Annotated in this window: 59 protein-coding genes (2 of these 59 running past the window's edge); 36 read left to right on the forward strand and 23 right to left on the reverse strand. The window is 76.3% G+C overall.

Going from position 1 to position 56,590, the window contains the following annotated elements; genetic code table 11:
• Positions 1–518, reverse strand: the 5' portion of a protein-coding gene (locus ACRYRX_RS01540) for a patatin-like phospholipase family protein (RefSeq protein WP_432510245.1). Its footprint begins 352 nt before the window's first position; the window shows 518 of its 870 coding nt (coding positions 1–518); the start codon lies at positions 516–518; its stop codon lies off the left edge, out of view.
• 499 nt (positions 519–1,017) lie between these two features.
• Here ACRYRX_RS01540 and ACRYRX_RS01545 point away from each other — a divergent pair, with 499 nt between their 5' ends.
• The 6 genes from ACRYRX_RS01545 to ACRYRX_RS01570 are packed head-to-tail and all read left to right on the forward strand — an operon-like array spanning position 1,018 to position 5,880.
• A complete protein-coding gene (locus ACRYRX_RS01545) occupies positions 1,018–1,932 on the forward strand; it encodes an ATP-binding cassette domain-containing protein (protein WP_432510030.1) in 915 nt (304 codons plus the stop codon).
• Positions 1,929–2,750, forward strand: a complete 822-nt coding sequence (locus ACRYRX_RS01550; RefSeq protein WP_432510031.1) for a hypothetical protein — start codon at positions 1,929–1,931, stop codon at positions 2,748–2,750. The genes ACRYRX_RS01545 and ACRYRX_RS01550 overlap by 4 nt, the downstream gene beginning before the upstream one ends.
• Positions 2,737–3,519 (forward strand): hypothetical protein, encoded by a 783-nt coding sequence (locus tag ACRYRX_RS01555; RefSeq protein WP_432510032.1) that lies wholly within the window; start codon positions 2,737–2,739, stop codon positions 3,517–3,519. Before ACRYRX_RS01550 ends, ACRYRX_RS01555 begins: the two co-directional genes overlap by 14 nt.
• Positions 3,520–3,538: 19 nt before the next feature.
• Positions 3,539–4,909 (forward strand): sensor histidine kinase, encoded by a 1,371-nt coding sequence (locus ACRYRX_RS01560; protein ID WP_432510033.1) that lies wholly within the window; start codon positions 3,539–3,541, stop codon positions 4,907–4,909.
• Positions 4,906–5,586 carry a response regulator gene (locus tag ACRYRX_RS01565; protein WP_432510034.1) on the forward strand — a complete coding sequence of 227 codons (681 nt, stop codon included), beginning with the start codon at positions 4,906–4,908 and terminating at the stop codon, positions 5,584–5,586. The genes ACRYRX_RS01560 and ACRYRX_RS01565 overlap by 4 nt, the downstream gene beginning before the upstream one ends.
• Positions 5,587–5,637: 51 nt before the next feature.
• A complete protein-coding gene (locus ACRYRX_RS01570) occupies positions 5,638–5,880 on the forward strand; it encodes a hypothetical protein (RefSeq protein ID WP_432510035.1) in 243 nt (80 codons plus the stop codon).
• 6 nt (positions 5,881–5,886) lie between these two features.
• Here the strand turns inward: ACRYRX_RS01570 and ACRYRX_RS01575 are convergent, their stop codons facing one another.
• The gene (locus ACRYRX_RS01575; protein WP_432510036.1) at positions 5,887–6,654 is read right to left on the reverse strand and encodes an ANTAR domain-containing protein; all 768 of its coding nucleotides are present in this window, start codon (positions 6,652–6,654) and stop codon (positions 5,887–5,889) included.
• Positions 6,655–6,945: 291 nt separating this feature from the next.
• Positions 6,946–7,575, reverse strand: coding sequence for a maleylpyruvate isomerase family mycothiol-dependent enzyme (locus tag ACRYRX_RS01580; RefSeq protein WP_432510037.1), 630 nt, complete (start codon positions 7,573–7,575; stop codon positions 6,946–6,948).
• 89 nt (positions 7,576–7,664) lie between these two features.
• Between ACRYRX_RS01580 and ACRYRX_RS01585 the strand changes: the two genes are divergently transcribed.
• Positions 7,665–8,378: a hypothetical protein gene (locus tag ACRYRX_RS01585; protein WP_432510038.1), complete on the forward strand. Its 714-nt coding sequence runs from the start codon at positions 7,665–7,667 to the stop codon at positions 8,376–8,378.
• Between the two features lie 34 nt (positions 8,379–8,412).
• Here ACRYRX_RS01585 and ACRYRX_RS01590 read toward each other — a convergent pair whose 3' ends face one another.
• Positions 8,413–9,291, reverse strand: coding sequence for a hypothetical protein (locus ACRYRX_RS01590; protein WP_432510039.1), 879 nt, complete (start codon positions 9,289–9,291; stop codon positions 8,413–8,415).
• 108 nt (positions 9,292–9,399) lie between these two features.
• On the opposite strand from ACRYRX_RS01590, the gene ACRYRX_RS01595 reads away from it, so the two are divergent.
• The gene (locus ACRYRX_RS01595; RefSeq protein ID WP_432510040.1) at positions 9,400–9,837 is read left to right on the forward strand and encodes a hypothetical protein; all 438 of its coding nucleotides are present in this window, start codon (positions 9,400–9,402) and stop codon (positions 9,835–9,837) included.
• 97 nt (positions 9,838–9,934) lie between these two features.
• On the forward strand, positions 9,935–10,321 hold the full coding sequence (locus ACRYRX_RS01600; protein ID WP_432510246.1) for a nuclear transport factor 2 family protein: 387 nt from the start codon (positions 9,935–9,937) through the stop codon (positions 10,319–10,321).
• Positions 10,322–10,341: 20 nt separating this feature from the next.
• On the opposite strand, the gene ACRYRX_RS01605 is transcribed toward ACRYRX_RS01600, so the two are convergent.
• A complete protein-coding gene (locus ACRYRX_RS01605; RefSeq protein WP_432510041.1) occupies positions 10,342–10,941 on the reverse strand; it encodes a GrpB family protein in 600 nt (199 codons plus the stop codon).
• 96 nt (positions 10,942–11,037) lie between these two features.
• On the opposite strand from ACRYRX_RS01605, the gene ACRYRX_RS01610 reads away from it, so the two are divergent.
• The 3 genes from ACRYRX_RS01610 (at position 11,038) to ACRYRX_RS01620 (ending at position 12,781) form a co-directional block, all read left to right on the forward strand.
• A complete protein-coding gene (locus tag ACRYRX_RS01610) occupies positions 11,038–11,454 on the forward strand; it encodes a hypothetical protein (protein ID WP_432510042.1) in 417 nt (138 codons plus the stop codon).
• A 66-nt stretch (positions 11,455–11,520) separates the two neighbouring features.
• Positions 11,521–12,486 (forward strand): phosphotransferase family protein, encoded by a 966-nt coding sequence (locus tag ACRYRX_RS01615; RefSeq protein WP_432510043.1) that lies wholly within the window; start codon positions 11,521–11,523, stop codon positions 12,484–12,486.
• 73 nt (positions 12,487–12,559) lie between these two features.
• Positions 12,560–12,781, forward strand: coding sequence for a DUF4287 domain-containing protein (locus tag ACRYRX_RS01620; protein WP_432510044.1), 222 nt, complete (start codon positions 12,560–12,562; stop codon positions 12,779–12,781).
• A 10-nt stretch (positions 12,782–12,791) separates the two neighbouring features.
• Here ACRYRX_RS01620 and ACRYRX_RS01625 read toward each other — a convergent pair whose 3' ends face one another.
• Both ACRYRX_RS01625 and ACRYRX_RS01630 read right to left on the reverse strand, forming a co-directional pair.
• A complete protein-coding gene (locus ACRYRX_RS01625; protein WP_432510045.1) occupies positions 12,792–13,556 on the reverse strand; it encodes a PaaX family transcriptional regulator in 765 nt (254 codons plus the stop codon).
• Complete coding sequence (locus tag ACRYRX_RS01630) at positions 13,553–14,164, reverse strand: GNAT family N-acetyltransferase (protein ID WP_432510046.1); 612 nt, start codon at positions 14,162–14,164, stop codon at positions 13,553–13,555. Before ACRYRX_RS01630 ends, ACRYRX_RS01625 begins: the two co-directional genes overlap by 4 nt.
• Positions 14,165–14,182: 18 nt before the next feature.
• Here ACRYRX_RS01630 and ACRYRX_RS01635 point away from each other — a divergent pair, with 18 nt between their 5' ends.
• Positions 14,183–15,157, forward strand: a complete 975-nt coding sequence (locus ACRYRX_RS01635) for an alpha/beta hydrolase family protein (protein WP_432510047.1) — start codon at positions 14,183–14,185, stop codon at positions 15,155–15,157.
• Between the two features lie 21 nt (positions 15,158–15,178).
• On the opposite strand, the gene ACRYRX_RS01640 is transcribed toward ACRYRX_RS01635, so the two are convergent.
• Both ACRYRX_RS01640 and ACRYRX_RS01645 read right to left on the reverse strand, forming a co-directional pair.
• Positions 15,179–15,814 carry a CAP domain-containing protein gene (locus ACRYRX_RS01640; protein ID WP_432510048.1) on the reverse strand — a complete coding sequence of 212 codons (636 nt, stop codon included), beginning with the start codon at positions 15,812–15,814 and terminating at the stop codon, positions 15,179–15,181.
• Positions 15,815–15,942: 128 nt separating this feature from the next.
• The gene (locus tag ACRYRX_RS01645) at positions 15,943–16,836 is read right to left on the reverse strand and encodes an EamA family transporter (RefSeq protein WP_432510049.1); all 894 of its coding nucleotides are present in this window, start codon (positions 16,834–16,836) and stop codon (positions 15,943–15,945) included.
• Between the two features lie 98 nt (positions 16,837–16,934).
• Between ACRYRX_RS01645 and ACRYRX_RS01650 the strand changes: the two genes are divergently transcribed.
• Positions 16,935–17,846 (forward strand): LysR family transcriptional regulator, encoded by a 912-nt coding sequence (locus tag ACRYRX_RS01650; RefSeq protein ID WP_432510050.1) that lies wholly within the window; start codon positions 16,935–16,937, stop codon positions 17,844–17,846.
• Here the strand turns inward: ACRYRX_RS01650 and ribD are convergent.
• Together ribD and ACRYRX_RS01660 are read right to left on the reverse strand one after the other, a co-directional pair.
• Positions 17,824–18,861 carry a bifunctional diaminohydroxyphosphoribosylaminopyrimidine deaminase/5-amino-6-(5-phosphoribosylamino)uracil reductase RibD gene (ribD, locus tag ACRYRX_RS01655; protein ID WP_432510051.1) on the reverse strand — a complete coding sequence of 346 codons (1,038 nt, stop codon included), beginning with the start codon at positions 18,859–18,861 and terminating at the stop codon, positions 17,824–17,826. The two genes, ACRYRX_RS01650 and ribD, sit on opposite strands and share 23 nt — an antisense overlap.
• On the reverse strand, positions 18,862–19,479 hold the full coding sequence (locus ACRYRX_RS01660; protein WP_432510247.1) for a GTP cyclohydrolase II: 618 nt from the start codon (positions 19,477–19,479) through the stop codon (positions 18,862–18,864).
• Positions 19,480–19,717: 238 nt separating this feature from the next.
• Here ACRYRX_RS01660 and ACRYRX_RS01665 point away from each other — a divergent pair, with 238 nt between their 5' ends.
• From ACRYRX_RS01665 to ACRYRX_RS01710, 10 genes are all read left to right on the forward strand, one after another.
• Positions 19,718–20,473: an endonuclease/exonuclease/phosphatase family protein gene (locus tag ACRYRX_RS01665; RefSeq protein ID WP_432510052.1), complete on the forward strand. Its 756-nt coding sequence runs from the start codon at positions 19,718–19,720 to the stop codon at positions 20,471–20,473.
• A 118-nt stretch (positions 20,474–20,591) separates the two neighbouring features.
• Positions 20,592–21,551, forward strand: coding sequence for an alpha/beta hydrolase (locus ACRYRX_RS01670; protein WP_432510053.1), 960 nt, complete (start codon positions 20,592–20,594; stop codon positions 21,549–21,551).
• A gap of 30 nt (positions 21,552–21,581) precedes the next feature.
• Positions 21,582–22,595, forward strand: a complete 1,014-nt coding sequence (locus tag ACRYRX_RS01675; protein ID WP_432510054.1) for an SLAC1 family transporter — start codon at positions 21,582–21,584, stop codon at positions 22,593–22,595.
• Positions 22,596–22,597: 2 nt separating this feature from the next.
• Complete coding sequence (locus tag ACRYRX_RS01680; RefSeq protein ID WP_432510055.1) at positions 22,598–23,500, forward strand: LysR family transcriptional regulator; 903 nt, start codon at positions 22,598–22,600, stop codon at positions 23,498–23,500.
• 77 nt (positions 23,501–23,577) lie between these two features.
• Positions 23,578–24,282, forward strand: coding sequence for an SDR family oxidoreductase (locus ACRYRX_RS01685; protein ID WP_432510056.1), 705 nt, complete (start codon positions 23,578–23,580; stop codon positions 24,280–24,282).
• Between the two features lie 51 nt (positions 24,283–24,333).
• Complete coding sequence (locus ACRYRX_RS01690; RefSeq protein WP_432510057.1) at positions 24,334–25,335, forward strand: zinc-binding alcohol dehydrogenase family protein; 1,002 nt, start codon at positions 24,334–24,336, stop codon at positions 25,333–25,335.
• Positions 25,332–26,090 (forward strand): MBL fold metallo-hydrolase, encoded by a 759-nt coding sequence (locus ACRYRX_RS01695; RefSeq protein WP_432510058.1) that lies wholly within the window; start codon positions 25,332–25,334, stop codon positions 26,088–26,090. The genes ACRYRX_RS01690 and ACRYRX_RS01695 overlap by 4 nt, the downstream gene beginning before the upstream one ends.
• 15 nt (positions 26,091–26,105) lie before the next feature.
• The gene (locus ACRYRX_RS01700) at positions 26,106–26,960 is read left to right on the forward strand and encodes an alpha/beta fold hydrolase (RefSeq protein WP_432510059.1); all 855 of its coding nucleotides are present in this window, start codon (positions 26,106–26,108) and stop codon (positions 26,958–26,960) included.
• Positions 26,961–26,971: 11 nt separating this feature from the next.
• Positions 26,972–27,640 carry a cysteine hydrolase family protein gene (locus tag ACRYRX_RS01705; RefSeq protein ID WP_432510060.1) on the forward strand — a complete coding sequence of 223 codons (669 nt, stop codon included), beginning with the start codon at positions 26,972–26,974 and terminating at the stop codon, positions 27,638–27,640.
• On the forward strand, positions 27,637–27,927 hold the full coding sequence (locus ACRYRX_RS01710) for a putative quinol monooxygenase (protein WP_432510061.1): 291 nt from the start codon (positions 27,637–27,639) through the stop codon (positions 27,925–27,927). The genes ACRYRX_RS01705 and ACRYRX_RS01710 overlap by 4 nt, the downstream gene beginning before the upstream one ends.
• Positions 27,928–27,942: 15 nt before the next feature.
• On the opposite strand, the gene ACRYRX_RS01715 is transcribed toward ACRYRX_RS01710, so the two are convergent.
• Positions 27,943–28,557 carry a TetR/AcrR family transcriptional regulator gene (locus tag ACRYRX_RS01715; protein WP_432510062.1) on the reverse strand — a complete coding sequence of 205 codons (615 nt, stop codon included), beginning with the start codon at positions 28,555–28,557 and terminating at the stop codon, positions 27,943–27,945.
• A gap of 104 nt (positions 28,558–28,661) precedes the next feature.
• On the opposite strand from ACRYRX_RS01715, the gene ACRYRX_RS01720 reads away from it, so the two are divergent.
• The 3 genes from ACRYRX_RS01720 (at position 28,662) to ACRYRX_RS01730 (ending at position 31,090) form a co-directional block, all read left to right on the forward strand.
• Positions 28,662–29,534: an SDR family oxidoreductase gene (locus ACRYRX_RS01720; RefSeq protein ID WP_432510063.1), complete on the forward strand. Its 873-nt coding sequence runs from the start codon at positions 28,662–28,664 to the stop codon at positions 29,532–29,534.
• A gap of 69 nt (positions 29,535–29,603) precedes the next feature.
• Positions 29,604–30,554, forward strand: coding sequence for a glycoside hydrolase family 43 protein (locus ACRYRX_RS01725; protein ID WP_432510064.1), 951 nt, complete (start codon positions 29,604–29,606; stop codon positions 30,552–30,554).
• Positions 30,555–30,598: 44 nt separating this feature from the next.
• Complete coding sequence (locus tag ACRYRX_RS01730; protein ID WP_432510065.1) at positions 30,599–31,090, forward strand: GNAT family N-acetyltransferase; 492 nt, start codon at positions 30,599–30,601, stop codon at positions 31,088–31,090.
• A gap of 12 nt (positions 31,091–31,102) precedes the next feature.
• On the opposite strand, the gene ACRYRX_RS01735 is transcribed toward ACRYRX_RS01730, so the two are convergent.
• From ACRYRX_RS01735 to ACRYRX_RS01750, 4 genes are all read right to left on the reverse strand, one after another.
• On the reverse strand, positions 31,103–31,396 hold the full coding sequence (locus tag ACRYRX_RS01735; protein WP_432510066.1) for a hypothetical protein: 294 nt from the start codon (positions 31,394–31,396) through the stop codon (positions 31,103–31,105).
• A gap of 19 nt (positions 31,397–31,415) precedes the next feature.
• A complete protein-coding gene (locus ACRYRX_RS01740) occupies positions 31,416–31,667 on the reverse strand; it encodes a hypothetical protein (RefSeq protein ID WP_432510067.1) in 252 nt (83 codons plus the stop codon).
• A gap of 200 nt (positions 31,668–31,867) precedes the next feature.
• On the reverse strand, positions 31,868–35,989 hold the full coding sequence (locus ACRYRX_RS01745) for a SpoIIE family protein phosphatase (protein ID WP_432510068.1): 4,122 nt from the start codon (positions 35,987–35,989) through the stop codon (positions 31,868–31,870).
• Positions 35,990–36,104: 115 nt separating this feature from the next.
• Positions 36,105–36,944 (reverse strand): SDR family oxidoreductase, encoded by an 840-nt coding sequence (locus ACRYRX_RS01750; RefSeq protein ID WP_432510069.1) that lies wholly within the window; start codon positions 36,942–36,944, stop codon positions 36,105–36,107.
• A 155-nt stretch (positions 36,945–37,099) separates the two neighbouring features.
• Here ACRYRX_RS01750 and ACRYRX_RS01755 point away from each other — a divergent pair, with 155 nt between their 5' ends.
• A complete protein-coding gene (locus ACRYRX_RS01755) occupies positions 37,100–37,930 on the forward strand; it encodes a helix-turn-helix domain-containing protein (protein ID WP_432510070.1) in 831 nt (276 codons plus the stop codon).
• A 10-nt stretch (positions 37,931–37,940) separates the two neighbouring features.
• On the opposite strand, the gene ACRYRX_RS01760 is transcribed toward ACRYRX_RS01755, so the two are convergent.
• Positions 37,941–38,810, reverse strand: coding sequence for an SDR family NAD(P)-dependent oxidoreductase (locus tag ACRYRX_RS01760; RefSeq protein ID WP_432510071.1), 870 nt, complete (start codon positions 38,808–38,810; stop codon positions 37,941–37,943).
• Between the two features lie 98 nt (positions 38,811–38,908).
• On the opposite strand from ACRYRX_RS01760, the gene ACRYRX_RS01765 reads away from it, so the two are divergent.
• The 7 genes from ACRYRX_RS01765 (at position 38,909) to ACRYRX_RS01795 (ending at position 46,831) form a co-directional block, all read left to right on the forward strand.
• The gene (locus tag ACRYRX_RS01765) at positions 38,909–39,493 is read left to right on the forward strand and encodes a TetR family transcriptional regulator (RefSeq protein ID WP_432510072.1); all 585 of its coding nucleotides are present in this window, start codon (positions 38,909–38,911) and stop codon (positions 39,491–39,493) included.
• A gap of 36 nt (positions 39,494–39,529) precedes the next feature.
• Positions 39,530–42,244 carry an ATP-binding protein gene (locus tag ACRYRX_RS01770; RefSeq protein ID WP_432510073.1) on the forward strand — a complete coding sequence of 905 codons (2,715 nt, stop codon included), beginning with the start codon at positions 39,530–39,532 and terminating at the stop codon, positions 42,242–42,244.
• A 97-nt stretch (positions 42,245–42,341) separates the two neighbouring features.
• Positions 42,342–43,097: a hypothetical protein gene (locus ACRYRX_RS01775; RefSeq protein ID WP_432510075.1), complete on the forward strand. Its 756-nt coding sequence runs from the start codon at positions 42,342–42,344 to the stop codon at positions 43,095–43,097.
• A gap of 2 nt (positions 43,098–43,099) precedes the next feature.
• The gene (locus tag ACRYRX_RS01780; RefSeq protein WP_432510076.1) at positions 43,100–44,335 is read left to right on the forward strand and encodes an MFS transporter; all 1,236 of its coding nucleotides are present in this window, start codon (positions 43,100–43,102) and stop codon (positions 44,333–44,335) included.
• Positions 44,332–45,201, forward strand: a complete 870-nt coding sequence (locus tag ACRYRX_RS01785; protein WP_432510077.1) for an aldo/keto reductase — start codon at positions 44,332–44,334, stop codon at positions 45,199–45,201. Before ACRYRX_RS01780 ends, ACRYRX_RS01785 begins: the two co-directional genes overlap by 4 nt.
• Before the next feature lie 30 nt (positions 45,202–45,231).
• Complete coding sequence (locus ACRYRX_RS01790; RefSeq protein ID WP_432510078.1) at positions 45,232–46,263, forward strand: alcohol dehydrogenase catalytic domain-containing protein; 1,032 nt, start codon at positions 45,232–45,234, stop codon at positions 46,261–46,263.
• A gap of 25 nt (positions 46,264–46,288) precedes the next feature.
• On the forward strand, positions 46,289–46,831 hold the full coding sequence (locus tag ACRYRX_RS01795; RefSeq protein WP_432510080.1) for a YbhB/YbcL family Raf kinase inhibitor-like protein: 543 nt from the start codon (positions 46,289–46,291) through the stop codon (positions 46,829–46,831).
• Positions 46,832–46,891: 60 nt separating this feature from the next.
• On the opposite strand, the gene ACRYRX_RS01800 is transcribed toward ACRYRX_RS01795, so the two are convergent.
• The 6 genes from ACRYRX_RS01800 to ACRYRX_RS01825 all read right to left on the reverse strand — a co-directional run bounded on the left by ACRYRX_RS01800 (position 46,892) and on the right by ACRYRX_RS01825 (position 56,385).
• The gene (locus ACRYRX_RS01800; protein WP_432510081.1) at positions 46,892–49,165 is read right to left on the reverse strand and encodes a family 78 glycoside hydrolase catalytic domain; all 2,274 of its coding nucleotides are present in this window, start codon (positions 49,163–49,165) and stop codon (positions 46,892–46,894) included.
• A 26-nt stretch (positions 49,166–49,191) separates the two neighbouring features.
• Positions 49,192–51,882, reverse strand: a complete 2,691-nt coding sequence (locus ACRYRX_RS01805; RefSeq protein WP_432510082.1) for a family 78 glycoside hydrolase catalytic domain — start codon at positions 51,880–51,882, stop codon at positions 49,192–49,194.
• Between the two features lie 24 nt (positions 51,883–51,906).
• Entirely contained in the window at positions 51,907–52,767 is an 861-nt protein-coding gene (locus ACRYRX_RS01810) for a carbohydrate ABC transporter permease (RefSeq protein WP_432510249.1), read from the reverse strand.
• Between the two features lie 41 nt (positions 52,768–52,808).
• The gene (locus tag ACRYRX_RS01815) at positions 52,809–53,732 is read right to left on the reverse strand and encodes a carbohydrate ABC transporter permease (protein WP_432510083.1); all 924 of its coding nucleotides are present in this window, start codon (positions 53,730–53,732) and stop codon (positions 52,809–52,811) included.
• A 25-nt stretch (positions 53,733–53,757) separates the two neighbouring features.
• Positions 53,758–55,095, reverse strand: coding sequence for an ABC transporter substrate-binding protein (locus ACRYRX_RS01820; protein WP_432510084.1), 1,338 nt, complete (start codon positions 55,093–55,095; stop codon positions 53,758–53,760).
• A 117-nt stretch (positions 55,096–55,212) separates the two neighbouring features.
• Positions 55,213–56,385, reverse strand: a complete 1,173-nt coding sequence (locus ACRYRX_RS01825; protein ID WP_432510085.1) for a LacI family DNA-binding transcriptional regulator — start codon at positions 56,383–56,385, stop codon at positions 55,213–55,215.
• Between the two features lie 182 nt (positions 56,386–56,567).
• Between ACRYRX_RS01825 and ACRYRX_RS01830 the strand changes: the two genes are divergently transcribed.
• Positions 56,568–56,590 carry the beginning of a beta-glucosidase gene (locus tag ACRYRX_RS01830; RefSeq protein ID WP_432510086.1) on the forward strand. Its footprint extends 2,251 nt past the window's final position, so the window shows 23 of its 2,274 coding nt (coding positions 1–23); it begins with the start codon at positions 56,568–56,570; its stop codon lies off the right edge, out of view.

The raw sequence follows: 56,590 nt of genomic DNA on the forward strand, positions 1-56,590 counted from the left end.
CCGGCCCCGCGTGCGGCCGCGTGCCTGACCGGCACGTTGGCCACCACGCCGCCGTCCACGAGGGTCCTGCCCCCGACGTGGACGGCGGGGAAGACGCCCGGGATCGCCGCCGAGGCCAGCAACGCCGGGACCAGCGGGCCGGAGTCCAGCACGTGCTCGTCCCCCGTGGCCAGGTCCAGGGCCAGGACCGCCAGCGGCGTCCCCAGGCCCTCGAAGGTGTCCGCGTTCAAGGTGCTCAGGACCAGGGCCTCCAGAGCCTTGGAGCTGACGGCGTGCGTGCGCGAACGGCCCAGCCGCAGCACGGCCCCGAGGAGGCTGCCGGGGAACACGCTGTCCCGGGTCAGGTCCCTCCACATCGAGGCGAGCAGCGCGGGACCCTCGTCGGGGTGAGCGGCCAGGACCGCTCCGTTCAACGCCCCGACCGAGGTCCCGGTGATCTGGTCGGGGCGGACGTGGTGCTCGTGCAGGGCCGAGACCATGCCGACCTGGACGGCGCCGCGACTGCCCCCTCCACCCATCACGAAACCCACCGGTCCCGGGAGGCGGATCCCCCGGCGGACCGGCCGGCCCGCGGGTGCGGGGCCCGTCACCGCGGTGGCTCCGTCACGGCAGGAGCCCGGTCCGGCGGCGAGCGGTGCGTCCGGGCCTCGGGACCGGCCGGTGATCGGGGGTGGGGTCGGTCGGTGGACCGTCGCCGGCGGAGGTCCCGGCCTCGGCGACGACCTCGTCGGCCCGGGCCACGTCCGCTGCGGTCACGATCGGTCAACCATGCTCACACCGTAGAGGCCGTGGGAGCGGCCGGCACCTCCGCTGACGTCGGGCGGGAGGTCCCGGTCACGGGGTTCGGGGTTCGCGTCCACCCCGCCGCGGTGGGCCGCCGGCCCACCCGCCCTCCTCCTCGAGGAGGAGGCCCGGCCGGTCCCCGTCTCGTCCTCGCGCAGGTGATGGCGCGGCGCGCGCGTCCCTAGCGTCGACGGCGACGGGCCACGAGGCCGTCACGGCGCACGAGGAGGACGCATGATCACGGCGGAGGGCCTGACGAAGCGCTACGGGGCGACGACGGCCGTGGACGGGTTGTCGTTCACCGCGCAACCCGGGCAGGTGACGGGGTTCCTGGGCCCCAACGGCGCGGGGAAGTCCACGACCATGCGCCTGGTCCTGGGGCTGGAACGCCCCACGGCCGGGACGGTCACCGTCGACGGCCGCCGGTACGCCGACCTGCCCGCGCCGCTGCACGCGCTCGGCGCGATGCTCGACGCCCGGTCGGTGCACCCGGGCCGCACCGCCTTCCGCCACCTGCTGGCGCTGGCCCGCACCCACGGCATCCCGCGTTCACGGGTCGACGAGGTCATCGGGATGACCGGGCTGGACGAGGTCGCCGGCCGCCGGGTGAAGGGTTTCTCGCTCGGCATGGGGCAGCGGCTCGGGATCGCGGGCGCGCTCCTGGGCGACCCCGGCACGCTGGTGCTCGACGAACCGGTCAACGGCCTCGACCCCGACGGGGTGCTGTGGGTGCGCGGGCTGGTGCGGGACCTGGCCGCGCAGGGCCGCACGGTGTTCCTGTCCTCCCACCTCATGCACGAGCTCGCGCTGTGCGCCGACCGGGTCGTGGTCGTCGGCCGCGGCCGGTTGCTGGCCGACGCCCCGGTCGCCGAACTCCTGCAGCGGTCCGCGAGCGCCGGCCGGGTGCGGGTGCGCACGACGGGGCCGGACGTCCTCGCGGAGGCGTTGCGGCGGGCCGGGGCGGACGTCGACCCGCAGCGGGACGGTGCGCTGCTGGTGCGCGGGACGAGCGTGGAGGGCGTGGGTTCGGCGGCGAGCCGGGCGGGGGTGACGGTCCTGGAACTGGCGGCCGAGGAAGTTTCCCTGGAGGAGGCGTACCTGGAACTCACGGCCGGTTCGGTGGAGTTCCGGGCGGGGGGTGCGCGGTGAACCCGGCGTTCGGGCGGGTCGTGGCCGCGGAGTGGACGAAACTCCTGGGTCTGCGGTCCTCGATCGCCGTCGCGGTCGTCACGGTGGTGGTGACGGGGGGCCTGACGCACCTGTTCGCGAGCGCCGCGTCGGGCGACCCGGGGTTCGTGCCGACGCGGAACCTGACGGACGCGTTGCCGTTGAGCTTCATCGGGCCGCTGGTCCTGGGGGTCCTGGTGGGTGCCGGGGAGTTCAGCACGGGCACGTTCCGCTCGACGTTCGCGGCGGTGCCGCGGCGGTGGCCGGTGCTGGCCGCGCAGGCCGTCGTGACGGCGGGTTTCGTGCTGGCGGTGTCGGTGGCGACGGTGGGGGCGGCGGTGCTGGGGATCCTGCCGGCGGCGGCGTCGCGGGACGTGACGCCCGACCTGCTGGGCGGGGGGACCGCGCAGGTGCTGCTGGGGTCGGCCGGGTACCTGGTGGGGACGGCGCTGCTGGGCCTGGCGCTGGGGGCGCTGCTGCGGCGGCCGGTGCCGGCGCTGGTCACGGCGTTCGGGGTGCTGCTGGTCCTGCCGCTGCTGCTGTCCCTGGTGGTGGACTTCGCGGCGGGCCCGCCGGTGGGGCTGGCCCCCGGCGACGTGCCGGCGTCGACGGCGCTGGTGAACACGGTGACGACGTTCACGCCGGTGGAGGCGGGGTCGGCGCTGGTGCTCCCCGGCGGGGGCGGGCTGGACGGCGCGCCGGACCTGGGGTGGGCGGGGTCGGCGCTGGTCCTGGCGGTCTGGGTGGCGGTGCCGCTGGCGGTGGCCGCGCACCGGTTGCGCCGTCGTGACCTGGTCTGAGGCGGGCCCGCGGGTGGTGGCGCCGTCGCGGGTGCTGGCCGGGGAGTGGACGAAGCTCGCGGGGCTGCCGTGGCCGGGGTGGCTGGTGACCGGGACGGTCGCCGCGGCGGTGACGCTGACGGCGGTGTCGGCGCTGTTCGCGGGGGCGGGGGGTGCGGGGGTCGCCGTGGTGGGGTCGGGGAGCGTGCCCGCCCAGCTGGGGGTGCTGGTCCTGGGGGTGCTGGTGGGGGCCGGGGAGTTCAGCACGGGGACGGCCCTGACGACGTTCGCGGCGGTGCCGCGCCGGTGGCCGGTGCTGGTGGCGCAGGTGGTGGTGACGGCGGCCGTCGCGCTGGCGACGGGGGCCGTCGCGTTCGGCGCGTCGGTGCTGGTGACGGCCGGGCTGGGCCCGGCGTGGGGCGCCGCCGACGCGGGGGCGCTGCGCGCGGCGGCCGGGTACGTGCTGCTGCTGACGGGGGTGGCGGTGCTGGGGCTGGGGCTGGGGGCGCTGCTGCGGCGGCCGGCGGCGGCGCTGACGACGGGGGTGGTGCTGCTCGTGGTGGCCGACGGGTTCCTGGCGGCGAACCCGGGCCGGGTCGCGGACACCGTCCGGGCCGCGCTGCCGGGCAGCGGGGGGCGCCTGGTCGCCGACGACTCCGGGCTCGCGGCGCTGGCCGCCGGGCCCGGCCCGGACCTGGGCGCCGGCGGCGGCGGGCTGGTCCTGGCCGCGTGGTGCGCCGGGACGCTCCTGCTCGCCGGGTACCGGTTGTGCCGCCGTGACGTCACCTGAGCGGTGGGACAGTGGGGTCGTGACCACGTCGCGCGCGGGTGGCCCGCCGGGCTCCACGGCCCCGCCCGTGCAGCGGCGGACCGCCGTCGGCCGGTTCCTGGCTGCCCACCCGTGGGTGGCGCCCGCGGCGCCGGTCCCGGTGGTGCTGCTGCTGGGGGTCGCCACCGCGGCCCTGGCCTCGGAGACGCTGCGGGGGGTCGCGGCCCTGGGCCTGTCCCTGCCCGGTGCCCCCGTGCACGACGTGCTGGTGCCGGCGTGGCTGGCCGGGGCGGTGCTGGGGGCGGTGGTCCTGGTCGCGCGGCGGTGGCGGCCGCTGGCGGTGACGGCGGTGCTGACCGTGCTGGCGGTCCTGTCGCTGCGGGTGGCCGGTGTCCTGGGGGTCCTGGGTCTCTGCCTGGCGTGGGCGCTGCGGGCCGTGGCCGCCCGGCACGGCACCCGCACCGCGTGGCTGACCGGCGCGTCCGTCCTGGTCGTGGTGACCGTCGCCGTGTGGTGGTGGCAGGACGTCGGTCTCGCCGAGGTCCTGCTGTGGAGCGACGAGGTCCCGCGCCGCGACGGCCCGGTCCGGCAGCCGACCGAGCTCGACGCCTCCGGGGGGCGCCGGTCGTGGACGGTGCTGCTGCTGCTGACGCTGCTCGTGCTGGGCGGGGTGACCGGCGCCGGGGTGCGGGCCCGCCGCCGGCACGAGCACGACCTCGCCGAGCGGTACGCGGCGCTGGCCCGCGAGCGCGACGCGAGCGCGGCCCTGGCCCGGTCGGCCGAGCGGGCCCGGATCGCGCGGGAGGTGCACGACGTCGTCGCGCACAGCGTGTCGGTGATGGTGGCCCTGTCCGACGGGGCGGCCTCGGCCCTGGACCGCGCCCCCGACGCCTCCCGCCGGGCCCTGGCCGAGTTGTCCCGGACGGGCCGGGAGGCGTTGCAGGACATGCGCGGCGTCCTGGGGACGCTGGGCGCGGAGGACACCGCGGCGGGCGGGCCGGCGGCGCCGACGGAGACGGACCTGCGCGCGGTCGTCGACCGCTTCCGGGCCGCCGGGCTGCCGTTGACGACCAGCGGCCTGGACACGCCGCTGCCGCCGGACACCGCGCTGCGCCTGGCCGTGGTGCGCATCGTGTCCGAGGGCCTGACGAACGTGCTGCGGCACGCGCCGGGCACCCCGGCGGCGGGAGTGGCGCTGCGCCGCACCGGGACCGTCGTGGAGGTCGAGGTCGTCGACGCCGGCGGCACCCGCGCGGGCAGCGGCGGCGGGGCCCACCGCGGTCTGGTCGGGATGCGCGAGCGGGCCGGCCTGCTCGGCGGCCACGTCGAGGCCGGGCCCGGCGACGGCGGCGGCTGGCGGGTGCGGGTGGTGCTGCCCGCCGGGGACGGGGACGAGGGGGGCCGCGCGTGACGACCGTGCTGCTCGTGGACGACCAGGCGTTGCTGCGCATGGGTTTCCGGCTGGTCATCGAGTCCGAGCCGGACCTGGAGGTCGTCGGGGAGGCCTCCGACGGGGCCGTCGCGCTGGAGCAGGTCCGCGCGCTGGCCCCGGACGTCGTCCTCATGGACATCCGGATGCCGGGGGTGGACGGCATCGAGGCCACCGGCCGCATCACCGCCGAGCACCCCGCCTCGAAGGTGCTGGTCCTGACCACGTTCGACGTCGACGAGTACGCCTTCGCCGCGCTGCGGGCCGGGGCCAGCGGGTTCCTCGTCAAGAGCGCCGAACCCGGCGAGCTCGTGGGGGCGATCCGCACCGTCGCCGCGGGCAGTTCCGTCGTGGCGCCCCGGGTGGTGCGGCGCATGCTCGACCTGTTCGCCCCGCACTTCCCGACCGCCGCCGACGGACCGCGTCCCGACGGCCTGGACCCGCGGCTGCGGTCGTTGACCCCCCGCGAGCTGGACGTCCTGCGCTGCATCGCCGAGGGGCTGTCGAACGCCGAGACCGCCGAGCGCCTCGTGCTGTCCGCGACCACCGTGAAGACGCACGTCGGGAACGTCCTGGCCAAGCTGGGGCTGCGCGACCGCGTCCAGGCGGTCATCGCCGCGTACGAGTTCGGGCTCGTCGAGCGCGGCGGGCCGCGGTGAGCAGTCGTGTCCCTGTCGCCGACGGGCCGGTCGAGGGTCCACGCTGAGGTCATGTCGGACGACCTGCTCGCCAACCCGGGCAACTTCCCCGAGCTGATGCTGCTGCCGCACCTGGACGACGAGTGGACCGAGGTCCGGCTCGGGCGGCGCAGCGACGGGGCGTGGGAGGTCTACGTGACGATCCGGGTGGACGACGGGTACCGCAGCGAGGCGGCCGCCCAGGCCGTCGCCGACCACTACCGGGAGAACCTGGAGGCGTACGTGGAGCAGCGCCGCCGGCGACGCCTGCGCTGACGGGGTTCAGCCCCGGCCGGCGCGCGCGACGATCTCCGCCGCGATGTCCCGCAGCTTGCGGTTGGCGTGCTGGGACTGCCGGGCCAGGTGCGAGAACGCCTCCTCCGGGGTGCAGTGCAGGCTCGCCACCAGCACCCCCTTGGCCTGCTCGATCACCGCCCGCGACTGCATCGCGAGCTGCAGGTTCGCGCTCAGCGCCATCGAGGAGGCGTAGAGGGAGTGGTTGGCCAGCGCGACCGCGGCGTAGGCGGCGAACGTCTGCAGCGTGTTCACCGCGTCCTCGTCCAGGACGCCGGTGTCGAAGCGGTAGACGTTGATGCCGCCCAGGATGCGCTGCGGCATCGGCATGCCCACCGAGACGGAGCTGCGCACGCCCTGACGGGCCGCGACCGCGGCGAAGTCGGGGTAGACGTCCTCGGCGGCGGTGTCGTCGACCCGCACGACCTGCCCGGTCTGGGCGGCGTCGATGCACGGGCCGAAACCGCCCTCGTACTGCCGCTCGTCCAGGCTGGCGGCCAGGGAACCGGTGAAGGCGGCCGAGCGGGCCCGGTCGTTCTCCAGCAGGGTCACCGACACCTCCTCCGCGCCGGGCACGCACTCCTGGGCGAGCTGCGCCACCCGGGCGAGGACCTGGCTCAGCGGGGTCTCCCCCACCACCAGGGTGCTCAGCTCGGCGAACGCCGCCTGCGGGTCCATCAGCTCCCCCGGCGGCGGCGGGGTCGGCGTGCTCGGCGCGGCGGGCAGCGGGGCTTGAGGTTCGGGGTTCTGGGACACGGGTGGTCTCCTCGTCGTTCACGGCGGAACACGAGGTCCACGCGCTCCGCAGGCGGTTCCCGCCGCTGCAGGAGCGGTGACGGAACCTGCGAGAGCTGTGGGTCCAACCCGGGCCGTGACGCCTCCCGCCTGGCTGGTGGAGGCGCGCCACGGTGGCGCAGTGCCTACAGCCCAGTCCCCGGCGCGCGCTGCCGACGCCGACGGTGAGGACCCGTGGGCGACGCGGCACGGCGGGTCCGCACCGCCCCGGCCCCGCCCCGGCACCGAGCCGATCCGCCCAGCCCGGCGTCCTCAGCCCGGCGCGATCCGGTGGCGCAGGACGGGGACGCCGTCACCGCTGAGGGAGTCCAGCACCGCACCCCGCCCGGTGGTGGCCAGCAGCAGTTCCTGAGCGGTGCCGCGGACCACCGGCCCGCTGCCGTGGGCGAAGCCGACGTCGTCGGCTTCGAGGCGCAGACCCGTCAACGCGCCCCGGGGGACCAGTCCCGCCGGAGCGGTCACCAGGAACCCCAGCGCCTCCCGCAGCCGTGGTGCGGGGACGTCGCGGTGCAGGCCCAGCGGCCGGCGGATGTCGAGGCCGTGGACCAGCACGTCGACCAGCGGCGCCTCGGGACCCGCCCCCGGTGGGGTGAACCGGGAACCGGCCCCGCGGGCCAGGACCTGCACGAGTTCGTCGAAGGGGCGTCGCGCCAGGCGCCGGGTCACCCGCTCGTTGGCCCGGTCGAACCTCCCGCCGGCGGCGAGCACGGCCAGCACGAACCGGGGGGCGCTCACCTCCAGGGGCACGACCAGGTGGGCGAGGACGTCGTGGACGGTCCAGGCCCGGCACAGGCTCCTCGCGGTCCGCTGCTGCGGGGTCAGGCCGGCGAGCTGCGCGGCCAGGGCCCGCCGCTCGTCGGCGATCTCCTCGAAGACGTCCACGGGCTGATCGTGGCAGCGGACGCCCCACGGCGGGAGGAACTCCCCGCGTGAACCCTCCCGGGCGTGCGGGGCTCGGGCATGCTGGCGCGGTGAGATGGCCCCCGTGGCGACGAGACGCCCCCGCCGGCCCGCCGGCCGGGCTGCCGGACGGTGCGGTGCGGCTGGCGCGACGACTCCCCGACCCCGAGACGCTGCGCGCCCGCGCCCGGGGTCTGGCGGTGCTGGACGCCGTGCTGATCGAGGACCCGGACAGCCGGACCTTCGACGTCGACACCCGCTGGGCCGCGGACGAGGAACTGGCCTCGATGGACGACGGCAGCGGCAACGCCTGGTCGATGACCTCCACCCCGGCCGGGGTGTGGCTGCGCGGTTTCGACCACGAGAGCCCCATGAGCCCGTGGGGCGACGAGCACGACCTCGACTGGCTGGCCGCGGTGCCCGGACCGCTGCGCCCGGCCGCGGCGGAACCGGCCTTCACCGGCGACGGCCTGCCCCTGGTGACCGTGGCGTGCTGGCGACTGCACGACGACGAGGACTGGCACCCGGTGCAGCTGCGCAGTTCCGTCGCCGCGGACACCCCGGACGGCTCGGACTGGCTGTTCGCCGAACTCGAAGGCGACGACGCATCCCACGCCGCCCGCCTGGAGGAGATCCACGAGGTCGAGGTGGATCCGCGGGACGTCGGGCACGTCCTGGCCCTGCGGCCGCTGAGCGAGGAACTGGTGCGCCGGCTCAACCCCGATCGGCGACTGGTGGACCTGGCGGAGGACGTCGCGCGGATCGGCTACCCCGGCCCCACCTGAGCCGTTCCCCCACCGCCGGGCGGTGCAGCAGCGTTCAACGCACCAGGTCGAGATCCTCACACGCCCCGTCCACCACGCGGGCGACGGCGGGGTCGACCACGACGCACGCCGCCTCCTGCCCGCGCACCCGCACCGTGATCAGTCGCGTCCGCTGCCCGGTGGCCTTCGCGACCGGCAGGTCCTCCACCGGGGTGAACCTCAGGTGCTGACCCGCCTGGCCCAGGTCCTCGGACACCCTGCCGAGTTCCTCCCACACCACGGCGGCCGTCAGGTCCCCACCACCCCCGGCCTGCTCCACCGTCTCCGCGGTGCGCTGAGCCAGCCCCGCCGCCCCACCGGCCGCGGCCACTCCCGGCGTGGCGTCCACCGCGAACAGGTCGTACGGCGGTTCCGGGCGGAACGTGACGAACGCCGATCCCGCGACCGCGACGGCACCGGCCGCCGCCACCACCGGCGCGACCCGCCGCGGAACGACCAGCCCCGCGCCCGCGGCCACCGCGGCCACCAGTGCCCCCGCCGGCACCCCGATCAGCGCGAACACGACGAAGATCCCCACCCCCTCGGAGAACCAGCCGGTGAGCACCGCAGCCAGCACCACACCCAGCACCGCGCCCGCCGCGGCGTGGCGGGCCACCAGCACCGCCCCTCGCGCGGTGCCGGTGATCCACCACGACAGCACCGCCCCCACGTACGTGGTGACCACCACGACCAGGGCCCACCAGGCGCCGTCGCGGTCGGTCCCGTCGTCCCCGGTGCTCAGCAGCCCGAACGCCAGGGCGAGCAGCGCCACGACCCCGGCACCGGCCAGACGCCGCCACACCCGCACCGCTCCGGCCCCGAAGGCGTCCGCGCTCCCGGGAGCGGCCGGGCTCCCCGAGCCGTCGGAGTGATCGGGCAGCCGGGTCGCGGTCATGACGACAGTGTTCCGTTCCCTCCGCCACCGTCCCCCGGTGACACGATGATCCCTGCGTCCATCCCGTGCGGATCGACCACCGACGGTTCCGAACCAGGGAGGTCATCGATGACCGCAGACGAGTACCGCCGCCGCTGGGCCGGCACCGTCCGCACCACGATCGTCGGCACGGTGCTCGGCGCGGTCGGGGGCGCCGTCAGCGGGACCTCGGCCCTGCTGGGCGGTGAAGGGTTCTCCACCGGCGCCGCCGCGTTCTACGGCGGCGGGTTCGGCGCGCTGCTCGGCGCCGTCCTCGGCGTGGTCAGCGGCGCCGTCGGGGGCTGCCTGGCCGTGCACCTGGTCCACCGGCACGCCGTGCTGGCGCGGGCGGTGCCGGCGCTGTGCAGCGGGGTCCTGATCGGCGTGGCGACGGCGTGGAGCTCCTCCCCGGGAACGCACCTGCTCGGGTGGGCTGTCCTGGCCGGAGCTGTCGCCTCCGCAGCGGCGTGGGTGAGCTCCCCGTGGTGCCTGCGCCCGCTGCGACAGCCCGGCTGCACCACTCCCTGAACGGTTCACCTGCTGCGGGCACCAGGTGACCACTCGACGGCACCGGAACCCTCCCCCCACCGCCGGCAGCGCGAGGATCATGGGGTTCGTGGCCAGCCTGGATCCCGACGCGCCCACCGACCCCGACCTGCTCCACGTCCTGGGAGAACTCCAGGCGCGCGAGCCCCTCTTCCACCGGCCCGAGCTGGGGACCAGCGCCGAGGACCTCGAGGAGCAGATGAGCCCCGGCTTCTTCGAGGTCGGCGCCTCGGGCCGCCGCTACAGCCGCTCCCACGTCCGGGAAACCCTGCTGGAACGCTACGCCGCCGGCGGCGAGGACCCGTGGGAGACGTCGTGCTTCCACTGCCGGCGGCTCGGCCCGGACACCTACCTGCTGACCTACGTGCTGCGCCAGGAGCAGCGGGTGACGCGGCGGGTGACGGTCTGGCGGCGCAGCGGGCGGAACTGGCAGGTGGTGTACCACCAGGGCACACCGGTCACCTGACCACCGGAGCGACCTCGCGGTCATCTCGCGCGGCGGCGGCCCCAGGCCTCGAACTGCTCCTGCACCTCGTCGAAGAACCCGGTCTTCGCGCGGGTGTGGTCGTCGTGGTCGGCGTCGCCGGCGTGGTCCGCCGCCACCCGGGCCTTGAAGGAGGCGTAGCGGTCGCGGGCGTCGGGGTGGGCGCGCAGCCAGTCGCGGAACCAGAGGGTGTGGCGGCCCCAGGGTGAGGCGGCGAGCCGGACGTGCAGGATCGCGGCTCCCGGCCCGTCGACGTCGTGGACGAACAGCCGTTCGCGCCAGACCTCGTCGGGGACCTGCTCGGAGCCGCGGGGGACGTCGCGGTGGACGCCCGGTGAGTCGGGCCGTGCTCCGGTCGTGGGGACGAAACCGGCCGCGGCCAGCGCCGGGTCCAGGAGTTCCGGCGGCGGCAGTTCGCCGACGAGGACCTGGAGGTCGACGTACGCCTTGGCCGTCAGGCCCGGCACGGAGGTGGAGCCGATGTGCTCGAACGACTGCGCCACGCCCAGCGGCTCCACCGCGCGTTCGACCGCGGTCAGCAACCGAGCTGCGCGCCCGGGCCAGGTGGGGTCGTAGGGCCGCAGCACAGCAGGTCCAGGCACGGGTAGGACCGTAGCGGGAGCGGTGTCCACGGCTCGTCAGCGCGCAGCTTCGACGGGAAGTGCCCCGCCCTCGCCCGTCCGCCGTACGGTGGAGGCGTGTCCACCGGTCGCAGGCCCAGCGCGCGCGCAGCTGTCCTGACCGCGGCCGCCGCCGGGCTGCTGGTCGCCGCCTGCTCCGGTCCCCGCGACGACGGTTCCTCCCTCGTCACCGACGGCACCCGTCACCGTTCCAGCCCCGCCAACGCCGGCTCGATCACCGTGTCCCTGCCCGAGGAGCCGGCCGAGCCGTGGTGCCTGCTCGACGGTGACGCGCTGATCGTGTGGCCCAGGGGCAGCACCTACGACGTCGAGGCCGGTGAGGTCCGCAGCGAGTCCGGTCGCCTGCTGGGGAAGGTCGGCGAGAGCGTCGAGGGGGGCGGGATGGTCGGGGAGCCGCCGTCGTCGGACACGCTGGACGACGTCGACTGGGCCGGGTGCACCCCCACGGAGACGGTGCTGCACCAGTACGGCTGATGCCGCGCGCGGGACCGGGCGGGAAAACCCGTGGTCGGGGTGCGCCCCGCCCGGCAGGCTCGGGGTGTGGCCCTCCCGGACCGACTGCCCGCGGTGGCGGACGAGGACGCCTCCCGCGCCGTCGTCGGCGACGAGGCGGTGCTGCGCCCCGGCGTCGACGCCCTCGCCCGGACGCTGGGCCTGCGCCCGGAGCGGTTGCGGCGGCTGCCGAACGGGTCGCTGCCCGTCTACGCCGACGACCGCCTCGTCCTCAAGCTCTTCCCGCCCCCCGACGCGGGCGGGGCCCGCGTGGAGGCCGCGGCGCTGCGGGCGGTGACCGGGCGGCTGCCCGTCCCGAGTCCCGCCGTGCACGCCGACGGCACCCACGACGACTGGCGCTACGTCCTGATGGACCGGCTCCCGGGGCAGGACCTGTCCACGGTGTGGGCGGACCTGGCCCGCCGGGACCGCCGGCGGCTGGCGGGGCAGGCCGGTGCCCTGTGCCGGGCGCTGCACCAGGTGGACCCGCCGGCGGTCGAGGACTGGTGGCCGCAGGACTGGGGGGCCTTCGTGGACGACCAGCGGGCCACCGCGCGCGAGCGCCACGGCCGGTGGGGCCTGCCGCGACCGTGGCTGGAGCAGGTCGACGGTTTCCTCGACCGGACGCCCCTGCCGCCCGGGCCGCGGGTGCTGCTGCACACCGAGGTCATGCCCGCGAACCTGCTCGCGGCGCCGGACGCGGACGGGCGGTGGTCGCTGTCCGGGGTGTGCGACTTCGAACCGGCGATGCGCGGTCACGCCGAGTACGACCTCGTCGCGGTCGCGGTGTTCATGGCCGGCGGCGACCCCACCGTCCTGCGGGAGGCGCTGACCGCCTACGGCTGCGAGGCGGCCGGGCTCGACGAGGACCTGAGCCGCCGGCTGCTGGCGTGGACCCTGCTGCACCGCTTCGGGAACGTGGCCGCCTTCTTCGCGTTCCTGCCGCCGCCGCCCACGCCCACCTGGTCCGCGCTGGCCCGGGCCTGGTTCGGCGTGACCTTCGGGGACCGGTGAGCCGGCGATGAGTTCGCGGGCTCCGGGCGGTCCGACCGTCGACGGCACCACCCACCCACCGCAGGAGGACCTCGTGGCTCAGACCGTGAAGGGACCGGCGTCCTACTTCCCCTCCATCGAGGCGAAGTACGGGCACCCGATCGCGCACTGGCAGCAGCTGCTGCGCGAGCGCCGCGGCCAGCACCCCGGAGCCCGGCACGTGGAGCTGGTGAGCTGGCTCGAGGAGGAGCACGGCCTCGGTCACGGCCACGCCAACGCGCTGGTGGCGGCGACCGCGGCGCAGGACCAGCCCTGACGGTCGGGGTTCAGTCCCGGTGCAGCCCGCGCTCGCCGAGCTCGCCGGCGAGCGCGGCCCACGCGGCGGCCCAGCGGCGGCGCAGGTCCGCGGGGCGCCAGCGGCCGGGGCGCAGTTCCGGCGGCAGCAGCGGGTCCTCGCGCAGGGCGCGTTCGAGCCCTTCGGCGAGGCGGAGCTGCTGCACGAGGGGGTCGGGGTGGGCGGGGGCGTCGAGGAGGTCGGCGAGGGCGTCGTAGCGCTCGTCGACGGGACGGGCCGGCCACAGGTCCTCCGCGATGCGGCGCGGGTCGTCGTGGCCGTGGACCCGCAGCGCGGTGGCGGTGGCGAGCACGAGGTGTCGGTGGTCGGTGGCCTCGACGAGGCCGGCGAGGTCGTGCGGGCTGACGTACAGGCCGGTGGAGACGGGCGCGGCACCGACGGCGATCAGCCTGCGGCGCAACGTGTCCCGTACGGCGCGGGCGGGTTCCTCGACGCTGACGGCGAGCAGTCGCCAGGTCCGGTCCCACGGGGCGAGCCCGGCGTCCTGGGCCAGGGCGAGGTCCACGGCGAGCCGGTCGCGGCCGAGGCGGGCGCGGCCGGCGGCGGTGAGGGTGAGGGTGCCGGCGCGGCCGCGGCCGTCCTGGACGACGTCACCGGCGGCGACGAGGCGGCGGATCGCGAGGCGGACGGGCTGGTCGGGCAGGCCGGCGGCGTTGGCGGTGTCGTAGACGACGCCGAGGGGGGTGCGCCCGGCGGAGCAGAACGCCTCGACGACCGTGCGGGGGGACGGGATCACGCGGGCCTCCTGGCCGGTGAGGGGGCGTCGACGGGGCGCCGCAACGTGCGGTACCGGTCGAAACCGTAGACGCCGGCGAGCGGGCCGAGGTCGCCGTGCCCGACCTCGGTGTAGCCGCGGCGGCGGTAGAGGGCTTCGGCGCGGGGGTTGGTGTCGACGACGGTGAGCTGCACGGCGCGCAGGCCCAGGTCGCGGGCGAGGGCGTCGGCGGCGGTCAGCAGCGCGGAGCCGATGCCGGCCGAGCGGTGGCCGGCGTCGACGCACAGGCCGTCGAGGACGAGGACGCCGGGGACGTCGCCGCGGCGCAGCGGGGCCAGGACGAGGGCGGCGCGCAGGGCGCCGAGCAGACCGAGGCGGGCGCGGGTGCCGCCGCCGGAGACGGCTCCGGCTCCCCCGCTGCGGAAGCCGCAGACGCCGACGACGCGCCCGTCCCGGCGGGCGACGAGGACGTTGCCGGGGCGCAGCGAGGCGGCGACCTCGGCGCGGCCGGTGTCGGCGTCGCGGAAGGCGGGGCGGAGCTTGCGGCCGAACGCCTCCCAGTACAGCGCGGCGACGTGGTCGCGTTCCGGTGCGGTGAACCCGCGGGTGATCTCCACGGACGACAACATATCGTCTAGTGTACGAACGTGCGAGTAAAGAAACGTCGAGGGATCGTCGCCCTGCTGCTGGTCGTGGCCGTCGCGCTGGCCCTGGCCGGCGCCGCCGCGGTGGGCTGGGACTTCCGACACCACGAGGAACACCGGGAGATCCCCGTCGCCGCGGGGACCCTCGACGCCGTCCTGGCCCGCCCCGAGGCCGAACCCCGCGGTCTCGTGGTGGTCGTGCACGGCGACGGCCCCGTCGACGCCACCCACGACGGCCTGTACCGGCCGTGGTTCGAAGCCGCCGCCGACGCCGGTTTCGCGACGCTGTCGTGGAGCAAACCCGGCGTGGGCGGCTCCAGCGGGAACTGGCTGGACCAGAGCATGGAAGACCGCGCGCAGGAGGTCGGCGCCGTCCTGGACTGGGCTGCGGCGCAGCGGATCACCGACGGGCCGGTCGTGCTGTGGGGGGCCAGCCAGGCCGGGTGGGTGCTGCCGCGGGTCGCCGCGACCCGGCCGGAGGTCACCGCCGTCGTCGCCGTCAGCCCCGCCGTGAACTGGTTGCGGCAGGGCCGGTTCAACCTGCTGGCCACCGGCGGGGACGTCGCCGTCAGCGACCGCACCCGGGAACTGCTGGCGCAGGGCGCCGACCACGCCCGCTACGTCGCCGAGTCCGGCGACCCCGACCCGATGGCCGCCGACCGCTGGGGTTTCGTGCTGAGGAACTTCCGCTCCGACGCGACCGCCGACCTGGAGGCGATGGCCGGCCGGCACCTGCCCGTCCTGCTCGACCTCGGCGAGCACGACGAGAACGTGGACGTCGACGAGACCGAACGCACCTACCGGCGGATCCTCGGCGCCGACGTCACCGTGCGCCGGTACGACGCCGCGCACTCGATGGCGCGGACCGGCGTGGAGGACTCCGACGTGCTGGGCGTGCTGACGGCCGTGTTCCGCCCCCGGCACCTGCTGGCCGACGGCGTCCTGGACGACTACCGGGAGTTCCTGCGGGCCCGGTGAGGGGCCGGGTCGGGAGTCGGGTCAGGACAGGTCGCGCAGGTCCCGCTCGATCGTGGGCGCGGCGGCGAACCCCGGAGCGGGCAGCGGCTGCGCGGCGACCGGCAGCGCGGCGGGCTGGGCGAGGGGGGCCGGGGCGGGGTGGAAACCGGCGACCGGGCCGTTCGGCTGCTCGAAGACCTGCACGATCCAGACGCGGCCGTCCTGCGAGCGGACGGCGCCGAGACCGACGACGCCGACCTCCGGGCGCAGGATGTTCGCGCGGTGCCCGGGGGAGGCCATGAACGCGCCCTGGAGCTGGTCGGCGTCGGCGCCCACGCCGACGTTCTCGGCGATCAGGGACCAGCCCTGGAGCTGCCGGGACAGGTCGGGGTTGTGCTTGAGCTGCGCGTCACCGGCCATCCGGAACGCCCAGTCGGTCGCGACGCGGTTCGCCTCGTCGGTCAGGCCCAGCGCGGGCAGACCGGCCTGCGTGCGGGCGGCGTTGACGAGCTCGTAGGACCGCCACGCCTGGCCGCCGTCGCCGGTCAGGGCCGGGCCGTCGGCCTGCGCCGCACCGGTCCCGGCCACGACGCTCGCCACCGCACCGACGGCGGCGGCCACGCCCAGCAGGCGGTGGCGGCGGGGGCGGCGGGCGGTGCGGGCGGGGGCGGTGTCCACGGAGTCCTCCGGACGTTCGAGGCGATGGGGGGCGTTGGTGCTCCCCCCATGCCTCGGCTGTCCGGGGCCGTTCCTGTAGCCCGATCGGGTGGGCAGTCCTCACCCGGCGCCACCGGCACCCCGCGCGGTCACCCCGCCGGGGTCGTCAGGTTCACCCGTTCGGGTTCGCGCGCTGACCCCGCGTCACGCGACCGGGCCGCCGCGGCCGTCGCCCCGGCGCTGGCCAGGACCACCAGCACCACCCCGGCCCCGCCGAGCGGCGTCATCGACTGCCCCAGCAGCGCCCACCCGGCCAGGGAGGCGATGACGGGTTCGAGGCTGAGCAGGACCCCGAACGTCCGCTGCGGCAGCCGCCGCAGCGCCGCGAGCTCCAGGGAGTACGGGATGACGGAGGCCAGCACGGCGGTCCCCAGCGCCAGCCACGCCCCGTGCGGGGCCTGCACCGCCCGCAGCGCCCCGGCGGCGCCCAGCGGCAGCAGCGCCAGCGCACCGACCGCGGTGGCGACGACCAGGCCGCCGTGCCCGGGCACGAGCCGGCCGACGCGCGCGCTGGTGAGGATGTACGCGGCCCAGCAGGCACCGGCCAGCAGCGCGAACCCCACCCCCAGCGGGTCCAGGGAGCCGCCGTGGTGCTCCCCCGCCACCCCCAGCAGCACGACGCCGCCGAGCGCGAGCGCCACCCACAGCAGGTCCCGGGCCCGACGGCTCAGGACGGCCGACAGCGCCAGCGGCCCGAGGAACTCGATGGTCACCGCCGTCCCGAGGTCGATGCGGGACAGGGCGGCGTAGAAGAAGCCGTTCATCGCACCCAGGCTCACCCCCAGCGCCGCCGCGGCGCGCCACTGCACACCCGTCCACCCGCGCAGGCGGGGCCGGACGACGACGAGCAGCACCAGCGCGGCCAGCGCCAGCCGCAGGAACGTCGTGCCGGTGCTGCCGCCGAGGGCGAACAGCTGGACGGCGAGCGCCGCACCGACCTGCAGGGAGGTGCACGAACCGAGGACGAGGAGGACGGGACCCACGGTCCCAGTCTGCCCACCGCGACTCGTGCGTCCAGCGAACGTCTCTCCGCAGTACCGTTCAGTTCTCCTGACGGTTCTCCGGCGATCGAGGGGGTCCCGTGCTCGACGTGCACCGGTTGCGCCTGCTGCGGGAGCTGGACCGCCGCGGCACGCTGGCCGCGGTCGCGGCGGCGCTGAGCTACAGCCCCTCGGCGGTCTCGCAGCAGCTGTCGCAGCTGGAGGCCGAGGCCGGTGCGCCGCTGCTGGAGAAGCGGGGGCGCGGGGTGGTCCTGACGCCGGCGGCGCGGCTGCTGGTGGGGCACGCGGACGTGGTGCTGGCCCAGCTGGAACGGGCCGAGGCCGACCTGGCGGCCCTGGCGGGCGAGGCGGTCGGGGTGCTGCGGGTCGCGAGCTTCCAGACGGTGCTGTTCGCGCTGGTGCCCGACGCGCTGACGCTGCTGGCCGCCCGGCACCCGGGGCTGCGGGTCGTGATCGACCACCGGGAGGCGGCGCCGGCGTTCTCGGCGCTGGCCGCGCGCGACGTCGACCTGGTGCTGGGCGAGGAGTACCCGAACCGCCCGCACCCGCGCTCGCCCGACGTCGACGAGGAGGACCTGGTGCTGGACGAGTTCCGGCTGGCGGTGCCGCTGTCGGGGCCGTGGTCGGCGGTGTCGGGGATCGAGGAGCTGGCCGGGGCGTCGTGGGTGCTGGAGCCGGCGGGCACGGACTCGGGGGACTGGGCGCTGGCGCGGTGCCGGCAGGCGGGGTCGGAACCGGACGTGCGGATCCGGACGCCGGACGCGCTGCTGCACGTGCACCTGGTGGAGACCGGGCACGCGGTGGCGCTGCTGCCGGACCTGGTGCTGGCGGGCCGCCGCCGGTCGCTGCGGGTGATCGACCTGCCCGAGCACCCGACGCGCCGGCTGTACACGGGGGTGCGGCGCGGGGCCGGGGGGCGGCCGGCGGTGCGGGCGTTCCGGTCGGCGCTGCGGGACGCGGCGCGACGGGTCAGCGGCGGGGCCGTCCGCTGACCCGGACGTCGCCGCCGACGACGGACACCTCGTCGACGTCGAGGCGGACCGCGTCGGCGATGGTGGTGATCCCGGTCCCGGCCAGGGCGGCGGGCCCGGCGCCGAGCAGGGCGGGGGCGACGTAGGCGACGACGCGGTCGACGAGCCCGGCGGCCAGGAACGCCCCGGCCAGGGTGGGGCCGCCCTCGAGCAGGACGGACACGACGCCCCGCTCGCGCAGCTCGGCCAGCAGGGCGGCGGGGGTCGCGGCGCGGGAGACGTGGGTGGGGGCGGCGTCGTCGAGGACGCGGGCGCCGGCCCGGACGCGGCCGCGCCGGTCGAGGACGACGCGCAGCGGCTGGCGGGGCGACAGCGCGCCGTCGCCGTCGCGGGCGGTGAGGTGGGGGTCGTCGGCCAGCACCGTCCCGGACCCGGCGACGATCGCGTCGACGCGGCGGCGCAGGTCGTGGACCTGCTCGCGGGAGGCGGCCGAGGAGATCCAGCGGCTGGTGCCGTCGGCGGCGGCGGCGCGCCCGTCGAGGGTGGCGGCGACCTTCCACAGCACGTGCGGGCGGTGCTGCCGGGCGGCGGTGAGCCACGCCTCGTTGACCCGTTCGGCCTCCTCGGCCAGGACGCCGCCGAGGACGTCGACGCCGGCGGCGCGCAGGGTGTCGGCCCCACCGCCCTCGACGGCGCCGGGGTCGGCGACGGCGTGGACGACGCGGGCGACCCCGGCGCGCAGCAGGGCCTGCGCGCAGGGGCCGGTGCGGCCGTGGTGGTTGCAGGGTTCGAGGGTGACGTAGGCGGTGCCGCCGCGGGCGCGCTCCCCGGCCGCGGCGAGGGCGTTGACCTCGGCGTGCGGGCCGCCGGCGCGCTCGTGCCACCCCTCCCCGGCGACGGTGCCGTCGGCGGCCAGGACGACGGCCCCCACGACCGGGTTGGGGGAGGTCGTGCCCGCGCCCCGGGCGGCGAGCTCGACGGCCCGGGCCATGTGCTGCTCGTCGCGCTGCTGCTGGTCGCGCTGCTCGGGGGGCACTCAGCCGGCCAGGTCGAGGGTGTGGGAGGTGTGGTCGCGCTTGGCGCGCAGGTAGGCCGCGTTCGCGGCCGAGAGGTGGACGCCGGTGGGGACGCGGCGGGCGACGCGGACGCCGTGCGCCTGCAGCTGCGCGGCCTTGTCGGGGTTGTTGCTCAGCAGGTCGATCCGGTCCACGCCGAGGGCGGTGAGCATCTGGGCGGCGGCGGTGTAGTCGCGCTCGTCCTCGGCGCGGCCCAGGGCGAGGTTCGCCTCGTAGGTGTCCAGCCCCCGGTCCTGCAGCGCGTACGCGTCGAGCTTGGCGTACAGGCCGATGCCGCGGCCCTCCTGGCGCAGGTACAGCAGGACCCCGCCGGCGGTGGCGATGCGCTCGACGGCCTCGCGCAGCTGCGGGCCGCAGTCGCAGCGCTCGGAGCCGAACACGTCGCCGGTGAGGCACTCGCTGTGCGGACGGACCAGCGGGGTGCCCCGCTGCCAGTCCCCCAGGGCCAGGGCCAGGTGCTCGCGGCCGTCGGCGAGCCCGGTGAAGGTGTGGACGCGGGCGGTCGTGGCGTAGCCGTCGGCGAAGCGCAGCGGGACGTCGACGGCGGTGCGGACGGTCGCGACGGGGGTCCGGGTCACGATCAGTTCCTCTCGGGCGACCTGCGGGGGCAGCGCGGCGGCCCCCCGGTCACCGGTGACGGTGGCGGGCGGGACGGCCGGTTCATCGATCGGCACGACGGTCCTCCCTCTCGACGACCACTCGGTGAGTGGCGCTCCGGCGACGGTAGACCCGAAGACTTGAACCTGCAACAACCAGACGGGTGCCGCGATCGGCCGAAGCCGAGCACCGTCCCGGGCCCCGGGGTACGTTCGTGACGTGGGATCTCCGACACGACGCGCTCCTGCCGGCCGGGCACTGCGGACGATCAGCTACAACCTCCACGAGGGGCGCGCGACGCTTGAACTGGCCGACCTCGCCCAGGCGCACGACGTCGACGCCCTGTGCCTGCAGGAGTGCGACACCCTGCGCCTGCCCGAGACCGTCGGCCCGCTCGTCCTGGCCGGCGCGACCCAGCGCAACCGGCTGGGCCTGGCCCTGTACTACCGCCCCGACCGGCTGCACGCCCACGGCCACGAGCTGCGCCCGCTGCGCCGCTCCATGCACGACCGCTTCCTGTCCCCCGCCCACGAGCGGCTGCTCGCCGTCCGCTTCGAGGACCTGCACGACGACGGCGCGCTGCTGACGCTGGCCTCCATCCACACCGCCCCGCTGTCGGCGACGAACGCCATGCGGCGCCACCAGATCTCCGAGGCCCTCGGCGCCATCCGCGCCGCCGCCCACGGCAGCTCCGCCCTCGTCGTCGGCGACTTCAACTACCCGTGGTTCGCCAGCTCCCTAGCCCGGCGCCTCAGCGCGCAGGGGTTCGAGGTCACCCACAGCGACCTGCCCACCTACGTCCGCAAGCGCTTCCGCGGGCACTTCGACTTCGCCATCTCCGAGGGCATGGACATCGAGAGCGTCCGCACCCTCCAGCAGGCCGGCTCCGACCACCTCCCGGTGCTCGTGGAGTCCCGGGTCAAGCCGTTCGTGCCCGCGCTGCTGCTGGAGCACAGCCAGCGCGCGACCGGCTGACCCCGGCCGCAGGACAGTCATCCGACCGAAGCGCACCGCCCCCCGCGGCTCCTAGCGTCGAGGCACGACCCGCCGGACCACCCGGCACCGGTCGCCCCCGACACCCCAGGAGCCCGCCGTGTCCGAACGCGAGATCGTCCTCGAACCCGCCGCCCAGGCGTTCGTCGACGCCAACTCCGCCCCGCCGTTCCTGTTCCAGCTCACCCCCGCCCAGGGCCGCGAGATCGCCTCCACCCTGCAGTCCGGCTACCCGCACCTGCTGCCGGTCGACCAGGAGGACCTCGTCGTCGAGGGCGGCCCCACCGGCTCGGTGCCGATCCGCATCACCCGGCCCGCCGGCGCCACCGGCCCGCTGCCCGTCGTCGTCTACACCCACGGCCTCGGCTGGGTCTACGGCGGCAAGGACACCCACGACCGCCTCGTGCGCGAGATCGCCGTCGGCACCGGCGCGGCCGTCGTCTTCCCCGACTACTCCCTGGCCCCGGAGGCGAAGTACCCCGTCGCGATCGAGCAGGTCTTCACCGTCGCGCAGTGGGTGGCGAAGTCCGGCGCCGAGCACGACCTGGACACCACCCGCATCGCCGCCGCCGGCGACTCCGTCGGGGGGAACATGACCGCCGTCCTGGCGCTCATGGCCAAGGAACGCGGCGGGGTCCCGCTGCTGGCGCAGGTCATGTTCTACCCCGTCACCGACGCCGACTTCGACACCCCCAGCTCCCACGAGTTCGCCACCGGCTACTTCCTCCAGCGCGAGGGCATGCAGTGGTTCTGGGACCAGTACACGACCGACCCCGCCGAGCGCGCGCAGCCGTACGCGTCCCCGCTGAAGGCCACGCTCGAGCAGCTCACCGGCCTGCCGCCGGCGCTGGTCGTCGTCGGGCAGGCCGACGTCCTGCGCGACGAGGGCGAGGCGTACGCGAACAAGCTGCGCCGCGCCGGGGTCCGGGTGACCGCCGTGCGGTACCAGGGGATCGTCCACGACTTCGTCGGCCTGAACCCGCTGCGCGCCACCGACGCCGCGCAGGGCGCGATCAGCCAGGCCGTCGGGTTCCTGCGCCAGGCCCTGTTCACCGCCTGACCCGACGACCCTCGACGACCAGGAGCGCCGATGCCCACCACCCGCCCGGGAACCCCCGCACCCGTCCCGGCGCCGCGGCACGAGGCCACACCCACCCGGGTCCGCCTCACCCCCAACCTGTTCGGCACCTCCTTCGGGCTCACCGGCCTCGCCGCGACCTGGACGACCGCCGGGACCGTCCTGGACCTGCCGCACTGGCCCGCCGCCGCGCTGTGGCTGGCCGCGGCCGCCGTCCACGTCGTCGTCCTCGTCGCCTACCTCACCGACGCGATCACCCACCGCCGCCTGCGCAGCGACGTCGACGACCCCACCCTCGGCCCGTTCACCGCGCTCGCCGTGGTCCCCGTCCTGCTGCTGGGCGCCGAACTCGCCCGGTACTCCCGCGGCGCCGGGGAACTCCTCGTCGGCCTGGCCGCCGCCGCGACCGTGCTGCTGGGGGCCTGGCTCACCGGCGGGTGGATCCTGCGCCCGGGCGACCTGGACCGCTGGCACCCCGGCTACTTCCTGCCCACCGTCGCCGGCGGTCTCGTCGCGGCCACCGCGACCGCGTCCCTGGGCTGGGACCGTCTCGCCACCGTCCTGTTCGGGTACGGCGCGGTGTCGTGGCTGGTCCTGGGTTCCATCCTGCTCGTGCGGCTGTTCACCCGCCCCGCGCTGCCCGCTCCGCTGCTGCCCACCCTGGCGATCGAGGTCGCCCCGCCCGTCGTGGCCAGCAACGCCTGGTTCGCGCTCAACGGCGGCCGCGCCGACCTCGTCGTGCTGCTGCTCGCCGGGTACGGGCTGTCCATGGTCCTCGTGCAGCTGCGGCTGCTGCCGCTGTACCGGAAGGCCGCGTTCGGGCCGGGGTTCTGGTCCTTCAGCTTCTCCTACGCCGCCGTGGCCGGCACCGCCCTCACCTGGCTGCGGATCGGGTCCCCCGCCGGGACGCCGGTGTGGGCCGGGCTCGTGCTGGCCGCGCTCACCCTCGGGTACGCGCTGCTCGTCGCCCGCACCGCCGTCGCGCTCGCCCGCGGCCGGTACCTCGCCCGGGTCCCCGCGGTCTGACCGTGCCGACCCTGCGCGCCCTGGAGTGCTTCGTCGCCGTCCTCGACCACGGCTCCCTGACCGGGGCCGCCCGGCACCTGCGCACCACCCAGTCCGCGCTGTCCCACCAGCTGGCCTCGCTGGAACGGGAACTGCGCACCCCCGTGCTGCACCGGCTGCCGCGCGGGGTCCGCGCCACCGCGGCCGGGCGCGCCGTCGAGGCCGAGGCCCGCGCGGCCCTGGCCGCGGCCGACGCCGTGACCCGGGTGGGCCGGGCCGTGGCCGCCGGCACCGCCGGGGTCCTGCGGGTCGCCTGCGCCGAGACCCTCACCGCCACCGCGCTCGCCCCCGCCCTCACCACGTGGCGCCGCGACCACCCCGGGGTGGCGGTCGAGCTCGCCGAGTTCACCAGCGCCGACGCGCTGGCCCGGAACGTCGCCGAGGGCCGCGCCGACCTGGGGCTGGGCCCCCGCCCGGGGCGGTGGACCGGCGAGGTCCGCACCGTGGGCCGGGAGGAGGTCGTCGCGGTCGTGCCGCCCGGGCACCCGCTGGCCGCGGCGACCGCGCTGGACGGGCCGGCGGACCTCGCCCCGCACCCGGTGGTGGGTTTCACCCCCGACAACGGCCTCGCCGCCTGGCTGGACGACCTCGCCGCGACGGCCGGGGTCCGGCTGGAACCGGCCGTCCGCACCCGCAGCGCCACCACCGCGGTGCAGCTCGCGCACGCCGGGCTGGGCGTGGCCCTCGTCCCGGTCAGCGCCCTGGGGCGGGGCGTCGCCGGCCCGGTGCTGCCGTTCGCGCCGCCGCTGGGGCGCGACGTGGTGGTGCTGCTGCCCAGCGCCGCCGACCCCCCGGCCCGGGACCTGGCTGCGGCCCTCGTGGCCGCGGGCGTCGCCCCGCTCGCCGGGGCGCACCCGCCGGTGTGAGGAGTTCCGATGCCACCGCACCGGGAACGTCATCGCAGAACGGGACGAAACCCCGTCCCGCACCGCTTGGAGGGAACATGAGCACCGCAGAACCCCTCACCGGGCAGAGCGTCCTGGTCGTCGGCACCGGCGGGATCGCCGTCGCCACCGCCCGGGCCGCCGCCGGGCAGGGCGCCGACGTCGTCCTCGCCGGCCGCGACCGGGCGAGGACCCGCGCCGCGGCCGAGGCCACCGGGGCGCGCGCCGAGACCCTCGACCTGTCCGACGACGCCTCCGTGGCGGGACTGGCCGCGCGGCTGGGCCGCGTCGACCACGTCGTGAACCTCGCCGCCGCCCCCGCCAACGGCCCCGTGCGCGACCTCGACCGCGCCGGGCTGGTGCGGGCCTTCGACGCCAAGGTGTTCGGGCCCACCCTGCTCGCCGGGGCGCTGGACATCACGACCTCGCTGACGCTGTTCTCCGGGTTCATCGCCTGGCGGCCCGCCGCGGGCCGCGTCGCGATGGCCACCGCGAACGGGGCTGTGACGTTCCTCGCGCAGGCCCTGGCCGTGGAACTGGCCCCCGTGCGCGTCAACGCGATCTCCCCCGGCGTCGTCGACTCCGGGTCCTGGGACGGCCTGGGCGAGGGCAAGGAGGAGTTCCTGCGGGCCACCGCGGGACGCAACCCCGCCCGCCGCACCGGAACCCCCGACGACCTGGCCCGGGCCGTCCTGCACGTCCTGACCAACCCGTTCCTCACCGCGACGACGCTGCACGTCGACGGTGGCGGACGGTTCGCCTGACCCACCCCGGAAACCCACCCGAGAACCCCACCAGAAGGACGAGGAAACCCCGTGAACACCGTGCCCGCCGTCGCCGCCCTGGACGGCCTGCCCGTCAGCGACCCGCAGTCCCTCGTGGACGTCGAGGTCCCCGTCCCCGACCTGCGCCCCCACGACCTCCTCGTCGAGGTGCGGGCCGTGTCGGTCAACCCCGTCGACGTCAAGGTCCGCGCCGGGCTGGACCGCCAGGCCGCGCCCAAGGTCCTGGGCTGGGACGCCGCCGGGGTCGTCCGGGCCGTCGGCGAGGCCGTCGAGGGTTTCTCCCCCGGCGACGAGGTCTGGTACGCCGGGGACCTCACCCGCTCCGGGTCGAACACCGCGCTGCAGGCCGTGGACGCCCGCATCACCTCGCGCAAACCCGCGTCGCTGAGCTTCGCCGAGGCCGCGGCCCTGCCGCTGACCACGATCACCGCGTGGGAGGCGCTGTTCGACCGGCTGCGGCTGACCGAGGAGTCCGGGGGCACCCTCGCCGTGCTGGCCGGGGCCGGCGGCGTGGGGTCCATCATGATCCAGCTCGCCAAGCAGCGGACCCGGCTGCGCGTCCTGGGCAGCGCCGGGAAACCCGAGTCGGAGGAGTGGGTCCGCACCATGGGCGCCGACGAGGTGATCGACCACCACGACCTCGTCGCCTCCGTGCGCGCCGTCGCCCCCGACGGGGTCGAGTTCCTCTTCACGCCGAACACCCAGGGCAACGTGGCGACCTTCGCGGAGGTGGTGAAACCCTTCGGCCAGATCGTCGGCATCGACGACCCCCACGGCCTGGACCTGATGCCGCTGAAGGCGAGGAGCATCGCCTGGCACTGGGAGTTCATGTTCACCCGCTCGATGTTCTCCACCCCCGACCTCGCCGAGCAGGGGCGGCTGCTGGCGCGCACCGCCGAACTCGTCGACGCCGGCCGGATCCGCACGACGCTGACCACCACCATCGACGACTTCAGCGCCGCCGGGCTGCGCGAGGCCCACCGCCTCGTCGAGACCGGCCGCACCGTCGGGAAGGTCGTCGTCACCCGGTGAGCGGACGCGCCGAGCTCACCGAGGTCGCCGACGGGGTGTTCCTGGCCGGGACCGGGCTGGTGAACCGCTACCTGCTGCGGCAGGGGCGGTCCCTCACCCTCGTCGACGGCGGCTACCCCGCCGACGCGGCCGACGTGCTCGGCTCCCTCACCCGGCTCGGGGCGCGGCCCGGCGACGTCGAGGCCGTCCTGGTCACCCACGCCCACACCGACCACGTCGGGGGGCTGGGGGCGCTGCTCGCGGCGGCCCCGGGCCTGCCGGTCCTGACCCACCCCGACGAGGTGGCGCACGCGCACCGCGACCGCCTGGAGCAGGTGAGCACCGGGACGGTCCTGCGCCACGCCTGGCGGCCCCGCGTCGCCGCGTGGGCGGTGCGTGCCCTGCGCGGCGGCGGGACGCGGGACGTCGCGCTCCCCCGCGCCCGCGGGTTCACCCCCGGCGCCGCGCTCGACCTGCCCGGCGCCCCCGTCCCGGTCCCCACCCCCGGCCACACCAGCGGGCACACCGCCTACCGGGTGCCGGGCGCGGGAGCGCTGCTGACCGGCGACGCGCTGGTGACCGCGCACCCCACCACGACCCGCCGCGGCCCGCAGCTGCTGCCGCGGTTCTTCCACCACGACCCGGCCGCCGCGGCCCGCGCCCTGGCCGCGCTGGCGGGACTGCCCGAGGACCTCCTGCTGCCCGGGCACGGGCCCGTGCTGCGGGTCCCGGCCGGCCGGGCCGTGCGGCTGGCCCTCTCCCCCTCCGAACCCTGACCCCTTGGAGCAGACGTGACGCAGACCCTCGACCCGCCCACCACCCACCGGTGGGACGACGTCCCCACGCAGTTCGTCGAGAGCGGCGGGTACCGCTACGCCTACCGCCGGTCCGGCCCCCGCGGCGGGACCCCGCTCGTGCTGTGCCTGCGGTTCCGCGGCACGATCGACCACTGGGACCCCGCGTTCCTCGACGTCCTCAGCGCCGGGCGCGACGTCGTCGTCTTCGACAACCGCGGCCTGAACCTCACCTCCGGCGAACCGGCCCGGACGGTGGAGGCCATGGCCGACGGCGTGCACGACGTCCTCGACGGCCTCGGGTTCGACCAGGCCGACCTGCTCGGCTGGTCCCTCGGCGGTCTCGTCGCGCAGGCCGCCGCGTTCGCCCGCCCGGGCCGGGTGCGGCGCCTCGTCGTGGCGGGCAGCACCTCCGGCGGCGTCCCCGGGCAGCCGGAACCGGCCCCGGAGGTGTGGCAGGTCGCCGGGCGCGGCGCGAACACCGACGAGGACTTCCTGCACCTGTTCTTCCCCCGGACCCCCGCCGGCCGCACCGCCGGGCTGGCCTCGCTGCGCCGGCTGGACCGGCGGCTGTCCACCTCCGGGGCGACCGCCTCCCCCGAGGCCGTGCAGGCCCAGCTCGCCGCGATCGCCGCCCTCGGGGAGGGTTTCTGGCCGCGGCTGCCCGAGCTGACGATCCCCGTCCTCGTCGCCAACGGCGCGCACGACGTCATGATCGACGCCTACGCCACCTACGCGGTGTCGAAGCGGCTGCCGAACGCGAGAGCCGTCATCTTCAGCGACGCCGGGCACGGGTTCCTGTTCCAGCACGCCGAGGAGTTCGGCGCCGACGTGCTCAGGTTCCTGGGCTGAAGGGGATCGACGTGGACCTCACCGCCGCGGACACCGCCCTGGTCGTCACCGACCCGCAGAACGACGTGCTGCGGGCCGGAAACCCCGTCTGGGCGCTCGTGGGCCCGGCCCTGGCCGCCCACCGCACCGTCGAGAACCTGCACCGGCTGTTCGCCGCCGCCGGGGAGAACGGGTTCGGCGTGTACGTCTCGCCGCACTACAACTTCACCGCCGACCTGGGCTGGCGGTTCGGCGGCCCCATCGAGCGGACCATGCACGAAGCCGGGATGTTCTCCCGGCCCGACGCCCTGACGCTGGACGGTTTCCCCGGGTCGGGAGCCGACTGGCTGCCCGAGCTCGCACCGTTCATCGAGGACGGCCGCACCGTCGTCACCAGCCCCCACAAGATCTTCGGACCGCAGAGCAACGACCTCGTGCTGCAGCTGCGCAAGCGCGGCGTCACGCAGGTCGTGCTGGCCGGGATGCTGGCGAACCTGTGCGTCGAGTCCCACCTGCGCGACCTGCTGGAGAACGGCTTCCGGTGCGCGGTCGTCTCCGACGCGGTCGCCGCCCCCGACCACCCCGAGTTCGGCGACGGGAACGCCGCCGCCGCCGTCAACCACCGCTTCCTGACCGACGACGTCCTGACCACCGACCAGGTCGTCGAGCACTTCACCCGATCCCCCAGGAGGACCCCGTGAGCACCACCGTCGTCGCCGACATCACCCCGCTGCCCGGCCGCGAGCAGGAGGTCGAGCGCGCGCTGCGCGCCGCCGTCGACCGCGTCCGCCGCGAGGACGCCGGGTGCGAGCGCTACGAGCTGAACGCCGACCCGCGCGACGGTTCGTACGTGGTGGTCGAGTCGTGGGCCGACCAGGCCGCGCTCGACGCGCACGCCGCCGGCCCGGCGTTCGCGGAGCTGTCGGCGGCGCTGGACGGGCTGCTGGCCCGTCCGATCGCGGTGCGGGTGCTCGTCCCGGTGGCGTGAGGACCGGGCCGCGGGTCAGGCGTCCGCGGCCGCCTGCAGGACACCGGCCAGGACCCGTTCGAGCGGGGAACCGGGCGCGGCGGTCCCGGGTTCGAGCGGCGCCACGCCGAGCATCGGCCCCAGGACGTCGGCGCCCAGCAGCAGGGCCAGGACCAGGACGGCCCGTTCGCGGGCCGCGTCGTCGTCGCCGAAGTACGCGGTGAGGCCCGGCAGGACGTTGTCCTCGACGTAGGCGCGCAGGGTCGGGCGGGCGGTGGGGGACCCGGCCGAGCGCAGCAGCAGGACCAGCGGGTCGTGGGGTGCGGCGTCGTCGGGGCCGGTGCGCCGGGGGCCGTGCCCGCCGCCGAGCAGGAGCGCGGCGAGGCTGCGGCCGAAGTCCTCGCGGGCGGTTGCGGCCAGTTCCGGCGGGGTGGGGTCCTCGGTCCCGACGGCCTCGCGGAACAGCCCCTCCTTGGTGCCGAAGTACCGGTTGACCATGGCGGCCGTCACCCCGGCGCGGGCGGCGACGTCGCGCAGCCCGACGTCGTCGTAGCTGCGCGCGGAGAACGCCTCGCGCGCCGCGGACAGGATCGCCGCCCGGGTCGCGGCCGCGCGTTCGCGCCGCCCGAGGGGGGTGTCGCTGGGGCTCATGGCGGCGAGCATACGGAGGCCACCGGCTCGGTACACAGGTGTTGACTCGATCGTCCCGCATCGGGTAAACAGTCGTATACCCAACAACGACCCGAGGAGGGGACATGTCCCGGACCGTCCTGGTGACCGGAACGTCGAGCGGCCTGGGCCGCGCCACCGCGCTCGCCCTGGCCGAGCGCGGCCACACCGTCGTCGCGACCCTGCGCGACCCGCACGGCAAGGACCGCACCGCCGCCGAGGAACTCACCGCCACGACCCCCAGCCGCGTCGTCGTCGTCGGACTCGACGTGCGCTCCGACGCCTCCGTCACCGCCGGCGTCGAGGCCGCCCTGGACCGGGTGGGCCACCTCGACGCCCTCGTCAACAACGCCGCCTACGCCCTCACCGGCGTCGGCGAGAGCGTCACCAGCACCCAGCTGCAGGACCTCCTCGACACCAACGTCGTCGGACCCCAGCGCGTCGCGCGCGCCGTACTCCCCCACCTGCGCGCCCGGCGCAGCGGGCTGCTCGTGTTCCTCTCCAGCGGCGCCGGACGGCTCGCGCTGCCCACCATGGGCGCCTACTCCGCCAGCAAGTTCGCCGTCGAGGCCCTCGCCCAGGCCTACCGGTACGAACTGCGCCCGCTGGGGATCGACGTGTCCATCGTGCAGCCGGGCGCGTTCCCCACCAACCTCGCCGCCTCCCAGGTGCAGGGGGCCGACACGGCGGTGCTGCCCGACTACGGCGCAGCCCTCGACATGGCGCAGGCCGTCGTGCGCGGCATCGGCTCGGCCTTCACCGCCCCGCAGCCGCCGGACCCGCGCGAGGTCGCCGACGCGATCGCCGGACTGGTCGAGGCCCCGGCCGGGCAGCGACCCGAACGCCTCAGCGTCGACCGGTTCCGCCTCGGCGAAGCCGTCGAAGCCGTCAACGCCGGGGCCAAGGGCCCCACCGACCGGCTGCTGGCCGACCTGGGCCTGCAGGCCGCCGTGGCCTGACCCCCGCACGGCTCGGCGTCCGCACCCGCCAGACCCTCCACCCGCTACCGAGTTGGCTAGGGTGCCGGGGTGCACAGCGGCGCCGGCGACGGGTACCTGTTCGTCCACCACGTGGAGGCCCCCGACGGGCACGGCGAGCAGGTGTTCTTCTCCCTCAGCGTCGGTGACGACCCGCTGTTCTGGCGGCGGCTGAACGGCGGCCGTCCCGTCCTGGAACCGACCCTGGGCACGACCGGGGTCCGCGACCCCTTCGTCGTCCGCGGTGACGGGGAGTTCTTCGTCGTCGCCACCGACCTGCGGATCTACGGCGACGGCGAGGCGACCCCGGAACGGTGGGACGGCTGGACGCGGCACGGCAGCCGGAGCATCGTGGTGTGGCGCTCCACCGACCTCGTCCGGTGGTCGCAGCCGTGGCTGCTGGAGGTGGCGCCGCCGTCGGCGGGGATGGCCTGGGCCCCGGAGGCGGCGTTCGACGCGGCCACCGGGGAGTTCACCCTGTGGTGGTCCTCCGCGCTGTACGGGACGCCCGACCACCACGACGACAGCTACAGCCGGGTCCTGACCGCGCGGACCCGCGACTTCCGCACCGTGACCGCCCCGGAGGTCCTCATCGACCGGGGCCGGGCCGTCATCGACACCACGCTCGCCCGCTGCGGGGACGCCTGGTTGCGGTTCTCCAAGGACGACTCGCGCACCCCGGACTCCCTGAAGCTGTTCGCCGAGGTCGACACCGGTGAGGGTTTCGTCGTGGTGGCCGAGCGGATCGCCGACGACCTGTACGCCGACGTCGAGGCGCCCGTCGTCGTGCACGACGTGCGCCGCGACCGGTGGGTGCTGCTCGTCGACCAGTTCTCCGTCCGGCCGCAGGGTTACCTGCCGCTGGTCAGCGACGACCCGCTCAGCGGGGTGTGGACGCCGGTGCCGGCCGGGGAGTTCTCGATCCCGGAGAACACCAAGCACGGCGGGGTCCTGGCGCTGAAGGCTCAGGAGCGCGAACGCCTGTCCGCCGCGTTCGGCTGAGGGACCGCACGACCGCGGGGCCGCCGCCCTGCCAGGATGCCCCGGTGGACCGGGACGCCGTGCGCAGGGCCGAGGACGCGGACCTGCTGCTGCTGCCGGAGGTCGAGGGGGCCGCGGACGCGCCGTTCGCCGCGATCGGGATCCCCCTGCCCCCGGGGACCGGGTCCGTGGAGGACCTGCGGGCCGCCGCGTGCGTCCTCGTCGTGGGCCGCCCGGTCGTGGGTTTCGCCCGGCTCGAGGTGGTGGACGGGCTCGCGCACCTGGAGCAGGTGTCGGTGCGCCCCGAGCACCAGGGCCGCGGGCTCGGCTCGGCCCTGCTGGACGCCGCGCTGGCGTGGGCCGCCGGGCGGGGCTTCGGACGGGTCTCCCTGACCACGTTCGCCGACGTCCCGTGGAACGGCCCGTTCTACCGCCGGCGGGGGTTCGTGGAGTTCACCGCGCCGGGGCCGGGGTTGCTGCGCCTGCGCGAGGAGGAGGTCGCCGCCGGGCTGGACGACCACGCGCGCCGCGAGGTCCTCGTCCGCGACCTCAGCTGACCGGTCCGGCGGTCACGCGACGCCGTAGGCGGTGACGAAGTCCTCCACGGCCCGCACGACGTGCCGGGCGGTGGTCGCGTCCAGCCCGCCCTCCTCCAGCGCCCGCACCCGCTCGTCCTCACCGGCTCCGGCGGTCCGGCGCGTCCAGTCGGCCTGCGCGGCGTCGGCCAGGACCCGCCGGGGAACTCCCGCGCCCGTCCGGTCCAGGACCAGGCCCGCGACCCAGTCGGGGTCGAAGCTGCCCGCGGGCGGGGCGAACACCCGTTCCCCCTCGACGTAGTCGCCGCTGCCGCCCCAGTGCCTCACCCGAGCACCGTAGGCGCGGTCAGCGCACCGCGCCCACCGCACCGGCGAGCGCCAGCAGCGCCGCGGCGGTCCGCGCGGCGTCGGCGCGCACGAGGCGCCGCAGCAGGTCCGGGCGGGGGCCGTGGCGGGTGAGGCGGGCGTGGGTGGGGGCGGCGGCGAGGGCGGTGGTGGCGACGCCCGCGGCGGTGCCGGCCAGGGCGGTGACCAGCCCGGGCGTCACGGGCACGGTCGCGAGCGCCCACCCGCAGGCGGCGAGCAGCGCGCCGTACACGACGGCGACGACGGGTGTGATCCGCCGGGAGTGGGCGGCGTGGACGGCGGCCCACCGGTCCGCCGGGGTCGCGGTGAGGGCGGGGTAGGCGACGGCGGTGACGGTCGCCTGGAACCCGGCGTGCAGGGCGGTGGCGGCGAGCAGGGCGTGGGTGGCGTCGATGCGGCCATCCTGCCCGGCTCCCCGCTGCCCCGCCCTCCTCAGCCGACGACCGCGGCCAGCGGGCCCGCCGGCCGCGGCTGCCGGGGGACGACGGGGACCGCGGACAGCCGGGCGGCCAGGACGGTCACGTCGTCCTCGTCGGCGATCCCGGCGACGCGGTCGAGGACGCGGTCGACGAGCTCGTCCGGCGTGCCGGCGCGGAAACCCCCGACCTCGGCGCGCAACCGGTCCGCGGCGGCGGCCAGGTCGGTGGTGCGGTCCTCCACGAGCCCGTCGGTGAACAGCAGCAGCGTCGAGCCGTCGGGCAGGTCGGCGACGTGGTCGCGCCGGTCGGCGGCGGCGTCGACTCCGACGGGGAGCTCGGGGGCGCTGCGCAGGTCGCGGACGGTGCCGTCGGGCAGCAGCACCAGCGGGACGGGGTGCCCGGCGTTGGACCAGGTGACGCGGAAACCGGCGCCGGCGGGGGCGACCCGCAGCAGGACGGCGGTCGCCCCGGCGGGCAGCGGCAGCCGTTCCACGGCGCGGTCGAGGCGGCGCAGCGCCTCGGCCGGGGAGGGGTGCTCCAGGGCGTGGCTGCTGAGGACCCCGCGCATCTGGACCGACGCGGCGGCCACCTCGGGGCCGTGCCCGGTGACGTCGCCGACGGCGAGGACGGTGGCGCCGTCGTCGGCGGTGAACGCGTCGTACCAGTCGCCGCCGACGTCCTCGCGGACACCGCCGGCGCCGTGGCCCGGGCCCGCGACCTGCCGCCGGGCGGCCAGCCGCACCCACGGCGCGGTGGGCGGGTCGGTGGGGACCGCGGCGTGCAGGGACCGCACGAGGGACCGGCCGCGGGCGGCGGCCAGGCAGCGGTCGAGGGCGGCGGCGCAGGTCGCGGCGAACTCCTCCAGGGTGCGGCGCAGCTCCGGCGGGAGGTCGCGCTCGCGGTCCCAGCCGACGACGAGGAAACCGGTGACGCGGCCGCCGACGGCGAGGGGGACGTCGGCCAGGGCCTGCAACCCGGCGGCGGCGACGACGCCCTGGACGAGGGCGCAGGCGGTGGTGAACGCGCGCAGGTCGGGGTGGAAGTCCCCGCGCCCGCGGCGGGCGGGGTCCAGCGACGGGGAGTCGTGGGTGAGGGTGGCGGTGCGCCAGCCGGCGGGGCTGACGCCGACCGCTCCCCCGCGCACCGACCAGTGCCGCAGGACGCGGGGCCGGGCCCCGCGCAGGACGACGCTCACGAGGGTCGGGTCCAGGTCGTCGACGAGCAGCCGCGCCGCGGCGGCGGCGACCTCGTCGGCGCCGGCGGCGGTGGCGACGGCTTCGGCCAGGCGGGTCAGCAGCGGCGACGGCGGGACGGGCGGGGTGGGGGCGACGACGACCGCGGGAACTCCCGCGGTCACCGGGACCGGTTGCCGGGCAACGTCTCCCGGTTCACCGTCGAGCGCGTCGCGCAGTTGCGCGCGGTGGGTGATGCCGAGTTTCGGGAACACCTTGTACAGGTGGGCGGCGACCGTGCGGTGCGACAGGTAGATCCGGTCGGCGATCTCCTTGTTGGTCAGGCCGCTCGCGGCGAGCTGGGCGATCTGGAACTCCTGCGGCGTCAGCAGGTCCGCGGCGTCCGCGCGCCCGGTGGCGGCGGGCGCGACGCCCGCCGCGCGCAGTTCCGCGGCGGCGCGCTGGGCGAGGCCGCGGGCCCCGGCGGCGGTGAACGCGGCCAGCGCCGGGGACAGCTGCTCGCGCGCGTCGATGATGCGCCGCTGCCGGCGCAGCCACTCCCCGTGCAGCAGCCGCGTGCGGGCCAGTTCCAGCGGGCTGCGCCCGGCGGCGCCGCGCTCGACGGCGGCGGTGAACTCCCGCTCGGCCTCCCCGGCGCGCCCGGCGTCGGCGTGCAGCAGCGCGCGGGCCCGGTGGACCAGGGACAGCAGGTGCGGGGCGCCGGCGGCCTCGGCGCCGGCGGCGACGCGCTCGACGAGACCCGTGACGGCGCCGGGTTCCCCGGCGCGCACGGCGGCCTCCACGACGTCGGCGACGGCGAGCTCGGCGGTCGCGGGGTGCCCCTGCACGGCGCGCAGCGCGTGCCAGGCCTCGTCGGGGTTTTGCCGGTCCAGGGCCACCAGGCCGCGCGCCCACGCCCGCAGCGCGAGGGTGACGGCGAGGTTCGCCCCGCCGCACAGCTCCGTGGACCGCTCCAGCGCCGCGAGCGCCGGGGCGTGCTCGCCGCGCCAGGCGTGCGCGCGGGCCAGGAGCGCCTCGCCGTAGGCGGCCTGGAGCGGCTGCCCGGCGGCGACGCTGGTGCGGACGCCGAGCAGGAGGTCGCCGACGGCCTCGTCGAGGCGGCCCAGGACGAGGCGCAGCCCGCCGCGGCCGACGAGGGCGTGGGCCTCGTCGCCGGGGGCGCCGGCGTCGTGGAAGGAGCGGACGGCGACGTCCCAGGTGGTCTCGACGCCGTCGAGGTCGTGGACGAACCCGGCGACGTGGGCGAGGCGGGCGACGGTGTCGGCGGGCTGGGTCAGGGCGTGGCGGGCCAGGGCGGGGAACCGGCCGCGGACGCGGTCGCCGTGGCGGGCGGGGTCGAGGGCGGCGAGGGCGACGTCCTGGAGGGGGTGGCCGGCGGGGACGTCGACGGCGTGGACGGCGGCCTCGACGCGGGCTCGGGCGGCGGCGGGCAGGCCGTCGCCGTTGGCCTGCACGGCGGCCCGGGCCAGCAGCTGGAGGCGTTCGGGGACGGCGCGGTCCCCGCCGGGCCCGCCGAGGCGGTCGGCGAGGTCGGCGAGGTCGAGGGGCCCGCGGGCGGGTCGGCCCTGGACGGCCCCCAGGACGCTCTCGGTGAGGGCGAGGCGGGTGACGACGGCGGGGTCCTCGGCCAGCGGCAGCGCGGCGTCGAGGGCGCGGGCGGCGTCGGCGGCGAGCCCGGCGCGGCGGGCGACCTCGGCGGCGGCGGCGAGCCGGCGGGCGCGTTCGGGGACGTGCGGGGACAGCGCGGCGGCGCGTTCGAGGGCGGCGAACGCCTCCTCGGGGGCGCCGCGCAGGACGGCGCGGTGGGCGGTGGCCTCCAGGGCGGCGGCGACTTCCTCGTCGGCGGTGTGGGTGCCGGCGGCGCGGTGCCACACGGCGCGGCCGGTGTCGCCGGGGACGGCCGCCAGCGCCCGGTGGGCCGCGGCCCGTTCGGGCAGGCTCGCGCCGCCGTAGACGGCCGAGCGGACGAGGGGGTGGCGGAAGCGGACGCGGCCGTCGACGACGCTGAGCAGCCCGGCCCGCTCCACGGGGTGCAGGTCGGGGACGAGGCGGTCGGGGTCACCGGCGGCGGCGGTCAGCCGGGTCAGGGGCAGGTCGTCGCCGTCGGCGGCGGCGAGCAGCAGCAGCCGGCGGCTGCGGGCGGGCAGCCGCCCGGCGCCGGCGAGGAACGCCCGTTCGAGGCGTTCGGTGGTGGGCAGGGTCTGGGTGGGGGCGGGCAGGGGGCCGTCGCCGGCGGCGAGGACGGCGGCGGCGAGCTCGCGCACGGCCAGCGGGTTCCCGCCGGCCTCGCGCAGGACGCGGGCCCGCAGCGCCGGGCGCAGGGGCGCGGCGGTCCCGGCCAGCAGGGTCTCGGCGTCGCCGGGGGGCAGCGGCCCCAGCGGCAGGACCTCCCAGGCCGCGGTGCGCGGGCCGCCGGGGCGCGCGGTGGCCAGGAGCAGGACCGGGGAGGGCGACAGGCGGCGGGTGAGGAACGCGACGACGTCGGCGCTGGCGGCGTCGAGCCGGTGCAGGTCCTCCACGACGACCAGCAGCGGGGCGCCGGTGGCGGCCTCCTCGAGGAGCCCGAGGGCGGCGAGCCCGATGAGCAGCCGGTCGGGGGCGGGGCCGTCCTCGTGGCCGAAGGCGGTCAGCAGCGCGGACCGCTGGCGCGGCGGCAGCGCGGGGACGTCACCCAGGAGGGGGTGCAGCAGTTCGTGCAGGGCCGCGAACCCGGTGGGGGTGCCGGTCTCGGCGCCGGTGCAGCGCAGCACCCGCACCCCCTCGCGGCGGGCGGCGCGCTCGAGGGCCGCGACGAGGGTGCTCTTGCCGATGCCGGGCTCGCCCTCGACGAGGACGGCCCGGCCGCCGCCGCGGGCCGCGGTCAGCAGGGCCCGCAGCCGGGCCAGGTCCTCGTCGCGGCCGATGAGCTCGGGGACGGCGAGCTCGCGGGTGGTGCGGGTCACGGGGAACCTCCGGGTCGGGGCGACCCGCCGATCGTGGCCGTGCGGGCCGGGCCCGTCATCGGTCGAACGACGCGGTCGCGCTCCGGGCCGCCCCGCCGTCGGGGGACCCGCACGGTCAGGCGCTCGCGGCCAGGTCGGTCCGGGCCGCGCTGGCCTCCTGCGCCTCCACGTCGGCCAGCCGCTCGCGCAGGGCGGCGCGGACGGCGGTGAAGGAGTCGCTGCCGGTGATCAGGCGCAGCGGGGCGGGGGTGCGGTCGACGCTGGCGATGGTGGCGGCGGCGACCTTGGCCGGGTCGCTCACCGACGGCAGCGCGGGGTCCTGGATGCGGCGGCTCATCGCCGCCGGCGTCCCGTCGTAGGCGGCCAGGGGCTCGGGCAGGCGGGAGCCGCCGACGCGGAAGCCGGTCGCGGCGCTGCCCGGTTCGACGATCGTGACGCCGATCCCGAACGGGGCGAGGTCCTTGGCGTTGGCCTCCATGAAACCCTCGATCCCCCACTTGCCGGCGTGGTACACCGACGCGCCCGGGTTGGTCGCCAGGCCGCCGTAGGTGGACAGCTGGACGATGCGCCCGCCGCCCTGGGCCCGCAGGTGCGGGACGGCGGCCCGCAGGACGTGGATCGGGCCGAGCAGGTTCGTCGCCAGCTGGTGGTCGATGAGTTCGTCGGTGAGTTCCTCGGCCGCGCCGAACAGGCCGTACCCGGCGTTGTTCACGATCACGTCGATCGTCCCGAGGTCGGCGAAGGCCCCCGAGACGACCTCGCGGATCCGGGCCCGGTCGGTGACGTCGAGCCGGGCGGCCCACAGCCGTTCCCCGTGGAGCTCGCGCAGGTCCGCCAGGGCGGCGGTGTCGCGGGCGGTGGCGGCCACGCGGTCGCCGCGCTGCAGGAGCTGCTCGGTCATCAGCCGGCCGAAGCCGCTGCTGGAGCCGGTGATGAACCAGGTGCGCTGAGCCATTCTCGTCCAACCTCTCGGAACTGCCCGGCCCCGCGGGCCGGCGCCGCACCATCGTCAGCCGGTGCCGGGGACCGGTGAAGGCCCTGCGGGTCCTGGTAGTGGGGGGAACAGGCTGAGCCCGCCCGGTGCCGCGGACCTCCACTAGCGTCGTGGTCGTGGAACCGCGCACCCCGTTGGCCGACTTCCTGCGGGCGCGCCGGGAACTGGTCCGGCCCGAGGACGTGGGGCTGCCCGCCGGCAGCCGGCGCCGGGTCCGCGGGTTGCGGCGGGAGGAGGTGGCCCTGCTGGCGGGGATCAGCAATGAGTACTACCTGCGGCTGGAGCAGGGCCGCGACCGGCACCCCTCCGAGCAGGTCGTCGACGCCCTGGCCCGGGCGCTGCAGCTGGACGCCGAGGCGACCGCGCACGCCCTGGAACTGTCCCGCGCCCGGCCGCGCCGGGGCGCGCGTCCGGCGCCGCGGCGTCCCGAGCGCGTGCCCGACGGGGTCCGGACGCTGCTGGACCAGATCGGGGTGCCGGCGTTCGTCCTGGACCGCTACCGGGACGTGCGGGCCGCCAACCGGCTCGCGACGGCGCTGGAACCGGCGCTGGTGGCCGGCGCCAACCGGCTGGTGTCCCTGTTCACCGACCCGGAGGCGCGCGGCTACCACCCCGACTGGGCGCAGGAGGCCGCGGGCGTGGTGGCGCAGCTGCGCGCGGACATCGGCGCCGACGAGGACGACCCGCGGTTCCAGGCGCTCGTCGGTGAGTTGTCGGTGAAGAGCGAGGACTTCCGCCGGTTGTGGGCCCGGCACGACGTCAGGGCCGGCGGGTCGCCCACGGGGGTGGTCCGCCACCCCGTCGTGGGGGACCTGGTGCTGCACCGGGAGAAGTTCGCCGTGGTCGGCACCGCCTCCCTCACGGTCGTGATGCACCACGCCGAACCGCGGACGCCGTCGGCCGACGGTCTGGCGCTGCTGGCGTCGCTGGCGCGGTCGGCGCCGTGAGGGGCGGGGCTCAGTGCCCCAGGACGGACAGGTCGAGCTCGGCGGCGTCCTCGCGGGCCACCGACAGCGACAGGTCCCGCCACCGCTCGTCCTCGGCGGCCCGGCGGCGCGCGCCGGCGGCGACGAGCTCGACGGCGTCGGCGCCCACGAGCAGGCGCAGCGGCGGTTCGTCCATGGCCGCGACCCGCAGGACGAGCTGGGCGACCTTCGCGGGGTCGCTGGCCGAGCCGCCGGCGGCGAGGGTCTCGTTGAGGCGGCGCATCCTGGCCATGAGCGGTTCGTAGGCCTCCCCGGCGGGGTGGTCGCCCATGGAGGAGCCGGCCCAGTCGGTCTGCATCCCACCGGGTTCCAGCACGGTGACCTTGATCCCGAGGTCGGCGGTCTCGGCGGCGAGGACCTCGGAGAACCCGCCGACGGCCCACTTGGCGGACTGGTAGGCGGACAGGCCGGGGGTGGCCAGGCGCCCGCCGCCGGAGGAGACCTGGACGACGTGCCCGCCGCCCTGGCGGCGCATGACGGGCAGCGCGGCGCGGGTGAGGGTGACGACGCCGAAGAAGTTGGTCTCGACCTGGGCGCGGAAGGCGTCGGCGGGGGTGTCCTCGACGGTGCCGAGGTCGGCGTAGCCGGCGTTGTTGACGAGGACGTCGAGGCGGCCGAACGTCTCGACGGCGGTGGCGACGGCGCGGTCGGCGGCGACGGGGTCGGTGACGTCGAGGGCGAGGGCGCGGACCCGCCCGTCGGGGTGGGCGGCGACGAGGTCGTCGAGGGTCTCGGGGCGGCGGGCGGTGGCGAGGACGCGGTGCCCGGCGGTGGCGGCGGCGGTGGCGATCTCGCGGCCGAGGCCGCGGGAGGCGCCGGTGACGAGGAAGACCTGGGTCACGGTTCCACTCCTTCTGACTAACCGTTTGGTTGACAAGGGGGACCGTACGCCCGCGCGGGCACGGCGTCAACCAAACGGTCAGTCACTATGCTCGGCCCGTGGCGGGGGACGCGGAGGCGACGAGGAGACGACTGCTCGAGGCGGCCACGGCGGAGTTCTCCGCCCGGGGCCTGGCCGGGGCCCGGGTCGACCGGATCGCCACGGCGGCCGGGTCGAACAAGGCGCAGATCTACCACTACTTCGGCAGCAAGGACGGCCTGTTCACCGCCGTCTTCGACGCCATCGTCGCCCGCACCACCACCGACGTGCCGATCGACGTCGACGACCTGCCCGGCTACGCCGGCCGCCTGCACGACTCCTACGCCGCCCGCCCCGAGGTGCAGCGCATCGCCGCCTGGCACCGGCTGGAACGGACCGGCGGCGCCGGCACCGGGCCCACCGGCCCCCTCGTGCGGTCCGTGCAGGAGTCCAACCGCGCCAAGGTCGCCGCCATCGCCACCGCCCAGGCCGACGGGCGCCTGCCCGACCGCTGGGCCCCGGAGGAACTGCTCGGCCTCGTCCTGCAGGTCTCCACCCTCTGGCACACCGCCGTCCCCGAGTTCGACGACCTGCGCGCCGGCGCCACCGCGCGGCACCGCCGCGAGGTCGTCGTCGACGCCGTGCGGCGCCTGCTCGCGGACTGACCCGACCCGCTCCCCGGCCGACCTAGGATCGCCAGGATGCCCGAGCACCCCGCCACCGGCCTGGTCGGCCGCCAGGAGGAGACCGCCCGGCTGCGGGCCCTGCTGACCGGTGCCCGCACCGGCCACGGGTCCGGCGTCCTCGTCGAGGGCGAGGCCGGGATCGGCAAGACCGCGCTCGTCGAGGCGCTGACGGCCGAGGCCGCCGCGGCCGGGACCCGCGTCCTGCGCTGCCGCGGGGTGCGCGGCGCCGCAACGGGTTTCGCCGGCCTGCACGAGCTGCTGCACCCCGTGCTGGACCGCCTCGAAGCCCTCCCCCCGCGCCAGCGCCAGGCCCTGCGGGTGGTGTTCGGCGCCGCCGAGGGCACCGCCCCGGACCGGCTGCTGCTGTCGCTGGCCGCCCTCGGGGTCCTGGAGGAGGCCGCCCAGGACGGGCCGCTGCTGCTCCTGGTCGAGGACCTGCACTGGCTGGACCGCTCGACGGTGGAGGTGCTGACGTTCCTGCCGCAGCGCCTGCGGGAACTGCCGGTCCTGCTGCTCGCCACCAGCCGCGAGCGCGACCGCGCCTTCCCCGAGACCGTGGCGCTGGAACCGCTCACCCCGGCCGACGCCGAGGCCCTCGTCGCCGCCCGCACCCCCGGCCTGCCCGGCGAGCGGCGCCGCGTGGTCCTGCGCGAAGCGCTGGGCAACCCGCTGGCCCTGACCGAGCTGGCGACGGCGCACGCCCGGACCGACCGGGCCGCGCGCGCCGGGACCCGGGTGCCGATGAGCCGGCGGCTGGAGGAGACGTTCCTCGGGGAGGTCGAGGAACTGCCCGGCCCCACCCGCCACGCGCTGCTCGTCGTCGCCGCCGGGGAGGACGCCACCCGGCAGGAGGTGTTCGAGGCGCTCGGCGGCCTCGGGCTGTCCGCGGGCGACCTCGACCCCGCCGAACGGGCCCGGCTCCTGCGCGGCACCGGCGACCGCTTCGAGTTCCGGCACCCGCTGGTCGGGTCGGCCCTGTACGACGCGGCCGGCTCCGTCGCGCGGGCCGCCGCCCACGGCGCCCTCGCCGCGGTCACCCGCCACCCCGCGCGCCGCGCCATGCACCGGGCTTCCGCGGCGGTCGGCTGGGACCCCGGAGCGGCGGCGGAACTCGCCGCCGTCGCCGAGACCGCGGCCCGGCAGGGCGCCGGCACCGAGGCCGCCGCGGCCTGGCGGCGGGCGGCGGCGCTCACCCCCGACCGCGACGACCGCGCGCGCCACCTCACCGCCGCCGCGGAAGCCGCCCGCCGCGCCGGGGCCTCGGTGGAGGCCGCCGCCCTGCTCGCCGAGGCCCGCGCGGTGACGTCCCCGGCCCTGCGCGCGACGGTCCGCCGGGCCGCGCGCACCGACTGGGTCCTCAGCATGACCGCCGACCACCGCGGCCGCAGCACCTCCGAGCTGGTGGCCCTGGCCGAGGGCGAACCCGACGCCCGGGACCGGCTGGAGGTCCTCGTGTGGGCGGCCACGCGCTGCCACGTCCTGCAGGAACCGCCGCCGGTGCGCGCCGCCGTGCACACCGCGCTGCGCGACACCCCGACCGTGCCGGGCAGCGCGCTGCGCGACGTCGGCCTGGCGCTGGTGGTCCCCGGCGCCCGCCTGGACCGCGACGTCGTGGACCGCTTCCGCGCCGAGGCGCCCGACGTCGACGGCGTCCTGCTCAACGCGCTGGCGTTCTCCGCCGAGGAGGCCGGGGACCTCGCCACGGCGGAGCTGTGCTGGACCACCGGGGTGGACGTGCACCACGCCACCGCCCGCAGCAGCGACGAGGTCATCGCCCTGTGCGGGCGGGCCAGCCCGCGGGCCGGGCTGGGCGACCTCACCGGCGCCCTCACCGACGCCGAGCAGGCGTACCGGCTGGGACTGGACCTCGACCTGCCGGTCGTGGCGGCGATGGCCGCGACGGTGACCGCGCGGGCGCGCGCCTGGCGCGGGGAACGGGACCGCGCCCAGCGCGCCCTGGACGAGGCCCGCGCCCTGCCGGGGGCGGCCGGTTTCGCGCGGGTCGCGGCGAGCACCGCGTGGGCGGCGGGCGTCGCGGCCCTCCTGGACGGGCGGCACGCCGACGCGCTGGCCGACCTGGCCCGGACCGCCGTCAACGGCCCCGTCGCGCTGTGGGCCGGGGCCGACCTGGCCGAACCCGCGGCCCGCACCGGCCGCCCCGACCTCGTCGAGGAGTGGGCCCGCACCGCGTCCGCCGTGGCCGGGACGGGCGGGTCGGCGCACCTGGCGCTGCTGGTGGAACGTTCCCGGGCCCTCGTCGCCGCCGACGACGTCGCCGGCACCCACTACGAGGCGGCGCTCGCGCACGGCCGCCGCGCCGGGGCGGGCGCCGACCTGGACCTGGCCCGCACCCGCCTGCACCACGGGGAGTGGCTGCGCCGCGGCCGCCGCATCACCGAGGCGCGGCAGGAACTGGCCGCCGCGCTGCGGTCCTTCGAGGCGCACGGGGTCCTGCCGCTGGCCGACCGCGCCCGGCAGGAGCTGCGGGCCGCCGGCGCGGCCGTCGTCGTCCCCGCCGGGGGGCGGGAGGAGGCGGTGCGCTCGCTCACGCCGCAGGAACTGCTGGTGGTGCGCCTGGCCGCGCAGGGGCTGTCGAACAAGGAGATCGCCGACCAGGTGTACCTGTCGCACCGGACGGTGGGTTCGCACCTCTCGCACGCCTTCGCCAAGCTCCACGTGACGCGGCGCTCCCAGCTCGTCGGGGCCCTCGGCCCCGACCTGCCCGGCTGAGCGGTCGCGCCGGGGACTGGTCGTCCTACCGATGCCTGGCAGCCCCCGCCGTCCCTAACGTCCCGGGTGAACCCCACCCCGGACGGAAGGAACCACCGTGGCCAGCACCCTGGACCGGCTGCTCGCGGCCCACGGCGGCGCCGAGAACTGGCGTCGCACGCGGACCGTGTCCGTGCACCACCGCTTCGGCGGCGTGCTGTGGGACGTCAAGGGCGTGCGCGGCCTGCTCGACGACGCCCGCACCACCGTCCGCGTGCACGAGGAGTGGACGACGCAGGCCCCGTTCGGCCCGCAGGGCCTGCGCAGCACCACCACCCCCGACCGGGTCGTCCTGGAGACGGGCGACCGGACCGACGACGGGGAGGACGAGGTCGTCGAGGAGCTGGAGGACCCGCGCGCCTCCTTCGCCGGGCACGTCCTGGAGACCCCGTGGACCCCGGCGCAACTGGCCTACTTCTCCGGGTACGCCATGTGGACGTACCTCACCGAACCCTGGTCGCTGACCCTGCCCGGGGTGCGGACCGAGGAGCACGGCACCTGGACCGAGCGCGGGGAGACGTTCGACCGGCTGCGGGTCACCTACCCGGCGTCCCTGGCGACCCACTCCGCCGTGCAGACCGTCCACGTCGACCGCGACGGCCTGCTGCGCCGCCGCGACTACGACGTCGACATCGCCGGCGGCTCCCCCAGCGTCCACCTCGCGGACGGTTTCGAGGAGCACGACGGGCTCGTCCTGGCGACCCGCCGCCGCATCTTCGTCCGCGACCCCGACGGGAACCCCGTCCCCGACCCCGTGATCGTCTCCATCGACCTCGACGACGTCCGCGTCGAGACCGGCCCGGCGCCGGCCTGACCGTGCCCACCCGGTCCTCGCCGCTGGCGGCGGCCTCGATCACCGTCACCGTCCTCGCCTCCTCCAGCGCCCCCACCCCGCTGTACGGGACGTACGCGCAGCACTGGGGTTTCTCCGCGACCACCACGACGGTCGTGTTCGGCGTCTACGCGCTCGCCGTCCTCGCCTCCCTCCTCGTGCTGGGTCGCCTGTCCGACCACCTGGGCCGCCGGCCCGTGCTGGCCGGTGCGCTCGCCGTGCAGATCGTGGCGATGCTCGTCCTGGCCACCGCGCCGGGGGTCCCGGGACTGATCGCCGGGCGGGTCCTGCAGGGCCTGTCGACCGGGGCCGCGGTGGGCGCCGCGGGAGGTCTGGCGCTGGACGTGGACCCTCGCCGCGGCGCCGTCGTGAACTCCGTCGCGCCGCCGGTGGGGACGGCCGCGGGCGCGCTGCTGGCGGCGGCCGTGGTCGGGTTCCTGCCCTGGCCGACGCACCTGGTGTACCTGGTCCTGCTGGCCGTCTACGTCGTCCAGCTCGTCGCGGTGCTCCGCTCGCCGGAGACCGTGCCGTTGCGGCCCGACCGGTTGCAGGAGGCGCGGGCGTCGCTGGTCCCCCGCGTCGCGGTACCGGCCGAACTGCGCGGCGCGTTCGCCGCGGGCGCGCCGATCGTGTTCGCGGTGTGGGCGCTGGCCGGGTTCTACGGTTCCCTGGCCCCGGCCGTGGTGCGCGCCGCGTTCGGCTGGGGTTCACCGGTGGCCGGTTCGGCGACGCTGTTCCTCCAGACCGCCGTCGCGGCGGTCTGCGTCCTGCTGCTGCGCACGACCGCGGCCCGGACGTGCGTGCTCGTCGCGGCCGCCGCGCTGACCGTCGGCATGGCCCTCACCGTCACCGCGTTGTCGGCCGGGCCGCCGGGCCTGGCGCGGGCCCTGTTCTTCACCGGAACCGCCGTCGCCGGGGTCGGGTTCGGCGCCGGTTTCCAGGGCGGCATCCGCACCGTCGTCCCCCGCGCCCGGCCCGGCCAGCGGGCCGGGGTGCTGTCCTCGCTGTACGTGGCGGCGTACCTCGGCCTGGGGCTGCCCGCCGTCCTGGCCGGTGCCCTGTCCGTCCACGACGGGCTGCTGCCCACGACGCGCGAGTACGCGGTCGCCGTCGTCGTCCTGGCCCTGCTCGCCGCCACCGCCACCGTCCTGCCCGGCCGCCGGGAAACCCCGAGCCCCTGCACCCCTGGAACCCCCGAAACCCCTGGAGGAACCCCGTGACCACCACCGACCCCGCAGCCCCCACCCGCCCCGCCGCGACGTTCACCGTCGGCGGCGACCTCACCGTCCGCCGCCTCGGCTACGGCACCATGCAGCTGCCCGGTCCCGGCGTGTGGGGGCCACCGCGCGACCGCGCCGCGGCGCTCGCCGTGCTGCGCCGCGCCGCCGACTCCGGCGTCGACCTGTTCGACACGGCCGACTCCTACGGTCCGGGCGTCGCGGAGGACCTGCTGCGCGAGGCCCTGCACCCCTACGACGGCATCGTCGTCGCCACGAAGGTGGGGTTCACCCGTCCCGGCCCGGGCCGGTGGGCGCCCGACGGGCGGCCCGAGCACCTGCGCGCCGCCGTCGAGGACAGCCTGCGCCGCCTCGGGGTGGAACGGATCGACCTGCTGCAACTGCACCGCGTGGACCCGCGGGTCCCGCTGGCCGACCAGATCGGGACGCTGGCCGAGCTGCGCGACGCGGGGAAGGTCCGCCACCTGGGCCTGTCGGAGGTGAGCGTCGGGCAGTTCGAGGCGGCCGCGGCCCTCACCCCGATCGCCACCGTGCAGAACCTCTACAACCTCGCCGAGCGGTCGGCCGAACCGCTGCTGCGCCACGTCGCGGCGCGCGGGGTGGGTTTCATCCCGTGGTTCCCGCTGGCCACCGGGCGGCTCGCCGACCCGGACGGCCCGCTGGCGCGGCTGGCCGCCTCGACCGGCGCGACGCCGTCGCAGTTGGCGCTGGCGTGGCTGCTGCACCGCTCCCCCGCCGTCCTGCCCATCCCGGGCACCTCCTCCCTCGACCACCTGGCGCAGAACCTCGCCGCGGACGGCCTCGACCTGGACCCCGGTGTCCTCGCCGCCCTCGACCGGCTCGCCTGAAACCCACCCGCAGAACCAGGAGCTCCCCCCGTGACCACCCGAACCGCCGTCCGGTCCGTCGTCTCCGACAGCCCCGGCGCCCCGCTGCGCCTCGTCGACCGCGAGGTCCCCGACCCCCTGCCCGGCCACGTCCGGGTGAGCGTGGAGGCCAGCGGCGTCTGCCACACCGACTCCAAGGTCCTCGGCGGCGCCTTCGGCCCCTCGATCTTCCCCGTCGTCCCCGGCCACGAGATCGCCGGTCGCGTCGAGGCCGTCGGGGAGGGGGTGCGGCCCTGGCGGGTCGGGGACCGCGTCGCCGTCGGCTGGTACGGCGGGCACTGCGGCTGGTGCGACCCGTGCCGGCGCGGCACCTTCATCCACTGCGAGAACACGCAGATCCCCGGCGTCGCCTACCCCGGCGGGTACGCCGAGGCGCTGCTCGTGCCCGCCAACGCGCTGGCCCGGATCCCCGACGGGCTCACCGCCGTGGAGGCCGCGCCGCTGGCCTGCGCCGGGGTCACCGTCTACAACGCGCTGCGGCGCAGCGGCTTGCGGGCCGGGGACACCGTGGCCGTCGTCGGGCTCGGCGGCCTGGGGCACCTGGGGGTGCAGTTCGCCGCCGCGATGGGGATGCGGGTGGTCACGGTCGCCCGCGGCGAGGGCAAGCGCGCCCTGGCCCACGAGCTCGGCACCCACCACTACGTCGACTCCACCGTCGAGGACGTCCCCGCGGCGCTGCGCGCGCTGGGCCGGCCCCGGGGCGCGCTGGCCACGGCCGCGAGCTCGGCGGCGATGGTGCAGGCCCTCGACGGCCTCGGCGACGGCGGGGAACTGCTGGTCATCGGCGTCGAGCAGGACCCGATGCCGGTGAGCCCGATGCAGCTCATCGGGCCCGCCCGCAGCGTCGTCGGGCACCCGTCGGGGATCGCCACCGACGTCGAGGACACCCTCGCCTTCGCGCAGCTCACCGGCGTCCGCGCCCTCGTCGAGGAGGTCCCCCTCGAGGACGCCCCCGCCGCCTACGACCGGATGGTGGCGGGCCTGGCCCGCTTCCGGATGGTCCTCGTCCCCACCGCCCGCTGAACCCACCCACCACCAGGAGGTCACCGTGACCGTCACCACCGGCTCCCCGAACCCGTACACCGCGATCGTCGACGTCCCGGCGTTCACCCTCACCAGCCTCGACGTCGCCGACGGCGCCCGGATGCCGCTCGCGCAGGCTTCCGGGATCTTCGGCGCGGGCGGGACCGACACCAGCCCGCACCTGTCCTGGTCGGGTTTCCCGGCGGGCACGAAGAGCTTCGCCGTCACCGTCCACGACCCCTCGGCCCCCACCGGCAGCGGGTTCTGGCACTGGGCCCTCGTCGACGTCCCCGCCACGACGACGTCGCTGCCCGCCGGGGCCGGCGACGAGGACGGCGCGGGGTTGCCCGCCGGGGCGTGGCAGCTCGCCAACGACGCGGGCCTGGCCCGCTACCTGGGGGCGGCCCCGCCGGCGGGCCACGGACCGCACACGTACTGGATCGCCGTGCACGCCCTCGACGTGGCGCGGATCGGGGTGGGGCGCGGGGCGACCCCGGCGTTCCTGGGGTTCACGATGTCCGGGCACACCCTGGCCCGCGCGGTCCTGTCGCCCTGGTACGAGGCCTGAGACCGCCCGCCCCCGCGGCGACCGAGGGCACGTGGGCCCTCGGTCGCCGCGGGAGGGCGGTCAGGGCGCGGGGGTGGTCGCCGTGACGCGGTGGGTCCCGGCGGGCAGTTCGCGGTCGGCCTCACCGGGCAGGCGCAGCACCGCGGTCGTCCCGGCGGGGACCTCCACGTCGACGGACAGACCGGCCTCGCCCTGCTCCCAGCGCACCGCGAGGTTCCCGTGGGGGGTGCGCAGGGAACCGCGCGCCCACGTCAGGCCGCCGCCGGGGCGCGGGGCGACGAGGGCCCGGCGGTAGCCCGGTTCCAGCGGGGACAGCCCCGCCACGACCCGGTGCATCCAGTCGGCGACCGCGCCCAGGGCGTAGTGGTTGAAGCTGGTCATCTCCCCGGGGTTGATGGACCCGTCGGGCAGCATGGAGTCCCACCGCTCCCAGATCGTCGTGGCGCCCATCGTCACCGGGTACAGCCACGACGGGCACTCCCGCTCGGTGAGCAGCCGGTAGGCCGCGTCGAGGTGACCGGTGCTGGACAGCGCCCCGGTGACGTAGGGGGTCCCGGCGAAACCGGTGGAGACGCGGTACCCGGCCTTCTCGACGATCTCGGCCAGGCGCTGCCCGGCCCAGTCCCGCTGCGCCCCGGTCAGCAGCCCGAACTCGATCGCGAGCGCGTAGACGGTGGCGCAGTCGGACAGCACGAGGCCCTGCTCGTCGACGTAGTGCTCCAGGAAGGCCGCGCGGACCCGTTCGGCGTCGGCGTCGAACCGGTCGGCGTCGGCCGCGTGCCCCAGGACGCGGGCGGCGTCGGCGACGGTGCGCAGCGAGCGGAACAGGCAGGCGGTGGCGACGACGCCCTTGTCGGCCTTGGCGTCGGCGGGACGTTCCGGCGGGGCGTCGGGGTCGAGCCAGTCGCCGAACTGGAACACGGTGTCCCACAGCCCCTGCGGGGACAGCAGGGTCAGGACCCGTTCGACGTGGGCGGTCATCGCCGGGTAGTGCTCGGCGAGCAGTTCGCGGTCGCCGTACGCCTCCCACAGAGCCCACGGCAACCAGGCCGCCACGTCGGACCAGACGGCGGTGCTGTCGGGGTCGGGGAACGCCCCGATGGGCGGGACGTACTTCAGGACGTCGGGGACGACGAACGCGACGAGGCCGTCGCGGGCGGTCTGCTCGGCGGCCAGGTCGCGCATCCAGTCGCGCAGGAAACCCTTCACGTCGTACAGGTACGCCGCGGTGGGGGCGAACACGGCGAGGTCACCGGTCCAGCCGAGTCGTTCGTCGCGCTGCGGGCAGTCGGTGGGGACGTCGAGGAAGTTCCCCTTCGTGCCCCAGACCACGTTGCGGTGCAGCTGGTTCAGCATCTCGTCGGAGCACTCGAACTCGCCGGTGCGTTCGAGCTCGGAGTGCACGACGACGGCTTCGAGGTCGTCGGCGCGCAGTTCCCCGGGCCACCCGGTGACCTCGGCGTAGCGGAACCCGTGGAACGTGAACGTGGGCTCGAAGGTGTCGCGGCCGCCGGAGAGGGTGAACGTGTCGGTGGCCTTGGCGGTGCGCAGCGGGCGCACGCCCAGTTCCCCGTCCTCCAGCACCTCGGCGTGGCGCAGGGTGACGACCCGGCCCGCCTCGCCCTGCACGGTGAACCGCAGCCACCCGACGAGGTTCTGCCCGAAGTCCACCAGCGTCTTCCCCGACGGGGACGTCCACACGCGCTGCGCGGGCAGGACTTCCTGGCGGCGCACCGGGGGCCCGACGTGCTCGGTGAGCAGCGCGGTGTCGAACTCCACGGCCCGCACCCCGCCCCAGCCCTCGCGCGAGCCCCCGGCGGTGGCCCACGCCGGGTCCAGCAGGCGGGCGTCGACGTCCTGCCCGTCGTAGAGGTCGTTCGCGGTGACCGCGGAGGCGTGCGACTCCCAGGTCCCGTCGGTGACGACGGTCTGGACGTGCCCGTCGGCGAACGTCACCTCCAGCTGCGCGAACCCGGCGAGGTCGTCGCCGTAGTAGGCGCGGCCGCCGTTCCAGCCGAGCCGGCCGCGGAACCACCCGTTGCCCAGGGCCAGCCCCAGGACGTGCTCGGGCCCGCCGGTCAGCGACGCGGTGACGTCGTGGGTGCGGTAGCGCAGCCGCCACTCGAAGCTGCTCCACCCGGGGCTGAGGACGTCGCCGGAGACGTCCTGCCCGTCGAGGAACGTCTCGACGACGCCCTGGGCGGTGACGTGCAGGACGGCGCGGGCGACCTCGCCGTGGCCGTCGTCGAGGGTGAACCGGCGCCGCAGCAGCGGGGCGCCGTCGCGGTCGGCGTCGCCGTCCGCGGCGATCATCGTGGCCTGCCAGGTGGGCATGGGGTTCCTCCGTGCGTGTGGGGGGTTCAGGCCGGCTGCAGCGCGCTGGGGGCGCCGGCGGCGGGCGGGGCGGCGGGCGCGTCCGGGACCGCGAAGCGGTGGTGCCCGGCGCCGACCTCGACGGCCGGGTGGCCGGGCAGGTCGACGGTGGCGGTGACCCCGAGGGGGACGTCGACGTCGACGACGAGTTCGCCGTCGCGACGGTGCCAGGCGACGGCGGCCGGACCGTGGGGGGTCTCGTGGCGGGCCGCGGCGGCGGTGAGGTCCGCGCCGGGGCGGGGCCGGACCAGCAGGCGCCGGTACCCGGGGGCGGCCGGGGCGAGCCCGGCGACGGTGCGGTGCACCCAGTCCGCGATCGACCCGAGCGCGTAGTGGTTGAAGCTCGTCATGTGCCCGGGGTTGACGGTCCCGTCGGGCAGCAGCGAGTCCCACCGCTCCCACGTCGTCGTCGCGCCCATCGACACCTGGTACAGCCAGGAGGGGCAGCCGGTCTCGGTGAGCAGCGCGAACGCGGTGGTGTCGTGGCCGGTGCGGGTGAGGGCGTCGGCGACGAGGTTCACGCCGGCGAAACCGGTGGCGACGCGGTTGCCGTCCTGCGCGACGAGCTCGGCCAGGCGGCGCCCGGCGGCCTCGCGCTGCGGCCCGTCCACCAGGTCGAACGCGATGGCGAGGGCGTAGGCGGTCTGGGCGTCGCTGGACAGCCGGCCGTCGGCGCGGACGTGCTCGCGGGTGAACGCCTCGCGGACCTCGGCCGCCAGCCGCGCGTAGCGGGCCGCGTCGGCCTCCTCCCCCAGCACCTCGGCGATCCGGGCCAGGGTGCGGGCGGAGTGCGCGTAGTAGGCGGTCGCCACGAGGTACCGGTCGGTGCGGGCCGCGGCCGGTTCCTCCGGCGGGGCCGCCGGGTCGAGCCAGTCGCCCAGCTGCACGCCGGTGTCCCACAGCCGGGTGGGCCCGGCGAGGCGTTCGACGAGGTCCACCCAGGCGCGGGCGGAGGCGTACTGGCGGCGCAGGACGCCGGTGTCGCCGAACCGCTCGTGCAGCACCGCGGGCAGCAGCACCGCGACGTCGCCCCAGAGCGCGCCGGGCTGCGGCGGGTCCCAGAACTCCGCGGGGATCATCGGCACGTACCAGGGGACGGTGCCGTCGGGCAGCTGCTCGACCGCCACGTCGGCCAGCCAGCTCGCCAGGAAACCCCCCACGTCGTAGAGGAAGGACGCGGTGGGGCCGAACACCTGCACGTCCCCGGTCCAGCCGAGCCGCTCGTCGCGCTGCGGGCAGTCGGTGGGCACGTCGACGAAGTTCGAGCGCATGGACCACACGACGTTCTCGTGCAGGCGGTTCAGCCGTTCGTCGGAGCACGTGAACCAGCCGGTGCGCTCCAGGTCGGAGTGCAGGACGCGCGCGACGACGTCGCCCTCGCCGAGGCGCCCGGGCCAGCCGGTGACCTCGACGTAGCGGAACCCGTGCATCGTGAAGCGCGGTTCCCACTCCTCCCCGGCCGGGTCCCCGGCCAGGACGTAGGTGTCGGTGGCGCGGGCCCGCTGCAGCGGCCGGGTGCACAGCTCCCCGTCCTGCAGGACCTCGGCGTGGCGCAGCCGCACGCGGTCCCCGGCGTTCCCGCGGACGCGGATCCGCACCCGGCCGGCGAGGTTCTGCCCGAAGTCCAGGACCGTCCGGCCCGAGGGCGTGGTGAGCACCGCCACCGGCAGCAGTTCCCGGGTGCAGCGCACCGGCGGGCCCTGCGCGGCCACCAGGGTCGCCGGGTCGCGCTCGTACCCGCGCACCCCGGCCCAGGCGGAGTCGTCGAACCCGGGGCGGGAGAACCCCGGGACGGCCAGCCGGGCGTCGAACTCCTCGCCGTCGTAGAGGCTGGCGGCGGTGATCGGGCCGTGCGCGGCGCGCCACGCGCCGCCGTCGGTCCCGGCGCCGGGGTGCGTGGTGACGACGACGCGACGGCCGTCGGCCAGGTCGACCTCGAGCTGGGCGATCAGCGCGGTGCGGGTGCCGTACAGGTCGTGGTTGCCGCCGTGGGTGCCGTAGCGGCCGCGGTACCAGCCGTCGGCCAGCCACGCCCCGAGCGCGTTCGCCCCCTCGCGCAGGTGCGCGGTGACGTCGTGGGTGCGGTGCCGCAGCCGGTGGTGGTAGCTCGTCCAGCCCGGCGCGAGGACCTCGTCGCCGACGCGGGCACCGTTGACCTCGACCTCGTGGACGCCGTGCGCGGTGACGTGCAGCCGCGCGCGGGCGACCGGGCCGGGCAGGTGGAACTCCCGGCGCAGCAGGGCGGGGCGGTGGTCGGTGCCGGGTTCGGCGTCCCAGTCCGGGCCGACGGGGACGGCGGTCCAGTCGCCGGGGTGCAGCAGGCCGGTCTCGACCTCCAGCGGCGCGCTCCACGCGGTGGGGTCGGGGTGGTCCGCGCTCCAGGCCCGGACCTGCACGCGGACCCGTTCGCGCGAGCCGAGGTCGGGCGCCGGCCACGGCACGAGCACGCTGTCGCCGGACCCGGTCCGCCCGCTGGTCCAGGTGCGCGGTCCCGCGCCGGGGACGGCGGGCAGGGCGGTGACGCGCACCTCGTGGTCGGTCTGCCGCCACGCGGGCGGGGTCGGGCCGGCGGGCCGGGCGATCCAGGACAGGCGGGGGCGGGCGGTGCCCAGGCCGAGCGCGGGCCGGCCGTGCTCGGCGCGCAGGTCGGTGAGGGTGACGTCGGGGCGGTGGGGCACGGGGGTTCCGATCACGGGGTGGGGTCAGCCCTTGACCGCGCCGGAGGTCATGCCGGCGACGATCTGGCGGTTGAAGAACAGGTACAGCACCAGCGGCGGGATCGTGATGAGCAGCACGTCCATGAACAGCAGGTTGTACGAGGACACGTTCTGGCTCTGGAAGTTGAACAGGGTGAGCTGGACGGTGGCTCCGGCGTCGCCGGGCAGGAAGTACAGCGGGGTCTGGAAGTCGTTGAACACCGTCACCGACTGGACGAGGACGACCGTGACGAGGACGGGGCGCAGCAGCGGCAGGACGATGCGGAAGAACAGCCGCAGCGGCCCGGCGCCGTCGAGGACCGCGGCCTCGTCGAGCTCGCGGGGGATGGTGGAGATGAACGCCCGGAACAGCAGGATCGTGAACGACAGGCCGAAGGCCACCTCGACGAGGATCAGCCCGGGCATGGTGCCGAACATCCCCAGGCGCTGCAGGACCCAGATGGTGGGGACCACCGCGGGCGGCATGACGAGCCCGGCCAGGACGAGGAAGTTCACCAGGGCGGTCACCCGGGACTTCCGGCGCTGGAGGACGAAGGCGACCATCGCGCCCAGGACGACCATGATCGTCACGCTGGCCACGGTCAGGACGATGGAGTTGATGAAGGCGATGACCAGCAGGTAGTCCCGGGTCTGGACGACCTCGACGAGGTTCTGCCACACCTGGGGTTCACGGGGCCAGGCGAAGCGGAACTCCCCGGCCTGCCGGGCGTCCATCGCCGCGACGAGCACGATGAACGCGAACGGGACGACGAACACGACGAGGCTGACGAGGATCGCCAGGCCGCCGACGCCGTAGCGGTAGAGGGAGGCGCGGGGGCCGCCGACGCGGCCTCCGCCGCGCCGCACCGGGGCCGCCGCCGCGTCCGGGCGGGAGGAGACGGTGGCGCTCACAGCTCGACCTCCTTGCGGGCCAGCAGCCGGGTCAGCGGGAAGACGATGGCGATGACCGCGACGAAGAGGATGACGTTGCCGGCGGTGGACAACCCGTAGAACCCGGCCTGGTACTGCTTGTAGATGACGCTGGCGATGACGTCGGAGGTGAACCCGGGGCCGCCCTTGGTCATGGCCCAGATGAGGTCGAAGGACCGCAGGCCGCCGATCAGCGAGAGCGTGACGACGGTGGACGTCGCCGGCCACGACAGCGGGAAGACGACGTTGCGGAACAGCGTCCACGACCCGGCCCCGTCGACCTTGGCCGCCTCGTAGTACTCCTTGGGGATGGAGACGATGCCGGCCATGTAGATCAGCGTGGCCAGCCCCACGCCCTTCCAGACGTCGACCATCGCGACGGAGAACAGCGCCAGGGAGGGGTCGGTCAGCCAGCCGGGGCCGTCGATGCCGATGACGCCGAGGGCGGCGTTGATGGCGCCCTTGGAGGGGTTCATCAGGACCTGGAAGGTGATGCCGACCCCGACGCTGGAGACCAGCACGGGGAAGAACACCACGGCGCGCAGGAACCCTCGCCCGACGATCTGGGAGGTCAGGAGCATCCCCAGCGCCAGGCCGAGGACGACCTTGGCGCCGGAGGTGATCGCGGCGTAGACGAACGTGTTGACGAACCCCTTGGTCAGGGCGGGTTCGGAGAAGAACTGGACGAAGTTGTCGAACCCGGTGAACTCCGAGGTGAAGATCGTCCAGCGCGTCATGCTGAAGTACAGCGACAGCAGCGTCGGGACGAGGAACAGCACCCCGTAGACGATCGCGGCGGGCAGGTAGAACCAGCCCGGGTAGGGGCTGCGGCCGCGACGGCGGACCGGTGGGGTCGAGGCCCGGGTGGCGGGTGCGGACGTCGTGGCGGCCACGGTGTTCACCTTCCTGGACGGGGTCGGGCTTCAGTCACCAGCCCTCGAGGCCGAGCTGCTGGGCCTGCTTCTGGACGTCCTGGTCGTAGAGGGCGGCGCCGTCCTGCGCGGAGCGGATGCCGGAACCGACCTCGACGAGGATCTGCTCCAGCGCCGGGCCCTTGATCGGCGAGACGTACTCCAGCGCCGGGGACTGCGCACCGGAGTCGAAGTAGGCGCTGACGTCCTTGGTGACCTGCGGGACGTCCCCGGGCAGTTCGCAGCCGTCGACGAGGTAGGGGCCGGTGGGCACGCTCTGCTCGGACTGGATGTCGCAGGCGTCCGCGGTGGTCAGGTAGGTGAGGAACTGCTTGGCCGCGTCGAGCTTGTCGCCGGTCGTCGACTTCGGCACGTAGACCCCGCCGGGGAACCACGCGGTGAGGCCGTTGGTGGCGGCGTCGTCGCCGGGGAGGGCGAAGAACCCGATGTCGCCGATCTTCTCGGGGGCGACGCTGAGGATGGTGGCGACGTTCGCCGACAGCAGGGGGTAGTGGGCGCCTTCGCCGGCGGCGAGGGTGCGGATGCCGTCCTCGACCTTGGCCGAGGCGAAGTCGGCGTTCGTCAGGCCCTTGTCGTGGATCTCCTGGGTGTGCAGGAAGCCCTTGATCGCGGCCGGGTCGGTGGCGTACTTGGCCTTGCCGGCGGTGTAGTCCTCGGCGAACGAGGGGTTGGCCGCGGCGACGTTGTGGAAGTCGCCGAGGACGAGGAGCTGGGAGGTCCACGTCTCGCCGTAGGTCTGGATGACCGGGGCGATGCCGGCGGCCTTGATCTTCTCGTTGTTGGCGATGAACTCCGCCCAGGTCTTCGGCACCTGGAGGCCGAGCTGCTGGTACACGGCCCGGTTGTAGAGGACGCCACCGCCGAAGGCGGTGCCCATCGGGACGCCGTAGACGTCGTCGCCGACGCTGACCTGGGGGTCGAAGCTGTCGTCGACGGCGTCGAGGAAGCTCTCGCCGGTCAGCGGGGTGAGGGTCGTGGCGGGGGCGAGCTGCTGGAAGAGCGAGCCGCTGTTGTAGGCGAAGACGTCGTCCATGCTGCCGGTCTGGAGGCGGGTCTTGACGAGGTTGTCGCCCTCGCCGCCCTGGGGGCGGGTCTCCACCTCGACGCGGACGTCGGGCTGGGAGCCGTTGAAGGCCTCGGCGAGCGCCTCGGCGGTGGAGACCGTCTGCGGGGCGTTGTCGACGAGGAAGGTGATCGTGGTGGCGCCGCTGTCGCCGCCCTCGTCGGAGGAACCGAGGCTGCCGGCGCTGCAGGCGGTCAGCACGAGCGGGGTCAGGCTGAGGGCGGCCAGGACACGGAGGGTGCGGGGCGAACGGCCGGTGCGGTGGGCCACGGGGGTCTCCTCGTCGAGACGGTCACGGGTCGGGTGGTGCGATTGAGTGAGACGCTTCATTACGTTCCTGACGGAAAAGTACGAGCTGTCACCCGGCGCGTCAACCCCCGTCCGGGTTCAGCGCGGCGCGCGCCCCGCGCTGCTCTCGCGCACCAGCAGCGACGGCTGCACGACCACCCGGCGGTGGACGTGGTCGACACCCTCGGCCACCTCCTCGGCGAGCAGCCGGACCGCCGCCGCGCCCATCTCCTCGCCCTCCAGCCGCACCGTCGTCAGCGGGACCGCCCCGCCCCAGGCGCGCGCGTCGTGGTCGCAGCCCATGACGGCGATGTCCCCGGGCACCGACAGGCCGGCGCCCTGGAGGGCTTCGACGACGGAGGCCCCCAGCATGTCGGTGACCGCGATCAGGGCGTCGGGTCGCCGGCGGGCGGGCAGGGCCAGGACCTCCTCGACGACGTGGCTGCCGGAGTTCTCCCCGAGGGCCTCGGTGTCCAGCTCGACGAGACCGACCGCGCGGCCGGCCTCGCGCACCGCGCGCCGGACCCCGGCCTGCCGCTCGTGCACCGGTTGCAGGTCGTTCAGCTCGCTGACCCACGCCAGCCGGCGCCGCCCCAGGTCGATCATGTGCCGGGCGGCGAGGTACCCGACGCGCTCGTTGTCCACCAGGACCGTGCAGCAGTCCTGGCGGCCGTCGTCGTAGTTGACGACGACCAGCGGCGTCCCGTGCCGGCGGACCCGCTGGATCCCCGCGAACGGGTCGCTCAGCGGCGCCAGCACCACCCCCCGCACCCGGGCGCTCTCGAACAGGTCCAGGTGGGCGTCCTGCTGGGCGTCGTCGCGGTCGCTGTTGGTCACCAGCAGGTTCTCGCGCCGGCCCGCGGCCTCGCGCTGGGCGCCGCGGGCGATGTCCACGAACAACGTGTTCCCCAGGTCGACGACGACCAGGCCGATGGTCCGGTTCTCCCCCCCGGCCAGCGAGCGGGCGTTGGCGTTGGGCGTGAAACCCAGCCGCTCGATGGCGTCGCGGACCCGGGCGAGGGTGGCCGGGCGGACCTGCTCGGGGTGGTTGAGGGCGTTGGAGACCGTGCCCACCGAAACCCCCGCGGCGGCGGCGACCTCGACCATGCTCGGGTTGGTCCGGACCGGGCGGGCCCCGGCCCGGGAGAACCCCAGCCGCTCGACGGCGGCGTGGACCCTGGCCAGCGTCTCCGGGCGGACCCGCTGGGGGTGGTTCAGGGCGTTGGAGACCGTGCCCACCGAAACCCCTGCGGCGGCAGCGACTTCCACCATGCTCGGTGAACGGTCCCGGCTGCGCGACGTCCTCATCGATCCCACCGGTGGATCCTACGCACGTCCGAACCCCGAGGCGGTGGGGAACTCACCCGCCCGGAGCGTTGACCCACAGGAACCGCACAACTACAGTCGCGGTTGCGTTGAAGCGCTCCATTAAAGTTCTCGACGGAGAGGACGTCATGCCCCGCCCCACCGCCCACCG

It is taken from the genome of Kineococcus lubricus, from assembly GCF_050871965.1.
Lineage (GTDB): Bacteria > Actinomycetota > Actinomycetes > Actinomycetales > Kineococcaceae > Kineococcus.

Bases quoted from the DNA above. Each gene is read 5' to 3' on its own strand.
- ACRYRX_RS01545 (WP_432510030.1), top strand. From the start codon at position 1,018: ATGATCACGGCGGAGGGCCTGACGAAGCGCTACGGGGCGACGACGGCC.
- ACRYRX_RS01570 (WP_432510035.1), top strand. From the start codon at position 5,638: ATGTCGGACGACCTGCTCGCCAACCCGGGCAACTTCCCCGAGCTGATG.
- ACRYRX_RS01590 (WP_432510039.1), bottom strand. From the start codon at position 9,291: ATGACCGCGACCCGGCTGCCCGATCACTCCGACGGCTCGGGGAGCCCG.
- ACRYRX_RS01595 (WP_432510040.1), top strand. From the start codon at position 9,400: ATGACCGCAGACGAGTACCGCCGCCGCTGGGCCGGCACCGTCCGCACC.
- ACRYRX_RS01630 (WP_432510046.1), bottom strand. From the start codon at position 14,164: ATGTTGTCGTCCGTGGAGATCACCCGCGGGTTCACCGCACCGGAACGC.
- ACRYRX_RS01675 (WP_432510054.1), top strand. From the start codon at position 21,582: ATGCCCACCACCCGCCCGGGAACCCCCGCACCCGTCCCGGCGCCGCGG.
- ACRYRX_RS01685 (WP_432510056.1), top strand. From the start codon at position 23,578: ATGAGCACCGCAGAACCCCTCACCGGGCAGAGCGTCCTGGTCGTCGGC.
- ACRYRX_RS01715 (WP_432510062.1), bottom strand. From the start codon at position 28,557: ATGAGCCCCAGCGACACCCCCCTCGGGCGGCGCGAACGCGCGGCCGCG.
- ACRYRX_RS01720 (WP_432510063.1), top strand. From the start codon at position 28,662: ATGTCCCGGACCGTCCTGGTGACCGGAACGTCGAGCGGCCTGGGCCGC.
- ACRYRX_RS01750 (WP_432510069.1), bottom strand. From the start codon at position 36,944: ATGGCTCAGCGCACCTGGTTCATCACCGGCTCCAGCAGCGGCTTCGGC.
- ACRYRX_RS01770 (WP_432510073.1), top strand. From the start codon at position 39,530: ATGCCCGAGCACCCCGCCACCGGCCTGGTCGGCCGCCAGGAGGAGACC.
- ACRYRX_RS01800 (WP_432510081.1), bottom strand. From the start codon at position 49,165: ATGCCCACCTGGCAGGCCACGATGATCGCCGCGGACGGCGACGCCGAC.
- ACRYRX_RS01825 (WP_432510085.1), bottom strand. From the start codon at position 56,385: ATGGTGGAAGTCGCTGCCGCCGCAGGGGTTTCGGTGGGCACGGTCTCC.